This window comes from Paenibacillus sp. FSL K6-2393, from assembly GCF_038002545.1.
In the GTDB taxonomy this organism is placed as follows: Bacteria; Bacillota; Bacilli; order Paenibacillales; family Paenibacillaceae; genus Paenibacillus.
Window position 1 is genome coordinate 57,672 of record NZ_JBBOCU010000001.1, and the last position, 57,671, is coordinate 115,342.

Consider the following 57,671-nt stretch of genomic DNA (forward strand, 5'->3'; position numbering starts at 1 on the left):
TCTGGCCGATGCCTTAATCGAGAAGATCGGTATTGACTCTATAGCCACTATAGGGTTTAAAGGGACAACAGCTTCACGGTGCATCAACGGAGGAGGATAATTCTAATGGGAAATAAGATGATTCGGGCACTCGTTTTCATTCTTGCATTTTCGATTGCCGGATACGCAATTGTTCAGTATGGCGTGCTTAAAGCTAGTGATGCAGGACTTGTCTCTTTTAAATTGCAAAAGCCGAATTTTGAACTCAAACCATGGATATATGTACTATACATCCATATTGTTACCGCGATATTTGCCTTGATCATAGGACCCTTTCAACTATTTATGAAGCCAACGAATGATAGGAAACGTTGGCATCGCCTATTGGGGTATGGATATGTTCTTTCGATTACAGTTAGTGGGATCGTGAGTGTTTATTTATCCCTTTTTGCCACGGGAGGTTGGATTGCCGGGCTTGGGTTCATGTCGCTCGATGTATTGTGGGTTGCGACGACGCTTATTGCAACGAGAAAAATTATGGCGAAAGACATCCAAGCTCATAAAGCATGGATGCTTCGCAGTTATGCGCTTACTTTTGCAGCGGTCACGCTTCGAATCTGGTTAGCGCCGCTGAATCTTCTGCTTGGCGATTTCGAGGCGGCGTTTCGGGTTGTCGCTTGGGTTTGTTGGATTCCTAATCTGCTCGTCATAGAAGCCGTGATTTCCAGAATGAGGTTGCGGCCGCGGCAATGATTCACAACTGCCAGCTACAGAAGGAACGCTAAATGCGCTCCTTCTGTACAATGAGAATTAATCGAATCAGTTCATGAGCTGGACAATCTTTTCAAGCTCCAACTTTCCATCCAAATAGCGGGAAACAAATCATGGCCGTTTCTGTGCAGCACCGATCAGCATCGGAATGGCAATCACAATTCCCAGGATCACCGTAACAATAGAGCCCTCCAGGTCAAAATCTCCCCCCGTAAGCCATGCTGCGCTGTCAGCCTTCACCGTAAACAACCCGGCCGCAGGGAGTCCGGACACAGGAATGCCAAGCACACCTTCAAGTGCATTCTAAGCAAAATGCAGCCCCATGGCGAACCACAAATTACGCCGCCACAAGAATGCAGCTCCGAGCAGAACCCCTGCTTCCAGGGTGATGGCAAGTGCGCTCCATAGTGTTGCTCCTGGATTGCCAAGATGGAAGGCTCCGAAGGTGAGCGAGGTTACCGCAAGTGCAATCCAGCTGACCCATAATTTCTGTATAGATTGAAGCATCAATCCACGAAACACCAGTTCCTCGATGATGGCTGCGCTCAGCGCAGTTTCAATGGACGTCATGAGAATAGAAACCGGATCTGCAGCAGCAGCCCATTGGAAGGAGTAGCCGCCGAGCAGAACAATAATAAGTGTAGAATATGGCTCCCGTGATTATGCCCCGGACAGCTTCCACCCCTGCATGCTGCCCGGATAGCTCTGGAATGGGCCGCCATGCCACGTATTTCATAATAAGCTTATAAAATAGGATGGCTGCTAAGCTCAACAGGAGTGTTAAGAATAAGGAACCGACCCCTTCTACTCGCTCGGTCAATTGGTTATCCCGAGTGAATCGAGTTATGATCGGGAAACCCTCATGGATCGTAGGATCTTCCATGGGGCTGCTGGGTTCGGTCAAAGCTCAAGGCCATCTTCGTGATATTCTGTTTTCTTCGGGCATTTCCTCGCCACTTTTGCCGGGAAATGAAGTATATATTGGCATAGTTCATGAAAAGTTTCACCTAAAATCATGACTGGACCCTCAAGAATAAACTAAATTTCAAAATCAAGAGTACCCTGTTCGGTTAATTCAAAGGGACCAGGTGTAACATCTGCATCGGGTCTCTTTGTTCCGAAAAAGTCGGAGTCAAAATGATAGGGAGTGCTGTCTGCTTCCTCATACTTCATATCGGCGTGATACGTCTTTCCAAGCAGGTTGGTAGTAATCAACAGGGCAGAGGCTCCCCGAAGCAATTCGGGCTCATTGATCTGAATGTGCACCTTACCTTGCGCAGGATCAATCTCAACATTGATTCCCTTCTGTGCAACAATCTTCGCATCCGATTCGTGACGACTTGGAACCGCATCGTTAAGAAATGCATTGCCACCCATAGCCACCGGAAGAACGGCATTGCCTATAAAGAAATCCTTCGCCGCATCGCCAAGCTCAAGAAGCTCCTCTTTGGTGTATTCCCACCATTTCTTATCTTTCACATCAGGATGTTGATCGTAGCCTCCAAGTCCCACAGCATGCAGATAACATATGGAATTGTCCGGGACACCATCCATGACCGTCTTCCCGTCCTCTCCAACTTCATCCCTTGGTTTAAGGGGAAGATGCTCAAAAAAGGTGATGGGCGTAGGTTCCTTATTAGGATCATTGTCTCCTATAAAGATATTATTGTAGTACCTGTCATCGCCTCCAGTGATATTGGAGTATCCGGCCATGGCAGTCTCGTGAGGGAAGTGATATGGCGTAATACGAGTAATTTCAGAACGAACTACAAATCTCCCTGCAAACAAATTATGAGCAAATGCCCCGCCCTGAGCCATATTTCTGAAATTCATCGGAGAGAGAAATAGGTTGTGATCGACCATATACGGACCATGGCAAACCTCAACGAAGAGGTCCTCCGAAAGATTGTCAAAAAATACATTACGGCTGATGCGAGTGCCCTGTGCCTGCCAGTCCAGCCAAAGCGCACGGTAACAGCTATACATTATATTTTCGCTAATTTGAGTATCCAGTGAAGCATGCAGTTTAATTCCCGCAACTTCGGCACCGTGTCTGAGTCGTTTGTGGTGAATATTATATATACGGTTCTGATAAATGTGGCTGAAGGCTGCTCCCATATGACCCACAATACCTGCCTGTTCGCAATCATGAATTACATTACCTCGAACAATGTGACTGCCGATGTTATCCTTATGCCAGCCGGAGCGTAATGCTCGTAAAATAACCTCCTGCTCGCGTTGAGTACCACCTTTACTATGCTTCTCCAAAGACTTGGTGTGCCCTGTGCCGATTTCGGTACCCAGGCTAATACCAACGCATTTGGATTCACTGATGATATTGTTTTCAATAATCCAGCCCTTGCTCCAGTGAGGTCCAATCAAACCTTCCTGGTAGTCTGTAGGTGGCGCCCATTGGGGGGAGGCCTGACGAAGAGTAAAACCGCTTACGGTGATATAATTGAGTCCCGGCTTCTCAGGCCAGAAGCAATAAGGACGTACATTAATTTCTACATTTTCCTTACAAGGATCTTTTCCACCAAAGTTGGCCCAGATTTTTGTTGTTGTAGAACCAACCTCGGCATACCATTTTAACAATGAATCCTTGGGATACTTGGCTTCGGGCCAAACTTCAGGATTGTGAACGCTTTCAACACTATTGCACTCATATAATGATTTGCCATCCAGATAGACATCGCCGAGATGAACCGGGAAAGGCCCGTCAAACAACCAGTCTCCAGTGAGCTCCTCCTCAAAGGGATTACGAACGGAAAAGATAGAGTTGAGCACTTCTGTGCTCCAAACATGGTCTCCTTCAGACTTCCAGTTGGTAATCCGCTCAGCTCCTGTAATCACAACTTCCCCGTCTCCTGCGGATCGATATACGATTCGATGCTCCGCTGTTCCTCCATTCGCCGGGTTAACCCATTCCCTGTATACTCCCGCATGAACAATAACGGTATCACCAGCCATGGCATGAGCCGCAGCGCGTGATATGGTACGAAGGGGTTGATCTGCTGTTCCTTTTCCTTGATCATTCCCATGTTTGGATACATGATATTCCATAACAACTCTCCTTCTATTTTAAAATGTTTGTTGTATCCCGTTATTATACTAGAAAATAAATGTAATGGGAGAGATAGGAAGGCGGGTGTCAGGCTAAATTGATATTGATATGAGGTAAACCACGTCTAGTACCCTATGAGGTTGTGGTTTTTTTGCTTTTTGAGACTTTAGTTATTGTTAAAAGCTATGACTAGCCATGCTATTTTCATATAACAGGCATCCCTTTTGACCATGCTATACTCATTAGAATAAAAAGTTAGAAGGAGAAATACTTATGATACCATTTCGTAATGATCATGTAGGTAGCTTTCTACGTCCTGCAGATTTAAGTCAGGCACGTGAACAATATAAATCAGGCAACATCACATATGAGGAATTAAGAGCTGTGGAAGATAAAGAGATTATTCGAATTATTGAAAAGCAAAAGGAAAATGGCGTATTGGCAGTTACGGATGGTGAATTCCGCAGAAGCTGGTGGCATTTTGATTTTCTGGGTGGCTTGGATGGCGTAGAGTTGTATGAGCAAATAGACGGACCAAAATTCCATAATATGCAAACGCGCAAGGGCGGGATTCGTGTTGTTGGTAAAGTTGATTTCTCGAGTCATCCCTTTGTTCAGGATTTTGAGTTTTTGAAAAAGCATGCAGGTGACGCAGTAGCGAAACAGACCATTCCAAGTCCCAACATGCTTCTATATCGATTGGAGAATGACGCCAATATCTATACGGACCGAGAGCAATTCCTTCGGGATACGATTGCGGCGTATCAAAAAGCCATTCAAGCCTTCTATGATGCGGGATGTCGATACCTGCAATTAGATGATACCGCTTGGGCAGACCTGTTCTCAGAAGCTGGTCACGATAAGCTACGTGCTAAAGGTCTGGAACCGGCGGAAGAGTTGAAAACGATGCAGCGCATGATTAACGAAACATTGGCTCATAAACCGGCGGATTTAGTTGTGACGATGCATATTTGTCGTGGTAACTATAAATCAAACTATTTCTCAACGGGTGGTTATGATTACGCTTCTGAAGTTATCTTTGGAGGCTTAAACGTAGATGGATTATTTTTAGAATTTGATGATGAGCGCTCAGGTGGTTTCGAGCCATTAAAGTATGTGAATCGAAAAGATTTGAAAATCGTGCTTGGTTTACTCACATCAAAAACAGGCGAGTTAGAGGATAAAGAACACATTAAAGCTCGGATTGCAGAGGCGGCAACCTATGTACCACTTGAGCAACTTTGTTTGAGCCCACAATGTGGTTTTTCATCTACAGAAGAAGGCAATATTCTAACAGAAGAACAACAATGGCGTAAACTTCGTTATGTGAAGGAAATTGCAGAAGAAGTTTGGAATTAATCCATTTAAATAACGGAGGGGATGTAAAATGACGACGCAAGCAGACCAAGAGACAATTATAGTTGAAGCGTTCATTAATGGTCAGAATGTAAAATCCCTTTCGCAGGTAGCAAAAGAGAATCCGACAAACCCATCCGAGATCGTAGGCTATTTCCCTGTAACTACGAAAGAACAAGCGGTTGAAGCGATTGAAGCGGCGGCAGGAGCTTTTAAAACATGGAAGCATACCTCCATTGATGAACGCATTATGATGATGCGCAAGGCGATCGATAAGATTAGAGCGGCTGAGAATGAAATTGTACATTTGCTGTCTAGAGAGCATGGCAAGCCCCTGTATGACGCACACGGTGAGATTTATGTTTCGTTAATGTGGATGGAGTTTGCTTGTAATGAAGCTAAATCAGCTCTACAGGAAGAGATCAAAGAGCATGAGAATGGTAAAACGATTCTTTCCTATGATCCAATTGGTGTGGTGGCAGCGATTAGTCCATGGAACTATCCCATTGCGTTATCTACGATTAAGATCGCTCCTGCCTTACTTGCGGGCAACACGATTGTGCTTAAACCAAGCCCATATGCGCCACTGGCGGCAGCGAAGGTGGCAGAGATTATTGCGAGTGAGTTCCCGGCTGGGGTAATCAATGTCGTTCATGGTGATGCGGATGTGGGTGTTGAACTGACTAGTAATCCTCTTGTTACTAAAATCGCCTTTACAGGTGGAACCGCAACAGCTAAGCATATCATTAAAGCTGCGTCGGAAACGATTAAGGATATGACGCTTGAGCTTGGTGGTAATGATGCGGCTATCTTCTTGGAGAGCTTTGATGTTCATGATGAGCGAGCAATGCGGCGGATTGTCATTTCTAATTTCTTGACAGCAGGCCAGATCTGTATGATCGCCAAACGTGTGTATGTACACCGTTCTATTTATGATGAGTTTGTGGAAAAATATATAGAGGCGGCTAATCGCTGGATTCGAATTGGTGATCCATTTGATTCAAATACGACAGTAGGTCCGGTTAATAACCTGAAGCAGAAAAATGTCGTGCTTGGTTTGGTTGAAGATGCGCAAAAGCGTGGGGCTAAGGTCATCCCTCTCGGTCAAATTCTTGATCAGAAGCTGTTTGAACAAGGTTACTACCTACAACCTACGCTTGTCTTAGGTTGCGATGTTCATGATCCGATTGTAGTGGAGGAACAGTTTGGCCCTACGGTTCCGATTCTTCCATTTGACGATGAAGAGCAGGTTATTCATCTACACAATGAAAGCATATATGGATTGACGAGTTCTGTGTGGGGGAAAGAAGAGGATGCCATCTCCGTCGCACGTCAACTCGAAGCTGGAACGACAATGATCAATACCGCTGCTGTGCAGGGTCTCGACGTTCGGTTCCCTTTCGGTGGAGTTAAGCAATCTGGTATTGGCCGTGAATACGGCGCCGAAGGTATCCGCACGTATACAGAAAAACATGTCATCAACGTTCCGAAGACACTGGATCTTCCTTATATACCAGAGTAAATGGTATATCACATAACTTCGCATCGTACAGGGCATGTACATGTGAAATTTAATGTAGGTTCTAACTTTACTCTGGTGACAATCAAAATAATAAGAAATAAAGAAGCCACTCCATTTTTTGGAGTGGCTTTGTATTCAGCTATTTTACGGTGAACGGCGGCTATCTTCTACCTAGTGTCTCCCAAATTCCATGGAGCCAGGCGTCGAACTCAGCATCTTTGTCGCCCTCGTAAGTATCATAGAGATCAAGACGTGTCTTTTGCAGTTTTTCCTTAAATTCCTCAAATGTATGACCTTCAGGAAGGCTTTTTTTGATCCGCAGCAAAATTTTGTTAGTACCTTTAAACAGCTCGCCTTTGTTTTTGGCAGGCATTTGTACATCTTCATCCAACTGTTTCAGCTTGTGATATGCGGCTTCACGCACCTGGAACACTTGATCATTTTTCAAAACATGCTGAAGTAACTTAATGGTAGGGGCTGTATCCCAGTTTCCCAATTCGTTCACCGCATTCAGTCTGTCTCTCCAGCTTGACGTCCTGTTAGCCGCTCGTTTGAGCTCTTCAAAGTTCTCCGGTAGTTCGTTCACTGCTCCAACTTCATGGTTGTTCGTCAAAATTCAATCTCCTTAATCATCGCCATCTCGGCAGAATGATGAATGTTATTAAACACTATTATAGCACGAACCTGACTAAACTACTCCTATGAAGCCGATTGGTTAGCCTTTTCCTTAACGAAGTCTACCATGAACACCCAACCAATTAGTCCACATAAGACAAAACCAAACGCATGCAGAGATCCATAAATGGGAATAAAATCGCGTATGGTTAATGAGTACATATTTTTCAGTAACGGATAGAAGATGGAAATGACAACCACCGTGTAAAAGGCTAGACAAGAAAGGCCTAAGAAGAAGGCTGCCTTAATATCCAAAGCATTTTTCCTCAAGTAAGCAAGGAGATAAGCTGTGTAAACCACAATATTGCAGGCGAACAAACCGACACCAATGTATTCAATCGGCTTGGAGAAAATCATACCAATAGCAATCAAGATGGGTCCGATGATATCGACGGCAACAACCCAGGGATACCAGCTTTTCTTCGTCATGATGCGTCCCAGTTCACCAATGAAAATTGGAACGATTGCAGATGAGAAATGAAAGTGAACCGAGCTTAACGCGTGCGTTGCAGGATTAGCTTGAAAGAGGTTCAAATGATATTGATATAAGGTAAACCAAATGCCCCCGATGAAAAAATAAACGAGCCCCGCACCAATTGCTATTTCCGCTGCTTTTCCTTTAGCGATCACAATAGTGGTCAAGCCATAGATGCCAAGCAGCAGTGTGAACAGTAGCCACCCAAGGGACAGAATTCCTGGCATTGCCGTACTTTCTAACCCCCACATCTTACTACTCATTACCGAAGCTAGAGTTAGAAGCGCAGCGGGAAATTGAAGCCACTTCATAGCGGCATACATCAATCGTTGATATGTATTCTTCGCGTCATGATCCAAAAGTAAAATCACAAGAGGCACAATAACGAAAGCCGCAAACAGTAGAAATTTTTCAACAAGTTCGAATGGAAAGTAATCCAGATAAAATATCAGAATGGTTATGATACCACCGGGAAATGCGGGTGATTTCATGAGTTGCTTCAAGGAACTATTCATGGGGCTTCCTTTCTAACCTACGTCTATCGTAAGATCTGCCTGCATTCAGTTATGTCGCGTTTAATTAGTATAGAACGGCAATTCTCCTTCTAGTAGATTAACACAGTTATATGTAGATATATAAGAATAAATCCCCTCAATAACAAGACTTCATTCTTCAAATCCCAATAAAATTAATGCATTTTTTGTGATTCAACCAGGCAAAGGCAACTGTCATCACATTCTTGTTCAGTTTTTGTTTAGAGTTAATGATTATACTAAAATTCGCAACAAATCTGGAGACGGGAAGAAGGTAATAAATGTTGCTATAGTTCTTTTTGAACAGTGTAGGTTATAGACGAAGAAACACAAGAAGTTTGCTGTATTAGGGATCATTATATTTCAATTTTGTACGGAGGCACTAGATATGAACAACGATGGCTTTAGAAAATTTATTTCAATTGCGCTCACGGTCTGTCTAATATTTGGGCTTAGTGGTCTTACTCCTTTAGACGGCTCAGTGGCCAATGCGGCAATCGCTCCGACTATGGCGGAGACGAACTACGACCAGTACCAAGTCAAGTTAACTGCCGACCCGGTGACGGATGCGCCACCTAGCGGTTTTGGCACAGCGGCATCAGACGGACGTATTTGGACTGACAAGAGCGTTACGGCAGAGGGTGATGGCAGTTTTAATGTCAAATTGTCAGCGTTAGCACAAGAATATATGACCGCAAATTCGACCAATCCAGGTGTCGGAGGGAGCGGCAATGCTGACGGTCCTGCGGCGGACGTAACCTTTATTTTGGACATGAGTTCGTCTATGGGAAATCTAAATGGGAGAGAAATAGCAGAAACAGCAGGTGGACCTGGTGTGTACTATCGTGTGGAAGCGATGGCCAAGGCAGCCAACGATGCAATCCGCACAGTCATGGATGCCAATCCCAATAACCGCGTTGCGGTTTATTGGTTTGGAGGATCGGCTAGCTCCAACCACCTCGGCACGTTTATGGAACTAGGACACTACGTATTTAGTTCAGGACATGGAACGGAAGATTATTTGAAATATGCAACATCGAACCAAAACATCACATTGAACAGCAATCTAGTCAAGGATGGTACGGCCGTTGGAACGAAGTCGCCAGTCTCGCTAGGGGCAGGTACGCCAACGCAGGACGGTATCATGTATGGCGTCTCTAAGACGATGAGCAGTGTTGGAACTAAGGGCACGGGACCTAAGCGCCAGCCTTACTTGTTCCTTCTATCAGATGGGGCGGCAATTCATGCCAAGAAGGCATGGTATACTTCGCCCAAAGGCAAATCGTTTGAAACGGAATTTCAAAATGCAGTAACCGAAGCTACAACGATTGCAAACTACAATCAGAGTGGCACTGATGGTACCAAATACGTACCAGCTACTGCCGGTACCAGTCTGGCCAATACAGGTGATCCGGAAATTGCTGCGTTGACTATACTCACGGGCGCATACATGAAGGGTCTTTTAGATACTCAGTACACTGCATACAATGGAGGAGAATCCACTAAGGCCAAAGTGTATACAGTGGGACTGGGTTCCACAACGGCAATTAACGGACCGTATAGTGGTAGCCAGCCAGTCTATGCATGGGCAGGTCTTGACCCGAAAAGAGTCAACGATAATAAGGAAGACAGTAGTTATAACTATGGTACGGCAAAGAATACCTATGACAAGCTGAAAACGTATGCTGCTCAGGGGCCAAATGGTTTTAACTACGCAGATTCTTTTGTCTACAGTAATTATTACACATTCGCTCCAACCTATGACATTGTCAGTTCAGCTTTTGCTGGGTTGGCCAATGATGTAGAAGCTACTACGACCATACTTCCGCTTCTCAATATACCGGAGACTACCGATCTTGGCTCAGAGACAGCCGATATAGCAAGCGCAATTGTTGTTGCAGACGAAATCAGCGAGGACTTTAATGTTGATCTGTCCACGTTGAAAATCGGTGACGCTGCTGCAACGGTGGATGCAACTACAACGATAAATGGCGGTACAGCGTATCAATTTGCTGGATACGGAAGTAAAGCCGTCATTAAGACAGTCGCAGGTATTACCAGTCTCACTTGGTATATCGATGCAGAAGATATGCAACGGCATATTTATCGCTTCAAGAACCGGACAAGCCCAAAGTCGGGAGAATATAGTGCACCAACAGACGGTTCATTTGCACTCAACTATAAAGTCAAACCCACTTTTCAGGTATCTCCTAATAATGTAGGAAACATATCTCGCTACCTGAATTCAGGTAATGCCATGGATGGGGCCAAAACAGCGGCTTATTTCTTCCCGCCTACGGACAGTCCTTATTATCTTGCTTTAACGAGTAAGCAGACGATCTCCAAAACAGATGGAATTGGTGCAACCTATGTAACCGAGGAGTCCCTGAATAATGGAAGAGCGACGATGAAACTTGGTAACAACGGTAAGCTTGATCTGAAGATGGGGATTGACAAGACAGGTCCCACAACGGTTCAGACCAACGGATCTATAGACTACACAGTTACAATCTATAACTATACGAATACGACAAAAACAGGTCTTAGTGTCACCAGTGAGGGCCAAACACAAAAGGGAATTGATGTACCCGCGAATAGTAGTAAGGTGCTGAGCTTCACGAAAACGGCACCAGGTACACCGCAAACTGTGATCAGCGACAATGCTGTAATTTCGGGGATGAATCTTGGCTCTAATACAGTAACTACCAATGTAACGGATGTGACAATAGCTGTGGTCACCACGCATGTCATCGAAGCCATTGGAGGCACGACTGAAGGGGATAATACCTACAATATTGGTGACTCAGCAACAATTAAGGCAAGCGCAGATCAAGGATATGCATTCGTGGGATGGTATGACAACCAAGCAGGTACAGGTACTCCAGTAAGTACAAGTGCAGCATATACGTTTACCGTTCAGACGGATGTAGGCTATTATGCTAAATATGTTATGCTGCCAGTCGCGGAGAATGACACGTATAGTGTCTTAAGAGGAGATACGCTCACCGTTTCGGCACTAGAGGGCATCTTGATGAACGATACGGATGCGGAGGGACGTCCACTTACGGCGGGGGCTATCAGCTCTGTCAGCGACCCGAGCAAGGGCACTCTGAATGTAAGTCCTGACGGATCATTCACATTCGTGGCAGATGAGGAAGCGTCCGGTAACGTTACGTTTACTTACCAAGCAGACAATGGCATCGCCCAGTCTAACGTAGCTACGGTGACGATTGCGATTACTCTACCAGTTTCTACGCATGAGCCTATTGCGGAGAATGACACCTATCGCATTAAGAGTGGAGATACGCTCACTGTTCCAGTTGAGGCAGGTATACTCACGAACGATACCGATGATGAGAATCATCCGCTTACGGCGATGAATGTCAGCTCAATCAGTGATCCAAGCATGGGCACGCTGAATGTGAGCCCTGACGGATCGTTCACGTTCATTGCGGAGGAGAATGCTTCCGGTAATGTTACGTTTACCTATCAAGCCTTTGACGGAACCGTTTATTCGAGTGTAGCTACGGTGACGATCACAATTACGTTGCCAATCAATACACATGTCATTGGAAATGTCGGGGGCACGACTAATGGTGACGATGCTTATGGGCTTGGCGAATCGGCAACAATTGCGGCTAACCCAAGTCTGGGCTATTCATTCGTGGGATGGTATGAGAACGAAGAAGGCACAGGCATTCCAGTAAGCACGGATGCGTCATACACCTTTACTGTTCAGACAGCCGGAGACTATTATGCAAAATTCAGAGCGGTGCCAGTTGCCGAGAATGACAGCTATCAGGTTGCAAGAGGGGGTAAACTTACTGTCCCGGCGGAAAAAGGAATTTTACTCAACGACACTAGCGCAGGGAATGATACGCTCACAGCAGTGAATATTAGTTCAGTTAGCGACGCAAGCAAGGGTACGCTGACGGCCAACTCGGATGGCTCATTCACGTTTGAGGCAAAAGAGGAAGCATCAGGAAGTGTGACGTTCACGTATCAAGCTTCTGACGGAACAGGTCAGTCCAACATAGCTACGGTGACGATCACAATTACCAACCCGAGCATTGTTGGAACGGTGACGGATAAGAAAACCGGAGACCCGGTATCCGGGGCGACAGTCATTTTACGTGACCTTGCAGGTAAGGAAAAGGAGCGGTTCACGACAGGTTCAAATGGTAAATATAATTTTGAAAATGTCGTGATCAATAAATATATTCTAGAAGTGATTAGCGATAAGTACAGCTTGGCTCATCGAGAAATCTCAGTATCCACGGTCAACGTTAATACGAATGGAGTTGTCATCCAGGACTTTGAGCTTGTCGAGTTTGAAATGACGTTGACGGCCAACCCATCGTCCATACTTGGTAACGGCACGTCAACATCTGTCTTTAAGGCGGTGGTGACTGATAAAGAGGGTCATCCTCAGGCAGGGGTCCAAGTTGTATTTAAAGTGCCGGATACAACATACGGCCATTTTGCTGGGGACTTGAATACGATAAGCGTCTTGACGGACGCACACGGAATCGCAACTACAACCTTCACGGCGGCTATACTTGGCGGTACGGAATCTGCATCTATACCATTAACGGCAACGGTTTCTGACAGCCCAAGAGATCTATATGTGAGTGATACGATTCATATTACGATCACCCCTGGTGTTATTACGGGTATTGTCACAGACCAAGCGGGTCACCCCGTAGCAGGCGCTTTGATTAAAGTGAGCAAAGATTTTGATGGTGATGGTATTACTGATTTTCATGCTGTTGCAGTTACAGCGGGCGATGGGGCATACACCCTAGCTATACCGCAGGGTAATGTGACATACAATGTATCCATTACAAAGCAAGTAGAGATTGGTGGACAGAAAAAATCCGTCACGTTTAATCAGAGTGTTCCAGTAAATGCTAGTGTGGATGGTCGATCCTTTGAGGGGAATAAAACAGTCTCTGGTGTTGTCTTGGTGGAAACATCGCAGGGTGGCTCCCTGGCACTCAACGGAACTGTGGGCGGCGGTTACACGGTGTTGATCAATGACGGCAATGGGACTCATACAGGCCAAATTGATTCCAATGGAATATTCAATATCGACAGTGTACTTAAGGGCATCTACACTGCCGATGTCATCTATAACATTCCGCTCCCGGGCGGTGGAACACAACCTGTTGTTGTTGGTCATGCTGATATTGAAATCAGTTCAGACGGACAAATCAGCATTAGTGAGGTGCTCATTGACCCCTACGGTACAATTACCGATTCCGTGACGGGTCATCCAATATCCGGTGCAATCGTTACACTTCATTACAGCAACGGAACGGTGGTCAACTTGCCACCTGTGAGCAGCTTCCCGCCAGCGGATAACGCGAACCCGCAGACGAGTGATGCGACTGGGCAGTATGCGTTCATGGTATTTCCGCATACGGACTACTACTTAACCGCGACCAAGGCAGGATATAAGAATTTCGACAGCAGAGTTGTCGATACGAACCAGCCGCTAATTCATGTAGGTACGGAGATCGTGCTGTACGACTTTAGCATGACGCCACTGCCGTCATCCAACGGAGGGGGCTCTCCAGTTGTAACGACTGATCCTGTAGGGCCACCAGTCACAACGACTGAGCCTGCACCACCGAAGACCATAACGACCAAGCCCATTGATCTTGCCACAGCTATCCTTGTGGACAAAATGAAGGGCAGAGAAGACGATATTCTAACCTTCACCGTGATTTACGCCAATAAAACGTTGACTGAGGCTGATGGCTTGTATGTTAAAGCTACTATCCCGGCGGGAATGAGTTTAGTTGATGCAAACGGCGGCGTCGTTACGGGCCAAGAAATAAAATGGAATGTTGGTAAGCTGGCAGGAGACACACGTGGTCAATTGACGTTTAAACTAAAGGTTAACGAAATGACCGAAGGCGAGAACTATGCTTCTGTTACGGCTGTTGTTGGCTCAGATCATAAGCTTACGCTTGTGAATACGCAAGACGATACGTCCTTGATTAAAGTGATGTTGTACTCTAACCGTTATGAGCACAAACATGATCGATATATTATGGGGTACCCAGACGGTAATGTGAAACCTGAAAAGCTCATCACTCGTGCAGAGATTGCAGCTATTTTTGCCCGGACACTTCATTTGCAAGATGAGGTTCGACATATCAAGCTGTACAGCGATGTCGCTACGGATTACTGGGGTGCCGATTATATCGAAGCAGTTGCAAATAAAGGGATATTCAAAGGCTATGCGGATCTTACATTCAGACCGGATCAGCCCATTACAAGAGCAGAGCTGGCGACAGCCATTGCTCGTTATCTCGGCGTTGCCAAAGAGCTCAGGATGGACCATACTTTGAGAATCAGCTCGTTTACAGATATTGAGGGGAACTGGGCGGAGCAGTCTATCGATGAAGTTTTCCGTTTCGGTATCGTATCAGGGTATAAGGATGCTTCTTTCCAACCTGGAAGTCAGATTACCCGAGAGGAAGCCGTTAAGATGATTAATGGGATGCTGTATAGAGGTCCTCTGACTGGAGCAGAACCTTCATATCCGGACAACCGTTTGGACAAATGGTCATATGGACATGTCGAGGAAGCCACAAGAACCCATACGTATAAAATCAATGAAGATGGCTCGGAAACGATGATCCAGTATATCCTGGAAGATCTGTGGTAATTTTGCATCGTGAATACACTTAAACTTAGTAATAAGTAAGTGCACGCTATCTTAAACTAATCTGAGGGATCTCATTAGATTCCTCAGATTTTTTTGCTATCTGGTTATGTACATACATATTGGTGAGTGGACCCAAAAACGTTAGACACAAAAAAGAGCCGCAAATCATGCGACTCTTTTTTGTCTTTCTGTACATTCGAGTTCGTTTCCCTTTTAACGCCCGCCCGTATTCGAAGCCCAGACAGGAATCCAACTATTCGGATAATTGCTATTGGTCAGGGTTGTGTTATAGAGAACCAAATTCCCATCACTTTGCATGACCAGTGTATCACCTGTTGTGTTAGCCGGTAAGCTGCTCCCGTGATGACCTGGAATCCATGAGGTGGTATTGGGAGACCAAGCAGCTACCTGTACAGAAGTATCAATCATCAAAACTTTATCCCATCCCCAACCGGTGTAATATTCGAATTTACCTGTAGCCGGGTTGAAACCATAACGATAACCATATTGGTAAACGTCTTGATATTTCATGCCATATTTATACATGACAGGTTTACCGTATTGTGGTTCAAACTTGAACGTGAGAGCCCCACTGTTACTGGTACCGCTACTCCAGAGAGAAGAACCGTTTTGATAGATAACGAAGTTCCCGTCATTTTGCCAAATGGCTGAAAATCTACCATCTTGGGAGGTGAGATAGTCACCCTTTGCCATGTTTTGGCCGATCGTGAGCTTATCACCAAGATAGCCGGCAGAAGCTGTTGCTGGTACGGCAAATGCAAGAATCAACAAGCAAGCCATAAGAATGCGAAATGATCTTGGGAAAAGTTGTCTGTTCATTGGACACGCTCCTATGTTCTTTATAAGTGGTAGTTATAGGGAAAATCGATTTACAATGCTCTACGGGTTCACCTCCTTTAATAGACAAGAAGTTGCTTGAATACATAGTATGTAAATGGATATGTGTTAACTAGAGTTGAGGGAGATGGAGGTCCGCGGTAGCTTACTATCATAACTGCCCTTACATGTGATCACAAAATGAATATGACTTTTTATCCCATTATATCAACTAAAAAGATAAAATACATAATTTTCTATTAAAATCTTTCCGGGCGATAGTTGAAGGTATAAATGAATACTTTTAACTAGTCTCACTCTCGACTTGCAGTTAGTAGTTCTGCTGTGGCAAACGATTTATTTTTATTTGTGGATATAGGAATTTGGACGAATGTGTCGAATGATTGATTAGATTGAATTTGAGGTATTTCAAAAGAGTTTCAGATGGTTTTTTTCATCCAGAGGAAAGATACGAGGAGGGTCATATGAATTTTGGCAAAAGGATAGGGAGCATGATTCTGGTCTTGTCTCTCATTACAGGACTGTTGTACTTAAAACCATCGGATAAGGTGTATGCAGCGGCTCCAACGTCAACAATCACAATGGATAATACGCTGCTGAGAATTGGCAGTACATCAAAGGTAACCTTTACGTTCTCGGAAGCGGTACAAGGGTTGGATTATGGAGACTTAACCGTTCCGAACGGCACACTGACTGCACCTGTCTCTTCTGATGGAGGCATTACGTGGACCGCAACTCTCACACCTAAACCCGACACTACAGATGCAACCAACGTCATTACTCTCGACAATGGGGGTGTGATGAATCAGGACCGTAGTGTAGGTATAGGAACGACCACTTCGAATAATTATGAGGTCTATACCGCTCGGCCAACGGCAACGATTGTTGTAGCCGATACAACACTGACCATTGGTAAGACATCACAGGTAACGATCACATTCTCTGAGGCCGTGACAGGTTTTACCGTCGCAGACCTTGCGGTGACGAATGGAACAATTCAAAATCTAGCCACCAATGATAATATTAGCTATACAGCAGAACTAACCCCGCCTGTAGGCATGACTGCTGGAACCAACAAGATTACACTCGATAATACGGGTGTGGAGAATCAAGGCGGCATTGAAGGCATAGGAACAACAGACTCAAATAACTTCGCAATCGATACAGTAAGGCCCACAGCAATGATTTTCGTAGCCGATGCTGCACTGACTGCCGGGAAGACATCGCAGGTTACCTTTACGTTTTCCGAAGCAGTTACAGGCTTTACCAATGACGACCTTACCGTTGCAAACGGTACCCTGAGTGCCGTTAGCTCTACCGATGGAGGCGTTACATGGACCGCGATATTGACGCCGACTGTTGGTATTACGGATGGAACGAATATCATTACGCTTGATAATACAGGCATCAGTGATGTTGCAGGCAATGCCGGAACGGGTACGACGGATTCGAATAATTATACGGTTTATACCGCCCAACCAACGGCAACGATTGTTGTAGCCGATACAACGCTGACCAGTGGCAAAACATCAGCGGTAACGATCACATTCTCTGAGGCTGTGTCGGGTTTTGATAATGCGGATCTGACGGTTGCGAACGGTACCCTGAGTGCTGTTCATTCATCCGATGGGGGCGTGACGTGGACAGCAACGTTAACACCTCAAGCTAACGTGAGCAAATCGGTCAATGTCATCACCCTTCAGAATAATGGAGTGTCCAACGGTGCTGGTAATGCAGGACAGGGTATAACGGAGTCCAATCCGTATTCAGTTTTCACTGTACAGCCCGTACAAACAACAAGTCCGAGTACTCCTTCTGCACCAACGGCTCCGATAGACAATACAGTCACTTCAACAACGGGTAAAATAACCGTTCCGGTGGGCAAATCAGGGTTGGTTAGCTTGGGTAAAGAGATTCAAATCTCAATTCCAGCAGGGGGATCCCCTCAAGAACTGACTTTATCGATTGATAAAGTGTCTAATACCGAAACTTTGCTAACAAATAAAGAGATTCTGGCCAGCCCAATATTTGAGCTTCTAAAGAATTTTACGGAGAACTTCCTCAAGCCGGTAAAAATGACATTTACATTTGATTCATCAGGTCTTGAGAGTCATCATTCGGCAGCTGTATTTTATTATGATGAAGTGAATAAGGCATGGGAGAAAGTGGATGGCGGTATTATAAAAGGGAACCAAATCATAGTCGAGGTCAATCACTTTACGAAGTTCGCCGTCCTGGTTGTAGACAAAACCAGCGGAAAGCCTGTCTTGAATAATCCAGTTGAACCCACCACGGAACCTGGTTTTAGCGATATCTCGGGACACTGGGCTGAAGCAAGAATTAAACAAGCTTCAAGCAACGGCATCATCAACGGTTATCCGGATGGAACGTTCAATCCGAGGAAGAACGTCACACGTGCCGAGTTCTCAGTCATGCTGATGGGTGCGTTGAATTTACAAAAAACAGAAGTGGAACTGGTATTCTCAGATAAAACCGAGATCGGAACTTGGGCCAAAATGGCAGTCTCGCAAGCCGTGCAAGAAGGCATTATTAGCGGTTATCCGGACGACACGTTCCGGCCGAACGCCAATATCACACGTGCCGAGATGGTAGTGATGGTTGCTAATGCACTCAAGGTATCTACTACAGGCAATGCTACAACGTCTTTTGCAGATGACAAATCTATTCCTGTTTGGGCAAAAACCTCTGTGGAAGCTCTGAAGGAACTTGGTCTTGTAGAAGGCATGGGTAACAACGATTTCAAACCTAAAGCACAAACCACCAGAGCAGAGGCTGTTGTTATATTAATGAACATGTTAGATAAAACCAAAGTGGAATAGTGGTTAACGGAGGAGAAATATCTCTACCTTTATAGAACAGAAAAGTAGATTTGGGGGTTAGATGTACCCTTGAGACTGACTGCTGTGAATTATTAATATGAAGGAATAAAGGCACCCTGCAGGGTGTCTTTTTTTAGCCAGTGTACTATGTTGAACGTACCCAGTAGGTGATAGCGTAAGAAGAATTGAGCTGCGTGTCAGAGCAATAATAGTGAAGTTTTGGCTGAAATGTAACATGTCATGTTGCTGTTCTATCAATCTCTCAACTTTTTACATCAATTTTATATATTTAATGATTTTTATGAATTGAACTATGGTAAAATATCTCAGGATCTAAAATTGGAGAGGGGTTTTTTCATTCATGTTTTGGAAAAAAGTTTTGGGTAAAAGCACACTGCGTGTAGCTACTGCTGCACTATTACTCACGCAACTATTGGGCGCAGCGGGTTCTGTCTCTGCCGCAGGTAACGATGTAGAAGTTCACTTGATTGGAATCAATGATTTCCACGGTCAGTTAGATACCACATCAATGGTGGGTGATAAGAAGGCAGGAACGGCTCCAATTCTAGCAACCTACCTCAAAGAAGCGCAAGCCAAATATGAACACTCCCTACTCTTCCATAATGGAGACTCTGTTGGTGCATCTGCTCCAGCCTCATCTTTGGATCGTGACGAGCCTACCATGGAATGGATGAATATGATGGGCTTTGATGTAGGGTCCTTAGGGAATCATGAATTTGACCAAGGTGTCGCTGCTTTGAAAGCACAAATCTTTGGTGGCCTTGATCCAAAAGAAGGAAAAGTAACGCATGCCGGTGCAAAATTTGATTACGTCAATGCAAACGTGATTGAAACTGCCACAGGAAAAACATTGATTAAGCCGTATGTGATTAAAGAAGTGGGCGGAGTCAAAATTGGATTTATCGGACTAGTGACGAAATCCACACCTGCCAAAGTATCTCCATCTGGGACAGCTGGCGTACGTTTCTTGAGCGCAGAAGAAGAAGTGGAAGCCGTTAATAAATATGCTAAAGAATTGCAAAACCAAGGTGTAGAAACGATCATTGTTTTGGCACATGATCCAGCAACAACCAAAGAAGGCGTAACTACTGGAGAAGCAGCTGATCTGGCAAAAGCTTTACCGGCGGATTCCCCTGTTGACGTTATCGTTGCAGGTGACAATCATGCATTGGCTAACGGTGAAGTGAATGGAAAGTTGATCGTTCAAGCTTATTCCTATGGTACGGCGTTTGAAGATATCAAGTTGATGATTGACCCTGCTACCGGGGATGTAACTGAAAAATCAGCGACTGTTACAACGACTTTCCAAGAGGGTGTAAAAGAAGACCCTGAATCTTTAGCTATTATTAAAAAATCATTGGACAAGCATCCTGAGCTGACGAAGCCAGTAGGTACAACGGATGGTTCTGTTACCCGTACAGATGCTTATAATAACGAAGCCCCTCTAGGCAACCTCATTGCAGATTCAATGCGTGAAGCAGACTTTGGGGATAAGGCAAGTGCTGCTGACTTTGCATTTATGAATCCAGGCGGTATTCGTGCGGATCTGCCACAAGGCGATGTGACCTTTGCTGATCTTGCCAAAATCCAACCGTTCGGTAACACTCTAGTGAAGCTGGAACTGACTGGCGAACAAATTAAAACTTTGTTGCAACAACAATGGGGTACCAACGCTGACGGTACACCTAATACCAAAACACTTCAAATCTCTGGTTTGAAATACACTGCAGATTTCAATAAGCCGGTCGCAGAACGTGTTACTGGTCTTAGTCTTGAAGATGGTACACCTATTGATCCTGCAAAAACATATACGGCTGTAGTTAACAACTTTATGGCTGCAGGTGGAGATAACTATAAAGTGCTACTGGATGCTAAATCATCCCTGGCAGGTCCTATCGATCTGGATGTATTCTACCAGTACATCGTAGATACGTATAAAGGCGGTAGCATCGAAGCTAAAAATGAAGGACGTATCACAAACCTGGCTGCATCTACCGAGCCAACAGAAACACCTGTAACAACAGAAGTCATTTCTCGTGCTGAATTTGTAAGTGCTCTGGTCGACATGTTGAAACTTAACGAAGTAGCGACAGCACCTGCATTCAAGGATGTTGCGGCTAATGCTGCATATGCAGATGCGATTGCTGAAGCTACGCATGCTGGATTTATTCAAGGGTATGGTGGAAACTTCTATCCTGATCGGGATATCACGCGTGAAGAAGCTGCTACGATTCTTGCTAAATTGGTAAAAGATCAAGCGACTGATAAAGACGCTGCTACGATTATTGCTAGTTTTGAAGATGGTAAATCCGTGTCTGCTTATGCAATTAAACCTATGGCAAAATTGATTGACAAAGGTATTTTTGCTGGAACAGATAAAAAATCACTTCAACCTAAACAAGGTCTTACTACTAACGATGCAAAAGCATTGATTGAAAAAGCTGTTGCAGCAAAAGCTTCATAATTTAGAACTTATTCAAACTTTATATTAATAGGGGCTCTTCCTGACAAAGGAAGAGCCCCTTCTGCTATAAATACTAACAGCGGTTCTTCACCAGCAATACCTTTACTCATCTGTTCGATTACTTCGGGTTGATCGACAAAAGGATGTTTCTATGATAGGGTGGAGGCATCCCATAGGCATTCTACTCTTCGGAGTAGAGTGCCTTCATGTATATTATGGGAGCTTACATTAAATGTATTTTAAAATCAATTGGATCGTATATGGAGGTGGTGATGCTATGTTTCTCTCTTTAGCCCCAACAGGGGATGGTTGGATGAGTATTAAAAATGTGAAAATATCATTTAATAAAGAGGAGCGAACATAGCATGACTACTCGTTTTCAGGCGGAGACCCGCATTCCATTAAATTCTTCTCGACTTAAGGATCTACGTAGATCCGGGCGTTTGCCAGGTATTGTTTTTGGCAGAAATACGGAGAATGAGATGATTCATATTCCAACAATAGAATTTCAAAAGTGGTTGAAGCAAGGAGCGTCTGGTTTTATCGAATTGCAGTTTGAAGAGAAAGGCCCATTGACCGTATTATTGGAAGACCTTCAACGTGATTCGGTTACACGTGATTTGATTCATGTGGATTTTCAACAGGTGCAGACCAATGAGATCATGCGGACAAAAATTCCTGTCAAGTTCAACGGCACACCGATTGGCACAAAACAGGGCGGAGTCGTGCAAGTTCAATTATCTTCTATTGAAGTGGAGGCATTGCCGAGACACTTGCCAACGTCGATTGAATTTGACATTAGTGCTATGGAACTTGGAGAAACGTTACATGTAAGTGATGCAACGTTTGCTCCAGATGTAACGGTGATCTCTGAGGGGAATGAGTCTCTTCTCTCTGTAGTTAAACCTTAACAATTCCGAATTCGCAAAGCTGAATAAGTCAAAATTAGCCGTACGGGTGATCATCCGTACGGCTAATTTGTGCTGATCACGATATGTTGGCGTGCCCCCATCCTCACAAAGCGGGTAATCTAAAATTCACCTTACGTATGTCTTTTGCTCGCGTACAGGCGCAATGATCCTGATATTTCGCTACCCTTTCAAAGTTCATTCGCAAAATTCAGGTGTAAAGTAGGTAGACTCGGGACAGGTGATCACTATAATGGAAATAAGATACATATATAGTTGATATATAAGAATGGATGCGGATGAATTAACGCTCAATATAGAGATAGAGATAGAGATGAGGAAGAGCGGTGAGTAAACCTGAACCGCTAAGGTCATTGGCATAACATTTCTAAACAGGGCGGTGAGCGAAAAGAAATGGACAAATTAAAGAATAGCGGATTCTATAAACTGAGATTCTTCATCACTCCTGAAGAGTTTAAAAGCCTTTTGCAGCTTTTAGAGCATCGGCAAGCGCAATTCTATCGTACCAATGCTACCCGAACAGAACATGATTATAGACAGGTGTACGAGGGGTATCAGACGTTCTATCAGTATTTTGTGGCAGGAGAAAAGAGAGATGACATCCATCCCTTCTTTGTTTACTCTATTTCTATTGCATCAGATCAAGAAAGTTCAGGATTTTTTGTGAGAAATGAAGAGGTTTCTTTTCCATATCACGGACAATGGGCAGAGGATGAACTGCCGTGTATCTTGCTTTCATTTCCGAAAGGTTTTCAAGTTAATTTGGAAGATGAAAAAGGAAAGTACTATATTTATGAGGATATCCGGGACCATAAGCCGCTGACCTATGCGTTTTTCGATGAAATAAGAGATTCTATCAAAAAAATGACCAAACCCCTTCGCTTCTCAGCCTATGATGCAGATGCGATGAAGGAGCAAAAGCCCTCTGTGCGTATAAGCCATGATGCAATGCACGACTTGAGCCAATCGTGGATAATCAGTAAATATGGACTTGTGATTCATGGCAAATAGGAGGGGGACGAAATGATGTTCGCCCTAAAGCTTACCTGTACCTGGGTACTGCTATTTGCCTCATGTTCAGCAGTATGGTGGAGTTTCAGAACAGAAAAGCTTATAACCATCTCCTGGCTGGCATTTTTGCTACCGGCTGTTTTCCAGCTAGCTACCGCTTTCCGGATCGGTCCAGGCCAAGCAAAGTCACTCATTGTGTTCGGCTGCATCAATCTGGTGTTTACTATCCTTGTGGGTGCGGGTGTTTGGTATCTAGTCCAAATAGCCAATTCATATCGAAGGGGCAAATGATCAACGAATGGAAAGGGGAACTCCACTCATGAAGCCAATGCAAGAAATAGAGACACTGGCCATAGAGATCGCCGCTGCCGCCAGAACGTCCTTTTGCACCCTTTTTGAAAATGGTGAATGTTACTATTATTGTACGTTATACACTACTGGCGAGGGACATGTGCCAAGCATCTCTGCCTGGTCGTGGGAAGCTTTGGAGTTGGAATCGGCTAGGCAAGCAGAGGAAAGTGATACGCCGGTATCCACGATTGCGGATCTCATCAAATGGTCGTATGCGGATTCGCCCTATTGTTGTTTTCAGGATGATCACTTTGACGATGTCAAACAACGATATAACGAGCGTCCTTTCATTGCGGATCTGGAGTATGATGATTGGAATCTCGAGTTGGATGTGAGGCTGAACGCTATGGAGCTGGCTATGAAAATGCTCGATGATGAAGGCATATTTGCCTTAAATCAACCGCGAGAGTCCGTATGTGTCCTTGTTGAAGTCATGCCGCCGGATAAGATCAATACCGAAATTGCCTTACGTTTGAATCGGGCGGAATCTCCGGCGATGCAAGCATGGTTGGCGGAGGCGGCAGAATAGAAGCATCTGCATTTGGGGAGTTTTGAACGTCTATGATTTATCGTTTCGACTCAATTTGCCCAATAAGATGATAGTGACAGTAGGTCTATAATTCGCGAACCACCTTTGTACAGTAAAGGGTGGTTTTTTCGTGTTTGAGTTATGACATCAAGCTACCAGTTTCCCTCTACTACTGTACAAACACACTTTTTCTACCTTGTCCACATTTATACCTCACCAAAACTATTTAATTGCATTTAATAGATTATCAATAAAAAAGGAGGTTTTGAGAATGGGAAATAGAAGACCTGGAGCACCTAGAGGTGGTTATGACCCTGTTCAGATCTATAACTCGACTTCGTTTAATGCGAGTGGAGTAGTGGAGTATGCATCCATTTTTTGTAGCAACGATAGATATAGTGTTCAGCGTGATGAGACTTGGAGATCTTCCGGCCGTGGTGTGTGCCTGGTAACTAGAATCACTGCGACGGTTAGAACACCGAGTGGAAATATTGAGGCTGAACCGTATACCTCTTCTGGTACTTCATACAGCCAGTTCGCCATTATACAGGTAGGGGTAAATCAGTTCCGAGTGACACGTGTTACAAGTGCGACTAGAAAATGCCGGAAATAACCGAAGAGGGTTAATATCAAGAACAGGTACTAAACAGGAAGAGACGACTGGCTATGAGTAACATGCTGGTCGTCTTCTTTTGCTTTAATGTTCTTTGTACCATAATATTCTGCGGTGCATCGAGGAATCTTTCAAAAGTCGGAAAGGCCGTAAGGCTGGTTGATAATTGCCTTCGATAATCCAAATTCGCCGTTTCTTGTCGATGGCTATATCGAATCCAACTTGTCTAAGCATAGGGTAATGCTCTCCCAATCGTTTGGCAGCTAATCGTGCAACTTGTTCCGCTCTGACAAGTAAGCGCCGATCTCCAATTCGAGCTAGTCTCAGTGCTTTAAGAACTGGAATGGGGCGGTTATTCACATTGGTGACTTGGTATCCTTGTGCAGCGACTTTAGCATAGGAACCTGTCACGTTCCAAGTGGACGAGGAACTCTTTTTGCGCTGAACCATGATCCGAATGTCGAACGGCCTGTGTTTAATTTGAGCAAGCTGCAGACGCTTTTGGACAATATATTCATCACTTTTGATTGTTTGTTCGAACCATTCCAGTAACTGCTCGTTGTCTCTCATGGTGACTGTGTTATTTTCATTTTGAATACGATAAGCATTTGCACCGCTTCGTTTAATGAACAGGATACCCCTTCCGTAACTGCCATTACGAGGTTTCAGTACAACGCTGGGATACTGAAGAAGCATCTTCGTTAGCGTATCCTTCTCAAGCAACTGTGTTTCTGGCAAACGTTCAGCTAGAGAGGGCTCATCGCGCAGAATGCCATACTGCAACCATTTGTCTCTTTCGAATAACATTGGAATCACAGCCTTTTTCAATCGTCTACGGTAATTCTAATTCAAATTCGTGATCCGCATAAGTGGCCATTCGTCCAGATTTGTAAGTCGATGCATGTCCAATCGGTCGATGGAGACAGAAGATGAACTTTTGCGAGAAATGACTGCATTCTGGGAAGGCGTTCATTCATGCTTTGAGTGGCTTCTGGAACCGCAGGCTCACTTCTATCACCACCGTGGATAACGGCATGCCATGCTGGTACATGTACTGAAACAAGAGCCAAATGTGAAATGGTTTGAGGAGTACTAGACTAACCTTCAAATAGTTCTTTTTACCTATAAATTAGCTTATAAAAAGCGAGACTTTTTTACTAATATATATACAGATTATTCGTTTACTGTATGTCTTTTCGATGTTATACTCACAATATTCAAAAAAATTGTTGAAATATGTCGAATTGAGGCTTATCAGGATGATTATAGGTAAACAAAACGGCGAAGCGATCATCCTCATTCCATCACTTGAACCGGATGAGAGACTTCCAACCTATGTACGGCAATTGCGAGAGTATGGCTTGACCAATATTGTTATTGTGGACGACGGATCGGGTGAGGCCTACCAGTCGATTTTTGAGGAGCTTCGTGAGAATGGTTGTGCTCTGCTAACACATGCGGAAAATCAGGGGAAGGGTGCGGCACTCAAGACCGGATTTCAGTATATTGCTCAGCAATTCGATGCATCTTCCTTCGTTGTAACCGCTGATTCAGACGGACAGCATGCAGCTGAGGATGTCTACCGTGTAGCCCAAGAAGCAAGGCTTCATCCAGACTCGTTGGTGCTCGGGGTAAGGAACTTCAGTGAGGGGAACATACCGCCAAAGTCCCTGTTAGGCAATCGGATGACCTCCTTTATTTTTGCCATGCTGTATGGTAAAAAGCTGTCAGATACCCAGACTGGGCTTCGTGCCTTCGGTCCAGGGTTACTTGCGTTTATGCAGGATGTTCGCGGTATTCGATTTGAATATGAGCTTCAGATGCTCATCTCGTGCATTCAGTCTGGCATACCGATTCATACCATGCCAATCCAAGTCATTTATGAAAATGGCAATGCGGGAACTCATTTTAAAGCAATCCAGGATAGTGCCCGGGTAATGGGTGTGTTGTTCTCCAATTTTCTGCGGTTCATTTCATCATCGGTGGCCAGTTCTGTTGTTGATTTGGGTATCGCCTGGTTTTTGATCGACGCGTTGCGGCCCATGTTGGGTGAGCAGCACTATCTAAGAATTCTGCTTGCAACCGTGATTGCGAGAGTGATTTCCATTGTAGTCAACTATGTACTGAACAGACATTTTGTATTCCGCAAGGAGGATAGCCAGGGAAGTCTATGGCGCTATCTGACGTTATGCGGAGTGGTGATCTTGCTTTCCAGTACCGGTGTATATATATTCCATACCGTTCTCTTCGTAGATGAGAAATTGGCGAAATTCGTCTGTGATGCCTTGCTGTTCCTGCTCAGTTTCCAATTGCAGCGAAGATGGGTATTTGCAGCAAGGAGGAAGCAGCTGTAGTGCAAAACGAAAAAAGGCAGAATATCTTTTTTGTCATCACGATGATCCTGATGTCGATTTATTTGGTATGGCGTACGTTCTTTACGTTGCCATGGGGTGAAGGCGTACTGAACGTCATTTTTGGTATGCTGCTGATTGTGGCTGAAGCGGTCACCGTACTGACAACCTTTGAATTATTCTTTCAAAAGATGCAAAAAGAACGTACACAGCTCGACTTTCCAATCGTTCCGCCGGAGTACTATCCGGATGTGGATGTATTTATTGCTACGCATAATGAGCCTGTTGATCTGTTATATAAAACCGTTAATGCCTGTACGTTCATGGATTACCCGGACAAGCAGAAGGTTCATATCTATCTCTGTGACGATGGAGCAAGACCAGAGGTAGAGGAGCTTGCCAGACAGTTTGGCGTGGGATATCTGGGGTTCCCCGGAAACAAGGATGCCAAGTCTGGTAATCTGAACAATGCACTGAGCAAAAGCTCTTCGCCGCTCATTGCAACGTTTGATGCGGATATGATTCCACAGCACACCTTTTTGATGAAAACGGTACCCTATTTCATGCTCTCCACGTTTATTAAGGAGAATGAGGTATGGCGTCCTCGCCGAGAGGACGAGATGGACCCTAAGTTCAAGCTTGGGCTGGTACAGACCCCGCAGAGTTTCTACAATCCCGATCTATTCCAGTTTAACCTGTATGCAGAGCAAGGCATTCCGAATGAACAGGATTTCTTCTCCAGAGAAGTGAACATCCTGCGTAATGCCTCCAATGCGGTAGCCTATACAGGAAGCAATACGATCATTTCCCGGCAAGGCATGGAAGACATCGGAGGTTTTCCGCTGAATACCATCACCGAGGACTTTGAGACAAGCATCCGCTTGCAGCAGGAAGGTTATATTACTTATGCGACTCAAGAGGTTCAAGCTGCCGGGCAGACAACAACAACAGTGAAGAGCATGATTAAGCAGCGGATTCGCTGGGCAAGGGGTATCATTCAGAGCCTGCAGAATACGCGTGCACCCTTGTCTGGGAAGCTTCCTTTCTGGACGAGAGTAACCTACTTAAGCAGTTTCTTATACTGGTGGTCCTTCTTTAACCGGTTGATTTTCATTTTGGCACCTATCTTGTTTGCGTTATTCGACTTCCAGATTGTGAACACAACCTTCTGGCAAATCTTAATATTCTGGCTTCCATCTTATTTCTTCTACAGTGTATCCATGAGATATCTGTCCAGCAATATTCGGAATCAGCGCTGGAGTCAGGTTATCGATACCATATTTATGCCTTATCTGATCTGGCCGGTTCTCCTGGAGACGCTGGGTATTCGTGAGAAAAAATTCAAGGTCACCAACAAAAGCAGAGCAAGCGGTCGACAATGGATGTCTGCTCTGTTATATGCACTTCCGCATATCTTCTTGCTGTTGCTATCCATTGCAGCCGTGATTCGGTATGTCAATGGCAAGTACGGCATTGCGCTGTTCTTCAGCAGTATCATTATTTTCTGGTTGATTCATAACATGATTGCGCTGTGTTACGCCCTGTTCTTCATGATTGGCCGCCGTGCGTATCGGGAGACAGAACGGATTCGGGCGCAGGAAGATGTCACGATTCATGACCAAGCCAACAATCTGCGATATCAGGCCAAGACGGTGGATGTATCCGAACAAGGTATTGCCTTTTATGTCCCTTATCCCATTTATTTGGCTGAGCAAAAGATCATCTCTCTGGTCGTCAAAACCGAGCGATATGAGGCGAACCTCGATGCAGTCATCGTTTATGTGAAACAGGATGGGGAGGGCTGGCGTTATTCTGCAACGGTTCAGCCGGTCGATGAGAATGATAACCGCCAATACATGCAAATCATCTACGACCGTAAACACTCATTGCCAGAGCAGATGAATCTGTGGGATACGGCTTATGACGATATGCTTCGCAATGTGAAAAAACGGATTGTTCAACCCAGATCGGATCAGCGAAAAATGCCGCGGCTTTCCCTTCAGCTTCCAGTTCATTTCACCAATGATGCTAGCTGTACGCTGCGCAGCTTCAATTATCGTTTCTTTTCCGCGAGGGGTTTCCATGGTGATATTGCGGCAGGGGCGGTCGTTACTTTTTATACGAAGAGTAATATTGAAGTCATTTTGCAACATACGGGAAAAACGACAGCCCGTGAGCGCGAAGTGCTTCTCTCGGTGGAGAATATCGATGATATTGTGGAGAAGGGCCTGATCGACCAATTGCTGACGGATCTGATTCAGCCACATTCCGATCGTGCTACCAGAGAGGGTTAGGAGAGATAAAGATGCTCATTGTGCTTCATTTTGTGATGGGAGTTTTATTGATATTCTCCTTTCTTGGGTATATGCAGGTTGTACGGAAGGCACTTTCACTGCGTTGGGAATTCATCCCTGTATTTGTGTTTTCCTCGATTGCCTGCTTTGTTTTTCTAAGTGGTTTGGCAGGGCAGCTCTTTACGGGCAGCCTTGTCATCCTGATTGCAGGTTTGCTTTTGTATGGGGGAATGTTGTTTCTCAGGCTGCGCCGAGGGGCCTCATTACGTATGTCCTTTTCCATATTCCAATTTTCATTTCTGGCAGGGACTTTTGTTTTCTTGCTGGTACTCTTTCAGAACCAATTAACACATTACGATAATTTCTCACATTGGGCTATCGTATTGAAGCAGATGTTGAGTACAGATGCCTTTCCGACGCCAGACTCCAACCTGATTGACTTTAAAAACTATCCGCTCGGGACTTCGTCTTTCATTTATTATGTCTGTCGCTTCATGGGGCATTCCCAGTCCGTGATGCTCTTGGCACAGGGATTGCTTATCTTTTCCTGTTTTTATGCCATGTTTGGCATTGTTTCAGAGAAGAAACGCTTTCTTCTGTATGCTTTTCTTGGACTCGGGTTATCTACACTTTCTTTTTTCAACCTTACGATTCGGATCACCAATCTACTCGTGGATTTCTTGCTTCCAATCTACGCGCTTGCGATCCTGGCGGTAATTTATCAATATCGTAATGAGATCAAAAAGGCATGTATTGTTGTTCTTCCGCTTGCGGGATTACTGACCATCATCAAAAGCACGGGTATTATTTTCGCCGCGATCGGCCTGATCTTCCTGGTGTATACATGGCTAAAGCATAAGCAAAAGTTCGATTGGAAAACAGCACTCACTGTCGTGGGCACGATCTGCGGTGTGCTAATTCCCTACTTCGGATGGAGCTGGCGAATGGCAACGGTGTTCCAAGGGATCGATAACAAGTTCGATGTGGCTACCTCGGGGATTCAAGCCGGCAAAACGCCGGAGCAGATGCATGAGATTCTGTGGACTTTCCTCAAGGCAAGTACGGATCTGACGACACGGCCAGTGATCGGCATTGTTATTTTCCAGCTTATCGCAATCGCAGCATCTGTATTTGCCATCGTTGTGCTCAAGAAGAAGTGGAACTTATGGAAAGCATTAATTGCTTTGGACGTTGTACTGTTACTGTATTATGCAGGTATTCTGGCGTTGTATCTCTTCTCCATGCCACTGGATGAAGCCATTGTCCTGGCGGGCTTTGAGCGTTATGCATCGAGTATCGTGGTGCTGTTCGCCGGTGGGCTGGTGTTGTGCGCTGCGATCGACCTGGAGCGTTCATTCCATTATCGGATCGGTGAAGTGCCTGATTATCAATCCTTTAAGACGGTCGAGACGAAAGGTCATTATCAGAAAGGCATTATCGGCTGTATGGCTGTTGCCGCCACCATCCTTTTGTCCGAATACAACGGTATCGTGTCTATCGCCCAAAGCTATGATACAACGCTCCCTTACAAGATTCATGCGGTAACTGGTGATCGGTGGTACTCAGGTGGGCAGGAGGATAATAACAGATATCTCTTCTACGCCTCAGACAGGGACCAACAGGTCACGAACTATTACATGCAATATGTAGGGAAGTATTTCTTGTATGCTCCTCATGTGGACGGAAACGTGTTGTTCTATGAGGATAATATGGACAACCTTCTGAGCGGCTACGATTATCTAGTGGTCGTCGAGACCGATCTCAACGCCAAGTGGTTGCTGAAAAAGCATTATGGCATCGACATGCAGGAGGGTATCTACAAAATCACCCGTTCCGGGGATCAGATCGTTCTTACGTTGACTTGAGATCATAGATGTTGAAACCCTGTTCCGGACATCCGGTCAGGTAAGATTAAATACATGATTGTATATAGAGTCCCCTTAAATATAGCCCGCTATAGCTAATACCTATAGCGGGCTATAACTCTTTCGTAGAACAGCTATTCCGATCGGATATGTTATATTTAAACCTATAATGATAAACGGGGAGATTAAACTATGAGCGTACAAACAGAACCTAAACAACGAACGGTCACTCCATTTCGATATGATATTGTGGGCAGTTTCCTGCGCCCGAGTGCGTTGAAAGATGCCCGATTAAAATACCAGAACGGCGAGATTACCACTGAACAGTTGAATGAAGTGGAGAATGCCGAGATTGTGAAACTTGTACAGAAGCAAAAAGAGGTTGGACTTCAGGCTGTAACGGACGGCGAATTCCGCCGCTCTTGGTGGCATCTGGACTTCTTCTGGGGACTGGATGGTGTAGAGCGGACGATCATTGAGGAAGGCTACCGATTCAACGGAGCGACATCCAGACCGGAAACAGCTCGTCTGAGTGGCAAAATCAGTTATAGCAGTCATCCATTTGTAGCGCATTATGCCTTCTTGAAAGAAGCCGCTGGGAAAGACGTTGTTGCCCGTCAGTCCATCCCAGCAGCTGCACAGTTCCTATTCGAATTGGACCGGGCAGATAATAAGGAAAGCACACAGGCCATCTATCCGAACCGCCAAGAGCTTCTCTCGGACATTGCCGGGGCGTACAAAGCATCCATCTTGGCTTTCTATGAAGCCGGTTGCCGCAGCATCCAGATTGATGATTGCACGTGGGGTGCACTGTGTGACCAACAGTTCATCGCAGTGATGGAGCAGATTGGCGTCAATGTGGAAGAGTATGCAAACGAACTCGCAAAACTGAACGAACAAGTGGTATCTGGCCTGCCAGAAGACCTCGTAGTAACGACTCATGTCTGCCGCGGTAATTATGTTTCGACATTTGCAGGAGTGGGTGGCGGGTACGAGCCGATTGCGCAGACACTTCTGAGCATCGATAACTATTCGGGCTTCTATCTGGAGTTTGATACGGAACGGGCTGGTGACTTCAAGCCACTTCGTTTCCTGAAGGACAATCAGCAGGTTGTACTTGGCCTCTTCTCTTCCAAATTCGGAGAGTTGGAGAACAAGGAAGATATCCTGAAACGGATTGAGGAAGCTACACAATATGTTGATCTGGATCGAATCTGCCTGAGCCCACAATGCGGATTCGCTTCCACGGAAGAAGGCAACCATCTGACCGAGGAACAGCAATGGCGCAAGCTTGCCTTCATTAAGGAAATTGCTGAAGAGCTCTGGAAGTAGGAAGTAACATTTGCAGCGTCATTCATCATTCACTCATGTGTTTATGTATAAGAAAAAATCGCTAAAAAGCCGTACGGACCATCATCCGTATGGCTTTTTGGTGTAAGTCCTCACTTTTGAGTGGATATTTGATCAGAGCCCATAACAGCCAAGAGAGTAAAGCAAGGGGGAGATATGAGAATAACGGATCAGCCCATATTATATTAGGGTTACATTCCTTGGTGAAGTAGTCCATTATCCATTCTTAACGGAACAGTTATAGGATGAGAGCAGGAGGGGTTCTATTAAATTAGGATGAGGATAATATCAATGTATTTCGTTCCAGATCATGGTATATTTCTAGTATTAAATAATGTAAGGAGATAACTATGAGTCGCACACTAGTTTTTTCACTAAAAGTAATACCTCTGCTGTTAACTACGATTCTGCTGTTTTCCCTAATTTCTGTACATCCTGCCCAGGCAGAGGGTGAAGTTGCGAACATTGAGGATGCTGTAGTAAAAAGTCAGTTGAACCTTAATTGGTCTTCGTTGGATGAGTTAAATAGTGGATTTTCCCATTCCATTGCCTATGGTGGAGGGATTTATATGATGCCAGCTGCTGGAGGCTATGTGAAAACCTCTAAGGACGGAGTTACATGGAAGACAATCTATACCGGGAATCCAGTAGATTTTAGTTTGATTATTCGTGGAAAGTCAGAATTCATGGGTTTTCGTGAGGAAGCAGATATCGTAACCGTATGGACATCCACTGATGGTCTGTCATGGGAGAAGTTAAATAATTCAATACATATAAGATTTTTAAAAGACGCCGTATGGAACGGGAAACGATATATTGCAGTTGGTGGAACAACATATGAAGGAAAGATTTTCTCTTCAGAGGATGGATTAACGTGGACCGAGCGAAAAACAGGGATCTCCACCAATTTTACAGCCGTAGCATGGGGCAATAATACCTTCGTGGCTCAAGGTTATGAAGGCGGAGTCGTAGCGGTATCCAAAGACGGAATCACCTGGAAAAAGGTGAAGACCAATCAGCCCAATTATGAGCAAGTTTGGGATATGACCTATGGCGGTGGAGCTTTTGTTGCTGTAGGGGATGCAACGATCATGACCTCGAAGGATGGACTGAAATGGACATACGTATCGTCCAAAGCCTTTTGGTCCAAGGTGTACTGGGCAAAGGACAGGTTTTATATTTTTGGTTTTGAATATGTGAATAAAGCCAATCATGTCTTGAAGGAGGTCAACTGGACATCCAAGGATGGTAAGAGCTGGAGCGATGCTGGGTTTGCAACTAGCCCTAAGCAGAACCCGTTTTTTACCATTCACAACGGCAAACAGTATATAACGATTACGGATGCTGGTATTCAAACATCTGCGGATGGGCGCAAATGGAAGCTGACAAAGCGATATCCTTTTGTGCTTCCAAGTAACGTATATGAAGCAGCAGTAAGCAAGGATAGGCTGGTGCTGGTGGGTGGGTATCGTAGCCAGCTTAACTTCCTTTCCGTCAGCTCGCAGGGTTCTGCAAAGATGAACACGGCTGGCAAATGGCAATCTTCTTATGTGGATCAAGCGTATCCACTTCGGGGAGTTGTATGGTCAGGGAAGGACTTTTTTGCGGTAGGAGATAACGGGAAGATGATGTCCTCTGTTGATGGGGTAAAGTGGACGGTCATTAAATCACCGACAACTCAATCACTTACGAGCGTGCTGTATGCTAAAAATACGTATTACGTGGCAGGCGAGGCCGGCACGATTCTTTCTTCCAAGGATAGGAAGACGTGGAGGACCCTAAACACTAATGTAAAGAAAAAAATCAATGCGATGGCATCAAACGGCACAACATTGGTAGCCGTTGGAGAAAAAGGGCTTTTGCTCGTCTCCGAGGATGGTCTGAAGTGGAACGAAATCCCGGCACGGTTTCCTGGGCATAATTTCGATGTGGTATGGGGTGACGGAAAATTTGTCGTGACCACTGCCAGTTACTATGGGAATGCACAGAGTGCGGTTATTTTGACTTCAGAGGACGGTAAGAAATGGGCGAGGACAGAGTTCCGTGACGAATTATATGCTCGTGGAATGAACACTGGATTCTTTGGCATCTCATACGTGGGCAATCTCTTCATTGCTGTTGGCAGTGAAGGTTCCATCTTCCTTTCCGATGACGCTGAGAAATGGACCAAGCAGGATGTCTTGACGGTAGACGATTGGTACGATGCGGTGGAGTTTAAAGGGAAAGTGTACGTCTTTGGAAATACAGGTAAAATCGTTACGGCTGACCTCAACTCCTTGAAACGGAGCCACTAATTAAGATGCTTAAAGGGAGAATCTATATGCGTAATCAATTCATCAAAAGTATGATCGTTTTATGTTTGGTTTTTGTACTATTACCGACCACTATTATCTCGGCTGCATCGCTTATCAAAGACCCGGTCCTGGCCAAAGTTATTCGGACAGATTTGAAGATGTCGGCTAAGAAGGAACTAAAGGCTGCTGATTTGAAAAAATTAAAATCCATATATGCTATGGAAACAAAAAGTAAGATTTCCAACCTGCAAGGTCTTGAACATGCCGTTAATATGACGGATTTATTCTTGCCTGACCAAAATATAAAAAATATTAAACCACTTAACAAGTTAAAGAAATTGACGTTCTTAGCTGTTGAAGGCAATCAGATTGCAGATATCTCGCCACTTATAGGTCTGACTAATCTGCAAAATCTGGTTATGGACGATAACAAAATCAAAAGCCTGGCTCCATTAAACAATATGCGTAAGCTAACCAGTCTACTCGCCAGTGGGAATCAGGTGACTGATCTAAGTCCTCTTCAGAAGTTAAAGTTGGAATGGGTTATTATGAATGATAATAAAATTCAAGATCTGACACCTTTAAAGAACCATCCAACCTTGGAGTATCTATATGTAGAAGATAACCTCATTAAGGATATTGCAGTGCTCGAAACCATCCCACATCTAACAGAGGTATATTTGGCTAATAATCCGTTGAATGAGCGTGCAGAGCAGGTTGTGAAAAAATTGGAGAAGAAAGGCGTCGTTGTAAGTCTGGTAAGCGAAGAAGCGGATCAGTCGAAGTAGTTTCGATTAGAGAAGATGTATATGTATATGTAAGAAGAAGTAATCCCTCATTAATAGTGAACAAGAACAAAGAAGGCCGCAGATATTCTCGCGGCCTTCTTTAAGTATGTTGGAAAGTGACGCTCGGTAACAACTTAACACCCATCCCACAACAATATTATTCCACTTCGATCTCCTTCACCGTCTCTCCCTCAACCAGCACCGGTTGATAGTAGGTGTTTGTTGGCAGATCCTTTTTGCCTTGCAGATTCTTGATCACCCAGTCGGCAGCGTCGCGGCCCATTTGTTCTTGGGGGTGGGTTAGCGTTGTAAGCCTGATGTTGGCGTTCTTGGCGATATACGAATTGTCTTGTCCAATGATGGATAACTCATCCGGGATCGAGATGCCCAGTTGCCTGCAGGCGTGCACGACCTCCAGTCCCACCTCATCGTTGTAACAGACGATCGCGGTGAGCGCATCCCTGTTTTCGTCCAGATACGTTGCTACATTAGAGGATAACTCTGGTTTCGATGCGGTATCAAAGGAAAGCACTTGCTCAGGATGGAACCGTAACTTCGCTTCACCCAGTGCCTTGATGTATCCTTTCATCCGGTACTTGCCTTGTAGATCATCCATTTTGGCAATAATGCCAATCTGGGTGTGGCCTTTGGCAATCAATTCCCGAGTGGCAAGATAACTGGACTGCACGTCATCCAGACAGAAGAACGGAACCTCCAGCTCCTCATAGAACGCATTAATCATCGTAAACGGCACATCCTGCTCCTTGAACGACAGGTAGTATGCAATATTGGGATTGTAGAGATTACTTTTGGTCGGTTCGACGATCAGGCCATCGACGCCGTAGGAGAGCATCATTTCGAGGGCTTTTTTCTCCTGCGCTACATCATTATTGGTACTGGCCAGCAGTAACGAGTAGTTGTCCTCATTCAGACGACTCTCAATGCCGCGGATAATGGACGGAAAGATATAATCCGAGATGTATGTCGTGATCACACCGATCGTTTTCTTCGACGTATTGCCGCCTGATCGTGATCGATACTGATTGCTAACGTAAGTGCCTGACCCCTTTTCGCTTCGTAAAAACCCTTCATTAGATAACTCCAAAATAGCCTTCCGCACCGTCTGGCGACTTACATTGTAGCTTTCCTGTAATGCCAACTCGGTTGGGATCTGTTCGCCTATGCTATATGTCCCCGAAAGGATATGAGTCTTAATATCATCAATGATGACCTGGTATTTTGGCTTCACGTAGTCCACTTCTTTCATCGTTACTCATCTATATCAATGTTGTTGTTCAAATAGTTGTACGTACATATTCTAGCATGATTCAGATGGGATGAAAATAAAACCGAACATTTTTCGAAATAAACCGTACATATCCAGCCTTTATGGATGGAGGTGTACCTTACAGCATAGCCATTTTATAGCCATATAAGACCTCTGAATGGTCAAATAGAGTACATTATGTGTTCTTTGTAAGTATAACTATTATATATTATTGACAAATGTACGTACAAAAAATATACTAAGGCTGTCAGAAAAGGAAAGCGCATTCTTTGAAAACACAACGGAACGCATCTATACAAAATTCATTATTAGCTACTGTCATAAGTAAGAGCTTCACCTTATATATGCATCCTTTGGGATGTGAAATCGCGACCGGAGAGGGGATACACGTGATTATGAGTCAACTGGACTTGAAAGAAGCCATTACCAAGGGCGCTACTTCGCTCGGTATTGAATTTGGATCAACGCGGATTAAGGCGGTGTTGATTGACGAGCGTTTTGAAACCATCGCGTCAGGCAGTTATGAATGGGAGAACCTCCTGAAAGATGGATATTGGACGTACAACCAGGAGGATATCATCACAGGCCTGCAAACGGCTTATCGTGAGATGAAGCAAGATGTGGAACAGAAATACGGAATTACGCTGCGAACGGTCGGTTCTATCGGATTCTCGGCCATGATGCACGGATATATCGCATTGGATAGCGCAGGTGAAATGCTGGTACCTTTCCGAACCTGGCGTAATGCTACGACGGGAGCAGCTGCAAGGGAGCTAACGGAACTTCTGCAATTCAATATTCCGGAACGCTGGAGCATCGCCCACTTGTACCAAGCCATTTTGAACGAAGAGGCACATGTGCCACAGATCGATCACCTGACAACTTTGGCTGGATATATCCACTGGTTGCTGACGGGCAATAAGGCGATTGGGATCGGCGATGCATCAGGCATTTTCCCAATTGACGAGTCTACACATAACTATCACCCATCCATGATCCAACAGTTCGACGAACAGATCGCAGGCAAAGGTTATCCGTGGAAAGTCGAGGACCTTCTGCCCAAGGTATATCTCGCTGGTGAGAATGCAGGTGTATTGACGGAAGCGGGAGCCAAGTTGCTCGACCCTTCGAAAGATCTGCAAGCAGGCATTCCGCTCTGTCCGCCAGAAGGCGATGCCGGAACAGGTATGGTGGCAACAAATAGCGTGAGAAAACGTACGGGGAACATCTCCGTGGGCACATCCGTATTTGCGATGATTGTACTGGAGAAGGAATTATCCAAAGTGTATCCCGAGATTGATATGGTCACCACGCCAGATGGTAGCCCAGTAGGGATGGTGCATGCCAACAACTGTTCCAGTGATATCAACGCATGGGTTGGATTGTTCCGCGAATTCTCTCAAGCGATGGGATATGAAGTGGATAACGGCAAGTTGTTTAGCGTGTTGTTTAACAAAGCTTTGGAGGCAGACCCTGATGGTGGTGGCTTGCTCAGCTATGGATACTACTCAGGTGAGAACATTACGGGACTTGAGAAAGGCCGTCCATTGTTCGTCCGCTCCCCGGAAAGCAACTTTAATCTGGCAAACTTCATGCGGACACATCTGTTCAGTGCCTTCGGCGCACTCAAGCTGGGCATGGACATTTTGACGGAGGAAGAGAATGTAGCCATTGACAGTATTTTGGCTCACGGCGGCCTGTTCAAGACCCCTGTCGTTGGACAACGAATTGTAGCAGCTGCGATGAATGTACCGGTGTCGGTGATGTCTACCGCTGGTGAAGGCGGCGCATGGGGCATGGCGCTTCTGGCTTCCTACATGATCAACAAGGAACAAGAGGAGAGCCTGGATGTGTTCCTGGAGCAGAAAGTCTTTAACGATGTTGAGGGAGTCGAAGTGGCGCCAGATGCATCGGATGTGAAAGGGTTTGAAGCATTTATCGAACGCTACCGGAGTGGACTCACAATTGAGCATGCAGCTGTAAACCATCTGGTAGAAAACGGGAGGGAATAACATGTTAGAACAACTGAAAGAAGAGGTATTCCAGGCGAATCTGGAACTGCCAAAGCATGGACTTGTAAAATTCACATGGGGTAACGTCAGCGCAATCGATCGGGAAAGCGGTCTGTTCGTGATCAAACCAAGTGGCGTTAGCTACGATGTGATGAAAGCAAGCGACATGGTTGTGGTTGATCTGGACGGTAACGTGGTGGAGGGTGAGATGAGACCTTCCTCGGATACCGCAACACATGCCGTACTATATAAGCATTACTCGGAGATTGGCGGCATCGTGCACACACACTCCACATGGGCGACTATCTGGGCGCAAGCCGGATTGGACGTACCTGTAATGGGCACCACGCATGCGGACACGTTCTATGGAGCGGTGCCTTGTGCACGTTTCCTGAACCAGGACGAGGTTGATCGTGGATACGAAGCGGAGACGGGACGCGTCATTATTGAAACGTTTGAACAGCGTGGAATTGATGTTATGGCTGTTCCAGCAGTATTGCTCCATGGTCATGCACCGTTTACGTGGGGGAAAGATGCCAAGTCTGCAGTGGTGAACAGTGTCGTGCTGGAGGAAGTGTGCAAAATGAACCTGTACGCGCGTCAATTGAATAACTTCGCGAAAGAATTGCCGCAAGGCATTTTGGATAAACACTATCTGCGAAAACACGGAAAAGACGCGTATTACGGACAGAAGTAATTAGGTTATATAGCGATCGGTTGATAATAATTCAAGCGAATAAGTTGTTTGTTACTACTACCAAAGAAGTTGTATCAGACTTTTACACGATAACGGAGAGTGCAGTACCAATCTGTAGAAGCGAAGCGCTCGCCTTTATAACCGGATACCATCCTTATTAAAATTGATCAAAGAAATCCGGGGATAACCAGCGATCGGAAGATGGTACTGCAATCGCAGTGTTCTAGTGTAAACCCAAATGTTCAACTATAAAATAATGAAATGAGGATGATTATATGTCAGCAGCAAAAGAATTCTGGTTTGTCGTCGGTTCACAGCACTTGTACGGAGAAGAAGCACTGGGCGAAGTAAAAGCCAATGCACAGAAAATCACGGATGCTCTTAATGCAAGCGGCGTTCTGCCATACCCACTCGTATTGCAGGATCTGGCGGTAAGCGCAGATAAAATCACAAGCACGATGAAAGAAGTGAACTATCGTGACGAAGTAGCAGGTGTCATCACATGGATGCATACATTCTCCCCGGCGAAAATGTGGATTCGTGGTACGAAATTGCTACAAAAACCTTTGCTGCACTTGGCGACGCAATTCAACGAAAGCATTCCATGGGCAACCATCGACATGGACTTCATGAACCTGAACCAAGCGGCACACGGTGACCGTGAATATGGCTTCATTAATGCCCGTCTGAGAAAACAAAATAAAATCGTTGTTGGCTACTGGGAGCGCCCAGAAGTGCAACAACAGGTTGCTGACTGGATGGACGTAGCGGTAGCTTACAATGAAAGCTTTAACATCAAAGTAGCTCGCTTCGGTGATAACATGCGCAACGTGGGCGTAACCGAAGGTGATAAAGTGGAAGCACAGATCCAATTCGGTTGGACCGTTGATTACTTCGGCATCGGCGACCTCGTTCAATACGTGAACGCTGTAACAGAGCAGGAAATTGATGATCTGATCGCTCAGTACGGAGACCTCTACGAATTCGATTATGGCACGAACAGCAAGGAAGCTTGGGAAGCCAGCGTACGTGTGCAAGCGAGTTATGAAATTGCGATCAAACGTTTCCTGGACGAAGGTGGTTACAGTGCCTTCACTACAAACTTCGAAGATCTGCATGGCATGAAGCAGCTTCCGGGTCTGGCTGTACAACGCCTGATGGCTCAGGGATACGGATTTGCCGGTGAGGGTGACTGGAAAACAGCTGCGCTGGATCGCCTGTTGAAAATCATGGCCCATAACGAGAACACGGGCTTCATGGAAGATTACACATACGAGATGGCCACTGGACAGGAAGCGATCCTGCAATCTCACATGCTTGAAGTAGATCCGACACTTGCCAGCACGAAACCAAGAATCATCGTGTCCCCACTGGGTATTGGCGATCGTGAAGATCCGGCACGTCTCGTATTCGATGGTAAAGCAGGTGAAGGTGTCGTGGTATCCATGGCAGACTTCGGTACACATTACAAACTGTTGATCAACGAAGTATCTGCTTTTGAGCCTACCGTTCCAGCTCCTAACCTGCCGGTAGCACGTGTTCTGTGGAGCGTGAAGCCGAACTTCCAGGATGGAGTGAAAGCATGGATCGAAAATGGTGGTGGTCACCATACGGTTGTATCCTTAAACCTGACGACAGATCAGATCGTGACGTATGCGAAGCTGGTGAATCTGGAGTACGTTATTATTAAGTAAAAGTTGAGTGGTAGCTACTGCTTGAACTCAACCAATTTTTTCTCTGTGGCCGGGGGTTAACCCTCGGCCATTTGTTTGTTATGCTGAGAAGCATGATGTGAAGCTGAGTAAGGATTTGCTTTTTCATCGAAAAGGATAAGAAATGAAGGAGGAAGGACATGTATACAAAAGAAAGCTTGATTCAGCAACTAGAGCAGCTTGGTATGGATAGGCAAGGCACGTTGCTCATTCACTCTTCAATGAAAAGTATAGGCGAGGTTGAAGGTGGAGCAGACACGGTGTTGGATGCCTTTAGCGAGTATATGAAAGAGGGATTGTTGGTGCTTCCCACTCATACGTGGTCTACCATTAATGCGGATAACCCAGTGTTCCACGTGGAAACTTCTTCCTGTTGTGTGGGTATTCTTCCTGAACTTTTTCGTAAACGTCCGGGCGTAGTTCGTTCCTGGCACCCAACGCACTCGGTAGCAGCACTCGGAAGGGATGCAGAGGCATTTACGAAGGACGATCATCTCTTCGACACACCGTGTGCGAGAGGTTCAGCATGGGGGAAACTGTTAGATCGGAAAGCGACGATCTTGTTAGTAGGCGTTGACTTGAAGCGGAATACATTTATCCATGGGGTCGAAGAGTGGGTGGACATCCCTGGCAGAATGACGGACGAGCATGAGATGCTTTATACGGTTTTACCAGATGGAAGCCAGATTTCAGTACCATCCCGCAGGCATTGTGGGTTGCCATGGTCAGAGCATTTCTGGAAAGTAGACGAGGTATTGGTTCGCGAAGGTGCGATGCGTAAAGGAAAGCTCGGTGATGCGGTTGTTAGAGTGTGTGATGCGACTAAGACAGCAGAGGTAATTACGGAAATGCTGAAGGATAACCCCGATCTATTCACGGACAACCTCCCTCTAAATGCAGTAACCGAATGATATAAGGGCCGTCCGATAGCCGGATGGCTCAATATGAATTACTTGATGATGTCTAATACCTCCCGAGCAGATGATTTACTCTCCTGTTTTGTACTCCAAACCTTCAAAAGCATTCATTAATCATCAGAAATAGATCAGCATTTCGATCAGAGGTTGGTCGGACTTCCAGTGTATGGGCTACTCACCCTTATGGTGGTGTGATAAGATATGGTTAAATTAACCAATAAGTTTGGCGTAGCAGTATTGTATAGGTGTTTATTGAAGTTTTATATACGTATCACTTAGAATCATGAACAACCACGTTGTCATTGTAGCATCTAAGAAGGAGAAGATTCGTGAACCCATTAGTATGGTATGATCTCTTTTTATTTGTCCTATTGTTCGGTGTAGGTGTATATGTGTTTGCTACGGTTAGAATTACGAACTTACATAAGGTGTACTTTTTATTCCATGGGTTGATGATGCTCTGGCCTTTCTGCCAATTTGCGAGTACGCTCACGGATGATTCCGGTCTGCAGTTGTTCTACGTTACGTTATCATTCGTCGCGGTCTCCCTGCTTGGGAGCGGATGGCTTCTACTGACGATCTTTATTACCGGCTATTCAGAGCGTTTGAGTGCAAAAGGAACGTTCCTGCTATTTGTCCCTGCGGTGATCGGGGCTATAGGTGTAGTCGCAAATCCATGGAATGAATTCGTCATCCCACTGGAGGGTGGGTACATCGAGCGGGCTTACGGGCCTTGGTTCTGGGTTGTGATGGTTATTCTGGTGAGCTATTTCTTGGCGTCCCTCGTCGTTCTGTTCCGGGCGGTGTATTCATCGCAGACGTCTGCCATGATCAAAAAACAGGTGAGGATTACCCTATGGGGTATCTTTGTCTTGGCTGTGTTTGCAACAATTGATGCGATTCTGAATGTCGTTCTAGCCCGCTGGTTGCCGATCATTCCTGGCATGACTTCACTGGGGATCTTTCTGTCGGACCTGTTCTTTGTCTATGTGATCAAAAGATACAATGTGTTCGATCTGGTCTCCATCGCGCATGAGGACGTGATCAATACCATTCCATATGGCATCCTGGTACTGGATGAGAATGAAGTCATTGTTGAAGCGAACAAAGCCTCTCGATCCTTTATGGATCTGCATGTGGGGGATTCTTTTGATATGGAAGCCTTTCTGGAGTCTGTTCATGTTGTGGGCAGCTGTCGGGAGTTCGTGAATCATTATAAGAAAAAAGAAAATACCCTCTCCCACATTGAAGTAATCGTGGAGCGGGACAACAATATCCGGCACTATATCCTGCAATCTTCTCCGATTGTGGATTCGGCACTTGTGCCGATCGGTCATATTCTCACGTTTCAGGATGTCTCACAGGAGCGTTTCTACGTGAAAGAGATGAATCGCCAGAACGTAACGCTTCAGGAGCGAAATCAGGCGCTGGACTTGATACGTCAGGAGTTATCCGAGGCCAATCGCAAACTGGAGGAACTCGCGCTGACGGACAGTTTAACCAACTGTTACAACCGCCGTTATCTGACCCAACATCTTAACCACGAGGTCATTACCAATATTCAATACAAAACACCATTCTCACTCCTGCTGCTTGATATCGACTACTTCAAAGCGATCAATGATCGCTATGGGCATGTCATCGGGGATGAAGTGCTCGTTCGCACGGCGGAAGCTGTCAAACAATCGATTCGCAGCACCGATATCCTGACGCGTTATGGCGGGGAAGAGTTCATGATCTACCTTCCGCATACGGAGCATGACTTGGCGAACCAAATCGCAGAGCGCGTAAGAACAGCTGTGGAGTCCAACCACATCATGGTGGATCACGAGATTATGCAGGTGTCCATTACGATTAGTATTGGGATTCTATCCTTTGAGGATTTTGAAGTTGTGCATGTACCGGACAATCCGGAGGGGTATTTGACGCAGCTATTCGCTGCGGTGGATAAGGCACTGTATCAGGCGAAGCAGAATGGGCGAAATCGGATTGAGTTTGCGGCGTTTGAGCGGGGTGTTGTTTGAAAAGAGAAATAAGAGAAGAGTGGAGACGTACTCCACTCTTTTTGGTGTTAGCGTATGATTTTGATGTAGAGATATTTATTCGGAATTTTTATGTGATTTTTCGATAGCATTTAAAACTTCTTTGCTAATTTTGGTCAATGATAAGATTATATCTGTACTTTTGCCGCTTATTAGAGTTATATGTTCATCCAAGGCTCTTTTGTACTCAGAGTCTTCTTTAAATTTAAAGATTTCTTCAGCAGTGACCTGCAATCCATTCATTATTTTCTCAAGAGTCTCCAAAGAAATGTTACGATCTCCCCTTTCAACCCCACCAATATAGCTGTAATGAAGCCCTGCTGCTTCGGCCAGTTGTTCCTGAGTCCAGCCTTTTGCTTTCCTTAACTCACGTATTCGATTTCCTACGTCCTCTGGTAAACTCATTTGATCACCTCCACTTAAGGTTAGAAGAGGTTATAGAATCCTTACAGACTAATAAGGTGCACAGCATTGTTGGAATCATTGCGGGAAGAGGCGACAGAGAAACAGATTGGGCGGTATAGGGTGATTTTGGAGGGGATAGGATAAGAGCGTATTTAAGTTGATTAAATAGATATACACTCTGAGCGTTGAATAGACTGCCTATGGTTGTGTTGATCATACGCAGTCTTTATTTACCTGAGTCATAGTTGTATACTCACTCACGGTCAGGAAGAATCGGCTTTTTATTTTGTAAATTAAACCAAGCTTCAATATGATCACTTAAAGATGGAATATCGCTGATCCCCTTCTCGCATAATTCGTTATACTTATGGCCTAAAATTCCTTTTAGATCATAATTTTTCTTATATTCGTCTGTTAATCTTGCCTGATATACTTCATATGGTTCCAAGCTGTAGTTTTGGTTGCGAGTCTCAAGACCAAGATACAACTTCCATTGTAACTCGCCATGGAAAGCATCTATACATGTAGCTAATTCGTTGTACAACTTCCCTGGATTGCGAAATCTGAAATAAAATCCAGGCGTGTGATGATAAATGTCCTCTCTTGCAAACATATTATATCTGGCCCATTCGTAGGTACGAAGCTTAGATAATGTATAGCCTATGAGGTGCGGCAGTTCGAGAATTTTGTTCGCAATATTTGTACATGACTCTAAACTTTCAGTGAATATATCGCTCCCAAATCTTCTCCTGAACATCGTGTATATTTCTTTAGCTAAGTTATGTTTATCCAAGCTGGCGTTAAGAATATATTCTTCAATTTGTTTTACCTCTTCCTCATATTCATCCTCAGGAGCGTAGGGAAATACATCAATGGGGTCCCATTCCTCTATTATTTTTTTAACTAACATATGTAACACCTCTTATTCAAAATCCTTTATAGATTCGGTGGGGCCGGTCATTACACAAATATTTTCCCGAATCAGAAGCTTTTATCGGTTATCATGAGAGCATCCTTTCAAGATTCTGATTCTAGTATAGACTCCATCCTTACTGGATGAAGTCAGATTGTTTAATTAAATTGTTGGATAAATGCTGTGAAGTCTGTGGCGGCCAGATGACCACCCAAGGTGTTGTAAGAATTTATCGTTTCAATATAGATAATATTAGGCTGAGAATTGTGGCTGTAATTAAAACAAAACAGGTTACCCTCTACATCTATAGCAAAAGGAAAATGATTAGGAGGAAGGTTGTTCTTTTGCTCATTATATACATCCAATATATCAAGCTCATCAAATGCGATGAAGGTTAAGAAGGAAGAAAACATCACTTTTTTTCCACTAATGTTCAACGTCCGTTGGGCAGGTTCTGCACCGTGATATTTTTCTATGAAATGAATGTACTCAGAGGGAAATTGTATACCCCAAGTCTTTTCCACTGTCTTTACGGTATGAATATCAACAGGAGGATACTCCGTGCTCCATGCATTATTATTATCGACCATTTGATCTACTCCCTATTAATAATTGAATTTAAACCCGGAGCTATTTAATCCAATTTATATCATCATCTGACCAGTATGTGCTCCAATTAGGATCATCTACCTGACTAACTTGGATGATTTCTCCCGTGTCGTTTCTTCTAACGGCGTAACCGCCATCTTCATGATAGTATACAGTGACGGGCGCATTATTCTGTCCTTTTCTTTGGTCAATCCAATCCACTGTGCCTGCCGGCTCATGCATAGCTTCACCCAATCGTTGATCATTCCAACCACGTTCAGCAATTTGATCTGCAATACTTTTGCCACCTCTTTTTGTAGGCTCTTGGCTGTAGTGAAAGGGAGCTCCAGAATAACTATTTAAATTCGTATCTGCTTCTTTTCCCTTTCCCCCTCCAGAATCCGTATGGGGCGAGTGATGCTGTTTGCCATCAGTGGACTTGATCCCGACTTTTCTACCGAAGATTCCGAGGAGCATAGAAGTTGTGATATTTGCTGCGTACTCTGCTCCGCCTTCTTGCTTCATTTTATCGAACTCAGCTGCAATATGCTTTTCTGCCTGTTCTCGGGTATCTCCGTTATCCCACGCATAGTTCCAACTAAAGGCGATTCCACTCCCTATGTCGGTAACGGTACCAATGGTATTATCATACAAGAAGTTACCCGCAGTATCTAATGGATGTTCGATAAGGTCTTTACCTAGTTGCAGGGCAGAGTCCCCAATCGCTAATATGTTTTCTCCGGCCTGATTGAAAAAGGCATCAACATGTTCCTCAACGCTACGTTTAGGAGGGGGATCGTTAGGGCCGCAAACAAGATCATTGGTACGAGGTGTGCCCGGATTGGCCTGATACTGCAGTAACGCAGAGATGTTAACCATAGTAGAATCGGTATCGACAAAACGTTCCCGAATCTGTTCCAAACGAAGAGATATTGTATGCAGCAACTCCAGCGTGGTATTCAGGTTTTTCTCTGCATAACGGTATAAGTGGGCAAAGCGTTCGGCTGTCTCGCCTTCAAAACCGCCGAGTAGGGGAGTGAGTTGGCCGTTTAATCTAGTCAGTGTTTGTTGCAAGTGCCCGTGTCCTATCTTAAACACGCCAATCGTGTGTGTCATTTGATCCACAGGGATCTGTATCTTTGTCATCGTCTCAATCCTCAGTTCTTGATCTATACTATATTTTAATCCATGTTAGATGCTGTTTGTGAGGACCTATAGTTCTATTTGTTTGTACCCATTCTCCTGAAATCCTCAAACCGAGATGTATTGTTTGTGCCAGGAATAATCTGACTGTTAGGAGGGGCATCTCCCCATTAGAAATGATAATGTTGATTCCGTTTTATTTGAGTATAAATGCTCAATTATGCTTTAAAAAACTTTATTCTATGGCATCATAAAGTTCCGACATTCGGTCAGCCAATTCCAACTGTGGCTGCATTCGCTGATGATTCATATCGGTAGGTGTCATGTACAGCACTTCTTTTCCCTGCTCAAGCATCGTGACATGGAACAATACCCCTGTTGCATCTTCTTGGTCCGGATCAAGTACGATTTCTAAATCACGTACCTTTTCAATCCATTCCTGAATCAGCACTTGATCTGTAGTTATTTTTTTAGTGCCATCACTGCCGCTCATCATTTCAATAGAATCAACCTGTGTAATTTCGCCAGGATAGAAGGTGTATAATTCCCTTGATACTTTACTTACTCCGACTTGATCGGGCTGATTAGAACTTTGGCAGCCGCTAAGAATCAGGATCATAACTGTAGCAATCATTAAGACGATAAATGAATATCTTCTCATGGTACTCCCCCTCTTTAGTCCCTAAACGAATTTTGTATTTGGAATGTTCCGCATAAACTCTATTTTGTTTAATCCTTAAAGTACATCGATGTTACTGGTGGAGGTGTGTCCATATGAAATTTATGAAGGTGTTGTTAATATGTTCACTGTTATTTATATTGAGTGCATGTACCATTTTTAATTCAAATGATCAATGGGTTCAAGGGTATGTAAAAGAGATTGATCAATCGAACAAAAGAATTCTTGTAATAAGTGATTTGGTACCAGAGGATCTTCAGGAAGATACTAATAAATTAATACAATCAAACAAATATAGTGAAGTATATTGGGTTAGTGGTATAAACCTGTCTAAGTTTAATGTTGGGGACGAGATAGAAATAACCTATGATACTTTAGAGACATCGTACCTTAGAAATATACTAAGTTAGCAAATGAGTAAAACAAGATGGCTTAAATCGATTTAATATATGAAGAGTGTTGTCTATGCTGATTTAGTGCAACACTCTTCTTTCTTTTTGCTTAGAAATCTGTATGTGATTTAGTTGACTCCAGAGTTTGAAATAGTTTGCACTTCAAACTTCACTTTTGAATCATTGCGGGAAGAGGCGACAGCGGAGCAGATTGGGCGGTATCGGGTGATGCTGGAGGAAATGAAGTAGGAAAGGTATTTACTGAAACTGGTAGGATATGCCTTGAAGTGGGTATATGCATATAGGACCATAGCACCGATGAGTAGCACAGCTTGTGTTTTTACCATGGTGAAATAAGGATGTTAGCCGGATAGTTTACATATTACACTTCTGCTAACATAGGATAATCCTATTTCAAATGAGCGGAGAAACGTATGAGTACAATCAAAGTTACCCCTGAACAACTACATCACGTATCGAATCAGGTGGATCAAGCCAGACAACAGTTGGAGAGTATACGAAGTGATCTGACGAGACAGATCATGTTCGTTCAGATGATGTGGATGGGCGCGACGCAGGAGCGATTTTACTATGAGTTCGAGCAGTCACGACCTATACTGGATAAAGCGTTGGAGAGTATGGTGAATACATCCAAGGGATTGAAGGATATCGCCACGCGTTTCCAAGATGCAGATGCTCAGAAGGGAAGTCTGGGTGGTGCGTTTGGAGCAGTCGGTGCTGCAGCTATGATGACCAAATCAACAGGTGATTCAGGTTCGGGTGACAAGGGCTATCGGATGGCGCAAATCAATATGTTCGGTAAATTGGTATGGATGCCCGTCAACGAGAATGGTGTTGCGGATCAGGCTGCTCTTCAGGCTTATCAGAGGGATCAGGGAAATCTGGACTTTAATCGCATGCAAGCTGTGAACGTTGAACCGCCTGGGGAAGATATTTTTGCGTTACAGATCAAGGCGTTTGAGATGGGCATTCATCCTACGACAGGAGAGCCTGTATCGTATAAGTATGCTCAGATGATGGTTGCGTCTCTGAAGTTTAGTCAGATATTCATGGCGATTCAGATGGTTCGTGGGAGTATGCCGGGACGTTCAGGACCGTTTAAAACTTCGTCATCTGGCTTGGCATCTAAGATTCAGAATAATATAAAGAAAGCTGAATCGGAAGCCAAAATGGGTAATAAGCCAGCGGAGAAAACAGTTGAGGGAACACCGAGCTCTCCTATTGTCGAGGATCTTTCTAGAGCGCAACAAAGGAACCTTACAACATTGGATAATATAGTTGATAAGCATCTTACTGAGATGGATTTTTCCGGTACTTTACGTGATTTGCAAGGAAACCCAGTGCCGAACAAAAAAACAGGCGGGTATTGGAATCATTTACAAGAGATGCAGGACTCATATAAAGGATTAAGTAAAATAAAACGCGGATTAGAAGGTTCTCTACAGAACCCTAATCTATCGCCTTCACTGAAAGGTACATTGGAGGGAGCCTTAGACAAGGCCAATACTAATTTGAAAAAAATCGAGGATTTATTTGAACCATTTGGAGGAATAAAATAAATGAGTAAATTAATTAAAGAAATATATTCAATAGATCAAAATATCCAGACTGATAACTCTGATTCACCTTTGGATCATTGGTACGATAGACTTGTAAATAAAAAAGTGAATGAGCTTGATTTAGAAGATGTTAGTAGAATGTTGGGCCAACATGTATTTATAGATCTTGGTATAGAAAAGGCTATAGAAATTTTATCAGAAGATCCCCTTGCTGGGGAGATGTATGATGGACATTTGTTGAAGCTTCTTTGTTCTATTGAAACGAATAATTTCAGAGACTTATCACAACTAAAAAGATTACTCCAGACTATCAAGAGTAATCTTTCTCAATTTGAATGGGCTGATGAAGAAGATCAGGAAGAGTACGCTGAGTTATTAGAACTTTTTTTGAAAAAGGTTGGCCTTTAAAGCTATGAATCAAAATTTAGCTCTTAAATTTGAGCTTCACAAAAAGTGGGTAGAGACTAGTGGTCAAGAAGGTGAGAAGCTACGATTACAGGAAGTTGATTTTCAACATTATGAGTTAACTGGTTTGTGTTTGGAACAATCGTATATGACTAGCTGTAATTTTGATAATCTTAGTCTGAACAACATGGATTTCCATGCCTCAGTTCTAATTTCGTCAACTTATAATGACGCAGAATTAGTGGATGTTGATTTTTATAAGTCGGACTTATGGTATGCTGAATTTTCTAATGCAACTTTGAATGGCGTAAGATTTGCTAGAGGTGATTTTTGGGAGACTGATTTTAAAAGGGCTACGATTATAGATTGTAATTTTTCGGCAAGTAGCTTCTCTCTAACTGACTTTAGTAGCGCTTCATTAATAAATGTAGATATAAGCGAATCGAGGTTTGAAGGAGTTTCATAGCATTAATGTTGGCACTCCTGAAAACCCAACAGTCCTTCTAGGTCAAGATGCAGCAAACTGGTTAGAAGCCACGGCGAAGAATGAATTTTAAATTATAATTTAAAGACAAGTGCTGAATTAAATTTAAATTAACGGAGTAGGCATGTTGATAAAATATATGGATCTAGATTCTTTTAAGGAATACTTATTAAGAACTGTACATGAATTATCTTCTTATCATAACGAAGTCCTGGGTGAGAACAGTAAATTCATAATCACTCCGATTGAGGAGTTGGGTAAATCTTTAAATTCTACAGACGAATATCTTTACCGGGGAATGTTAAATCCGAATAATTTAGACGGACGCGAGTTCGATATTGATTCTGTTATAAAGATACTGGGTTGTAGAGTACCCTTCTGCCCCCTTTGGATAAAAGTTTTGCTTAAAGAAGTTAGGACTGAAGCGCCTGTAATTGAACTGCAGACGAGTTTAAGATTTCGTAAACCAAGTTTGTTACAAAACCAAGAAACGGGGCATGCTCCGTTCATAGCAGTTCTACAGTCCTTAAATTAATAAAGAAGAGGATAACTAATGGGAACCAATGCTTTTTTCCTGATAGAGCGTGAAAAGTATACGCCAGAAAAGTTTTTGTCTGACACTATGATTGCAGCATTTAACTCCGATAACCGGATTATTTTTGATAATCATAAAAATCTTGAAAATGGAAAATTCTCTTCTACAACGTTGAACATACTGGCTCATTCCTACAACAGCGACGAGAATAATCATCAATTCATTATGTATGTGAAGGCAAAGGAAAATAAGAGTGTAATATTCAGTGACTATGAAGATCTTGATTTGGATCCTGATCATGAACTCATTCGAGTAGGTACAATAGAAGAGGTGTTTGGAGCAGAAGGGGTCATTCTTCGTTTTGTTTATGAATACCTGAATCTTAATAGATCCGACTATTTTTGGGTGTCTGATTACGATTGGGTCTACACTTGGGAAGACATACAAAAGATAAACTCAATGATTTATGACTCTGATTGGTGCTATAAAGATCCTAAAATGATTTGAAAAATTGTAAATCGATTGGGTTCAATGTTCTAAAAATGGAGGTCACTATAATTGATCGAAGAGTTTAGAGAAGTAAAACGAAAAAGAGCGGCTCTTCATATGAACGATCCAGTAATCGAGCAATACAGAGATGAACTAATTAATATACTAAGCCAAAATGAAGATGAGACGATTCAATTCCTCAAGAACTGTAGTAAGGACGAACTTATTTGGGTTAGTGAGGTGTTTGAAGAAATAGCTTATAATCTCCAAAGTACAGAATATATCAACACCCTCAAGGAATGTGATAAAAAATATCCTGAATTAAAATTAACGAATATTATCAAGACGGCCATTTCTTACATGGATTAATCTTACCGGTATCCAGAAAGTAGGATCAAACTGGGAGATGACTAGATAGAGGTTAATGTTTAATATGTACAAACTATTAGATAATCTTTTATCAGCTGTGACGACAGTTGATTCCTGGTATGATGACGGTTGTATTATAGCAGCAGAATTATTGGAGGATTTCGGACAAAGTGATTGGGATCAGTTAACCATTGAGGTGTTGAATAAGCCACTGTACTGGAAGAAAAAACTGGCTTACTGTCTAGATAGTACACAGCACACACAAGAATTTGAAATCCTGCGTTCTCTACTTTCTGTTGAAGACAGCGAGTTGTTTGAAATATGTATAGATACATTAAGAAGTTACACATCTACTGAACATAAGCAACGAATTATAAATCATCCTATGATATTAGATCGTGTGCATAATGCAATTTCAGGAACAGGCACTGCCAGCCAAAAACTATTAGAGGAATTTCTTAAGGGGTTAAAATAGGTGAAATGAGTATAATAAGCGAGTACCTAAGTTCATTAGAGCGAGGGTAATGCTCTTTATGAGCGTTGGAGAGTTGATGAACTATGAAAGAAGATAAAGTTAGTGACTTTTATTATGTTGGTTACGAGGGGCAACCGGAAATATTAATTGTATTTGGAAACTCTGCGGAGAAAAATATCCTAAAGATGTGGAATGGATATTTTGATACATTATTGGATCTTATGTGCCAGTATGAGTCTACTGACAATGGTATTCTACAAGAGTAAAGTAACTGGTGAGCAAATAGAGAATGTTAAGAACATTGTTCCTACTCTCCCAGAAGTAGCACATCAGATATCAACATTTTTAGAACTAGGCAAAACGAACGGTTGCAGCGTGTATATTGAATACGACTGATTGAGATTAAAGAACATACTTTAAAACGATAACGCAGTTGCCAGGGCTGCGTTATTTAGTCGTTACCTTGTACGTAACTCTAAATAGGTTTAATAGTTAATCGAGAGGAGAGCAACACATGGGGCAGCTACTAACCAAAGCTATTGAACGTTTGTCGTTTATTTCATTTGAGGATACCGAAGATAGCTCACTAGAATCTTCTCATGTTCTGATTAAAGAATATCTTAGACGCGTTAATCAATTATTAAATGAGATGGATGCTTCAATAGATCAGTATCCCCTATTTAGTTTTGCTAAAATCCTTGGAAAAGCCATAGATGAAAAAGTATATCGAACCTGTTCAAAACTGGACACACTAGGAAATCCTTATGTGAAGGTGATTTGCTACGGTTATTTAGAAGTCTCCGAATTAGCAGATCAGGGAGTGGATGAAGCAATTCAATATATCGACCTCTACGAACCGATGCTAAAACTCTTCGAACTAGGTGGGAGTTTCAACATAAGACAAGGCGAAATGGTTGTAGGTAGTTCAGCTTATCCTCTTAAGTATTGGAGACATTTAAATATTTCAGTACAAGATATTAGCGACATTGAATAGGATCATGTTGATCAAACTGGGGGGATACTAATGTCCGTAGGTCTATACAGATATAACGGGGATATAGAGGCCCAGAATAGTGAGCTTACACTCAGTGAGAATATTGCTACTCAGGAATTTTATGATGAGTACTGGGAAATAGCAATACATGAATTAGGAATAGCTCTAATTCGGGATGGATCTAAAATATATTTTCACCAATTAGAAGCGGCTGTAGTTGAGTTAAAACGATTAAGTGAGTGGACAAAGGAACATTTATACGGGAGTGAGTTAGAATATATGACGGGTAGAATTGAAAATTTACTAGATATATTACCTAGCGCATTTATTAGTGAAAGTACAATCCTGTATATATTCTGAGGTTGATAGAATTGAGTAGTTGACTCTAGAGGAGGAGGTATTAATGAATCAATTATATAAAGGTATAGAAAGAATAAACAGCATCAATTGGGGTACTTCCGGTAGAACAGATGAGCCCTCAAACATGGCATTATTACAGGAGTATATTAGAAGAGCAGCAATATTGACCACTACATACAGTTTGAAAACATCGTATCCCTTTTTCAACGCTTCTCGTGCGTTCGGATATGACGTTGATCTGGATATAACTGAAAAATGTCCTCAATTAAAGGAATTGAAAAACAGTTTCCTAAAAGGAACGTGTGAAGCATATTTGGAATGGTTGTTATTATTTGATTCCGGAAATGAAATTGCGTCGGAGTTTCATGATTTGTATGAACCTTTGATTCTTTTAATCGAAAGAGGAGGACGCATTAGGAGAAAACATGGTGAGATTATTACAGGTGGCTATGTTTTTCCTCTAGCCCATGCCGAATACATGTCTAAGCAGGCACCAATTGATATAAGTGATGAGGGACTGGAAGCCTGGACGCACCAGTGATTTTTTAGATCAGTCTTATGGCTCTAGCTCAAGCATTTTAAAAGTTCGAGGAGTGAGAGCATGGATTTTGATATCGTAGAGATAAAGGACTACTATGACACGGAAATAATAAATTATGACTATACTAAATTAAAAGCTTGGGGAGTAACTGAAGAGAATGCTCATTTTTTAATCGACATTGGTGTTCCGGAACAGTATGATGATTTTTCCTTTTATGAATCTGAAGCTTTCCAAGTGAAAGTTATTGAAGGAGAAGAATATATTCAGATTGGTCAATTCGCAAGTTATGGTATGCGTGACTCGTATGGTCTCTATCTAAAACAAGGGAGCGATATGTTTTTCACAACATCATCATTGGATAAATCCAACGTATATATGCTCAATAAGAATTTGGGAACCTTCTTTTTGTTTCATCTAATTAGACATGAACTGGCAACTAAAATGAGACTGGAAGGTACATATACCTCAGATGAGTATGCTAGAGCACTTCGTTTTTATTTTGAGAAGATTGATCCGATAGCAATGAATAATGTCGAAGGTTACTGGTCACATTTGCTGGAAGCCTACGAAACTGGATTGTAACTCTTCGAGGAATCTTGCATGGTTCTACCTGTAAACAATCCCGGATCGTAAAGAACATACCTACTAATCAAGCCCTCATATTTAACAAAAAAACATGAAGAATCCGCTCTCATCCGAGAGTCGGAATCTTTCTCGTTTCACCAACAACATAACTCTTGTCAAAACGTAATCATTACGATATGATAATACTCATTGTTTAGATAATAATGATTACGATTAAGAGAGAGGGGCATTACCTTGAATAAAAAGACGCCACTGCTAGCGCTGATCTCCTTGGCCTTGAGCGCTGGACTGTTGAGCGCCTGCGGATCATCTGAGTCCAGTCCCGCTGCGCAGCCATCCACCGATAATAAAAATGTTCACTTCCTATATAACTTCTCCACCAGTTCGCTAGATCCACATGTGGATTCCAGCTATGTGCCGCTTCGCGCGGGCATTACGGAAACGCTGGTTCGTCTCGATGAAGAGAATCTGACGGTGGCTCCATGGCTCGCCGAGAGCTGGGAGAGCGAAGACGGTCAGCATTGGACGATTGACCTGCGAGATGATGTGACCTTCCAGAACGGCAAGCCAATGACGGGTGAATCCGTTAAGGCATCCCTTGAGCGGGCACTGGAAGAGAATGTAGCCATCCAGAATGCGCTGAAGATCGATACGATTGAAGCCGAGGGCGACAAGCTGGAGATTACCACAACTCAGCCGTTCCCGGAATTTGCTTCAGAACTGGTGAACCCGAACACGGCGATTATCGACGTGAGCGAGCCGGACATTGTGAACAAACCCATTGGTACGGGCCCGTTCAAGCTTACTTCTTTTACCCCAGGCAGCAAACTGGAACTGGATCGCTATGATGAATATTGGGACGGAGCATCCCCGCTTGATTCCATCACGTTCTCATTCAATGAAGATGCCAATGCCCGCACACTAGCGCTCAAATCTGGACAGGTAGATATCGTATACCGTCCGGAAGTCGAAAGCCTCGAATCGCTCAAAGCAATGGACGGCATGAAGGTTGAGTCCACATCGACGTTCCGCGTGCATCAGCTAACGATGAACATGCAGCGGGAGAGTATGAAGGACCTCAATGTTCGTCGTGCGCTGGACGCGCTGATTGACCGTCAGGGTATCGTGGACACGATCCTGCTTGGTTATGGGGAAGCTGCTATCGGACCGTTCCTGCCATCGCTGCCATTTGCGCCAACCTATACGGATACAGCAACGGAATCTGGAGCTGATGTCGCTGTAAAATATCTTGGCGAAGCAGGGTACACGCAGCAAAACGGCGTGATGACCAAGGACGGCAAACCGTTGCAGTTGACGCTGCTGACGTATTCGGCTCGTGCCGATCTGCCACTAATTGCTCAAGTGTTCCAATCTGATGCGAAGAAGATCGGTATCGACGTGCAGATTCGCCAGATTGACACGCCAGAAGATTATATGGCATCCAACCGTGACTGGGATATTGCGACGTACAGTAATTTGACGGCTCCTCGTGGGGATGCAGGATATTACCTGAATGCAACGTACCATCCGAAAGGTGCTCTTAACTTTAGTGGATCGGAAGATCCGGAGTTGACCAAGATCATCGACGAATTGAATCTCACAGTTGCACCGGAGAAGCGCGCAGAGCTTGCCGAGAAGGCAGCCAACTACGTGCATGACAACGTGCTGAACTCATTCGTGCTGCATCCAGGTACAATCGTTGCCTACAACGGTAAAAAGATCAAGAACTGGGTTACCACTCGCAGTGAATATTACATGATTACCAATAAGCTGGATGTGATGTAATGTTTCGCATTTTGCTTCGAAAGTTCCTTGAGGTATTTATCTTTTTGTTGTTCATTATGTTTGTGAGCTTTCTGTTCATTCGTCTGGCTCCCGGTGATCCGGTGCTGACGATCCTGAACGTGGACGAACTGTCTGTTAGCCAGGAGCAGGTCGAAGCTGTACGCGAGGAAATGGGCTTCAACGATTCGCTTCCTGTCCAGTTCGGCAATTGGTTGCTCGATTTCGTTCGACTCGACTTCGGCGTGTCGTATTCAACAGGCCAGCCTGTTATGCAGACCCTGATGCGTGCGCTGCCAGCTACGGCTGAACTGACGATTGGCGCACTGCTGGTCATGCTCGTGATAGCGATCCCGCTCGGCTCGCTATCAGCGCTCCATCGTGGTAGTTGGATTGACCGCGGCAGCCGAATGCTCTCCATTGTGGGTGCGGCGGTGCCGAGCTTCTGGCTGGGTCTGATCCTGATCGACATGTTCGGCGTACGCTTTGGCAATCTGCCAACCATGGGGCGGGATGGATTCACATCACTTATTCTGCCATCTCTGACGCTGGGACTTGCCATCTCCAGCGTTTATGTGCGTCTTTTGCGTTCCAGCTTGTTGGATTCACTCAGTCAGGAGTTCGTTCGGTCCGCTCGAGCAAGAGGGTTATCCGAAGGCCGGATCTTCATGC

General features: G+C 44.1%; 48 protein-coding genes and 2 pseudogenes (1 of these 50 only partly in view). 37 read left to right on the forward strand and 13 right to left on the reverse strand.

What is annotated here, in order from left to right:
• Positions 1–105: 105 nt before the first annotated feature.
• Complete coding sequence (locus MHI14_RS00285; protein ID WP_133386398.1) at positions 106–732, forward strand: DUF2306 domain-containing protein; 627 nt, start codon at positions 106–108, stop codon at positions 730–732.
• Positions 733–861: 129 nt separating this feature from the next.
• Here the strand turns inward: MHI14_RS00285 and MHI14_RS00290 are convergent, their stop codons facing one another.
• Together MHI14_RS00290 and MHI14_RS00295 are read right to left on the reverse strand one after the other, a co-directional pair.
• Positions 862–1,038 carry a hypothetical protein gene (locus tag MHI14_RS00290; protein WP_240768217.1) on the reverse strand — a complete coding sequence of 59 codons (177 nt, stop codon included), beginning with the start codon at positions 1,036–1,038 and terminating at the stop codon, positions 862–864.
• Between the two features lie 15 nt (positions 1,039–1,053).
• The gene (locus tag MHI14_RS00295) at positions 1,054–1,320 is read right to left on the reverse strand and encodes a CPBP family intramembrane glutamic endopeptidase (protein ID WP_240768215.1); all 267 of its coding nucleotides are present in this window, start codon (positions 1,318–1,320) and stop codon (positions 1,054–1,056) included.
• A 242-nt stretch (positions 1,321–1,562) separates the two neighbouring features.
• On the opposite strand from MHI14_RS00295, the pseudogene MHI14_RS00300 reads away from it, so the two are divergent.
• Positions 1,563–1,751, forward strand: a pseudogene (locus MHI14_RS00300) (NADPH-dependent FMN reductase); the annotation flags it as partial.
• A 37-nt stretch (positions 1,752–1,788) separates the two neighbouring features.
• On the opposite strand, the gene MHI14_RS00305 reads toward MHI14_RS00300, so the two are convergent.
• Positions 1,789–3,813 carry a right-handed parallel beta-helix repeat-containing protein gene (locus tag MHI14_RS00305; RefSeq protein ID WP_133386397.1) on the reverse strand — a complete coding sequence of 675 codons (2,025 nt, stop codon included), beginning with the start codon at positions 3,811–3,813 and terminating at the stop codon, positions 1,789–1,791.
• 274 nt (positions 3,814–4,087) lie between these two features.
• On the opposite strand from MHI14_RS00305, the gene MHI14_RS00310 reads away from it, so the two are divergent.
• The gene (locus tag MHI14_RS00310; protein WP_133386396.1) at positions 4,088–5,173 is read left to right on the forward strand and encodes a 5-methyltetrahydropteroyltriglutamate--homocysteine S-methyltransferase; all 1,086 of its coding nucleotides are present in this window, start codon (positions 4,088–4,090) and stop codon (positions 5,171–5,173) included.
• A 28-nt stretch (positions 5,174–5,201) separates the two neighbouring features.
• Positions 5,202–6,692: an aldehyde dehydrogenase family protein gene (locus MHI14_RS00315; RefSeq protein ID WP_133386395.1), complete on the forward strand. Its 1,491-nt coding sequence runs from the start codon at positions 5,202–5,204 to the stop codon at positions 6,690–6,692.
• 160 nt (positions 6,693–6,852) lie between these two features.
• Here the strand turns inward: MHI14_RS00315 and MHI14_RS00320 are convergent, their stop codons facing one another.
• A complete protein-coding gene (locus MHI14_RS00320; protein WP_091035293.1) occupies positions 6,853–7,305 on the reverse strand; it encodes a HEAT repeat domain-containing protein in 453 nt (150 codons plus the stop codon).
• A gap of 86 nt (positions 7,306–7,391) precedes the next feature.
• Positions 7,392–8,357, reverse strand: a complete 966-nt coding sequence (locus tag MHI14_RS00325; protein ID WP_091035296.1) for a YndJ family transporter — start codon at positions 8,355–8,357, stop codon at positions 7,392–7,394.
• 406 nt (positions 8,358–8,763) lie between these two features.
• Between MHI14_RS00325 and MHI14_RS00330 the strand changes: the two genes are divergently transcribed.
• Positions 8,764–15,054 carry an Ig-like domain-containing protein gene (locus MHI14_RS00330; RefSeq protein WP_341129661.1) on the forward strand — a complete coding sequence of 2,097 codons (6,291 nt, stop codon included), beginning with the start codon at positions 8,764–8,766 and terminating at the stop codon, positions 15,052–15,054.
• A 213-nt stretch (positions 15,055–15,267) separates the two neighbouring features.
• Here MHI14_RS00330 and MHI14_RS00335 read toward each other — a convergent pair whose 3' ends face one another.
• Positions 15,268–15,894: a hypothetical protein gene (locus MHI14_RS00335; protein WP_341129662.1), complete on the reverse strand. Its 627-nt coding sequence runs from the start codon at positions 15,892–15,894 to the stop codon at positions 15,268–15,270.
• A gap of 482 nt (positions 15,895–16,376) precedes the next feature.
• Here MHI14_RS00335 and MHI14_RS00340 point away from each other — a divergent pair, with 482 nt between their 5' ends.
• From MHI14_RS00340 to MHI14_RS00365, 6 genes are all read left to right on the forward strand, one after another.
• Positions 16,377–18,752: an Ig-like domain-containing protein gene (locus MHI14_RS00340; RefSeq protein ID WP_341129663.1), complete on the forward strand. Its 2,376-nt coding sequence runs from the start codon at positions 16,377–16,379 to the stop codon at positions 18,750–18,752.
• Positions 18,753–19,113: 361 nt separating this feature from the next.
• The gene (locus MHI14_RS00345) at positions 19,114–21,237 is read left to right on the forward strand and encodes a 5'-nucleotidase C-terminal domain-containing protein (protein ID WP_341129664.1); all 2,124 of its coding nucleotides are present in this window, start codon (positions 19,114–19,116) and stop codon (positions 21,235–21,237) included.
• A gap of 365 nt (positions 21,238–21,602) precedes the next feature.
• Positions 21,603–22,148 (forward strand): 50S ribosomal protein L25, encoded by a 546-nt coding sequence (locus tag MHI14_RS00350; protein WP_341129665.1) that lies wholly within the window; start codon positions 21,603–21,605, stop codon positions 22,146–22,148.
• Positions 22,149–22,559: 411 nt separating this feature from the next.
• Positions 22,560–23,177, forward strand: coding sequence for a hypothetical protein (locus MHI14_RS00355; protein WP_133386389.1), 618 nt, complete (start codon positions 22,560–22,562; stop codon positions 23,175–23,177).
• A gap of 319 nt (positions 23,178–23,496) precedes the next feature.
• Positions 23,497–24,057: a DUF4303 domain-containing protein gene (locus tag MHI14_RS00360; RefSeq protein WP_341129666.1), complete on the forward strand. Its 561-nt coding sequence runs from the start codon at positions 23,497–23,499 to the stop codon at positions 24,055–24,057.
• 271 nt (positions 24,058–24,328) lie between these two features.
• Complete coding sequence (locus MHI14_RS00365) at positions 24,329–24,670, forward strand: hypothetical protein (protein WP_338589568.1); 342 nt, start codon at positions 24,329–24,331, stop codon at positions 24,668–24,670.
• 84 nt (positions 24,671–24,754) lie between these two features.
• On the opposite strand, the gene MHI14_RS00370 is transcribed toward MHI14_RS00365, so the two are convergent.
• On the reverse strand, positions 24,755–25,498 hold the full coding sequence (locus MHI14_RS00370) for a YheC/YheD family protein (protein WP_341129667.1): 744 nt from the start codon (positions 25,496–25,498) through the stop codon (positions 24,755–24,757).
• A gap of 94 nt (positions 25,499–25,592) precedes the next feature.
• Here MHI14_RS00370 and MHI14_RS31075 point away from each other — a divergent pair.
• The 7 genes and pseudogenes from MHI14_RS31075 to MHI14_RS00400 all read left to right on the forward strand — a co-directional run.
• A pseudogene (locus tag MHI14_RS31075) lies at positions 25,593–25,700 on the forward strand (DinB family protein); the annotation flags it as partial.
• 229 nt (positions 25,701–25,929) lie between these two features.
• Positions 25,930–27,024 carry a bifunctional glycosyltransferase family 2/GtrA family protein gene (locus MHI14_RS00375; RefSeq protein ID WP_341129668.1) on the forward strand — a complete coding sequence of 365 codons (1,095 nt, stop codon included), beginning with the start codon at positions 25,930–25,932 and terminating at the stop codon, positions 27,022–27,024.
• Complete coding sequence (locus MHI14_RS00380; RefSeq protein ID WP_341129669.1) at positions 27,024–29,315, forward strand: glycosyltransferase family 2 protein; 2,292 nt, start codon at positions 27,024–27,026, stop codon at positions 29,313–29,315. Before MHI14_RS00375 ends, MHI14_RS00380 begins: the two co-directional genes overlap by 1 nt.
• Before the next feature lie 11 nt (positions 29,316–29,326).
• Positions 29,327–31,180 carry a hypothetical protein gene (locus tag MHI14_RS00385; protein WP_341129670.1) on the forward strand — a complete coding sequence of 618 codons (1,854 nt, stop codon included), beginning with the start codon at positions 29,327–29,329 and terminating at the stop codon, positions 31,178–31,180.
• A gap of 192 nt (positions 31,181–31,372) precedes the next feature.
• The gene (locus tag MHI14_RS00390; protein WP_341129671.1) at positions 31,373–32,512 is read left to right on the forward strand and encodes a 5-methyltetrahydropteroyltriglutamate--homocysteine S-methyltransferase; all 1,140 of its coding nucleotides are present in this window, start codon (positions 31,373–31,375) and stop codon (positions 32,510–32,512) included.
• 368 nt (positions 32,513–32,880) lie between these two features.
• Positions 32,881–34,824 carry a hypothetical protein gene (locus MHI14_RS00395; RefSeq protein ID WP_133386382.1) on the forward strand — a complete coding sequence of 648 codons (1,944 nt, stop codon included), beginning with the start codon at positions 32,881–32,883 and terminating at the stop codon, positions 34,822–34,824.
• A gap of 26 nt (positions 34,825–34,850) precedes the next feature.
• Positions 34,851–35,612 carry a leucine-rich repeat domain-containing protein gene (locus tag MHI14_RS00400; RefSeq protein ID WP_133386381.1) on the forward strand — a complete coding sequence of 254 codons (762 nt, stop codon included), beginning with the start codon at positions 34,851–34,853 and terminating at the stop codon, positions 35,610–35,612.
• Between the two features lie 157 nt (positions 35,613–35,769).
• On the opposite strand, the gene MHI14_RS00405 is transcribed toward MHI14_RS00400, so the two are convergent.
• Positions 35,770–36,861: a GntR family transcriptional regulator gene (locus MHI14_RS00405; protein WP_133386445.1), complete on the reverse strand. Its 1,092-nt coding sequence runs from the start codon at positions 36,859–36,861 to the stop codon at positions 35,770–35,772.
• Positions 36,862–37,295: 434 nt separating this feature from the next.
• Here MHI14_RS00405 and MHI14_RS00410 point away from each other — a divergent pair, with 434 nt between their 5' ends.
• The 5 genes from MHI14_RS00410 to MHI14_RS00430 all read left to right on the forward strand — a co-directional run bounded on the left by MHI14_RS00410 (position 37,296) and on the right by MHI14_RS00430 (position 44,262).
• Positions 37,296–38,912, forward strand: coding sequence for a xylulokinase (locus MHI14_RS00410; protein WP_341129672.1), 1,617 nt, complete (start codon positions 37,296–37,298; stop codon positions 38,910–38,912).
• Between the two features lies 1 nt (position 38,913).
• Positions 38,914–39,609 (forward strand): L-ribulose-5-phosphate 4-epimerase, encoded by a 696-nt coding sequence (locus tag MHI14_RS00415; RefSeq protein WP_047840995.1) that lies wholly within the window; start codon positions 38,914–38,916, stop codon positions 39,607–39,609.
• Positions 39,610–39,884: 275 nt separating this feature from the next.
• On the forward strand, positions 39,885–41,303 hold the full coding sequence (gene araA, locus MHI14_RS00420; RefSeq protein ID WP_133386379.1) for an L-arabinose isomerase: 1,419 nt from the start codon (positions 39,885–39,887) through the stop codon (positions 41,301–41,303).
• Positions 41,304–41,461: 158 nt separating this feature from the next.
• A complete protein-coding gene (locus MHI14_RS00425; protein WP_341129673.1) occupies positions 41,462–42,232 on the forward strand; it encodes an AAC(3) family N-acetyltransferase in 771 nt (256 codons plus the stop codon).
• A gap of 335 nt (positions 42,233–42,567) precedes the next feature.
• Complete coding sequence (locus tag MHI14_RS00430; protein WP_339311526.1) at positions 42,568–44,262, forward strand: histidine kinase N-terminal 7TM domain-containing diguanylate cyclase; 1,695 nt, start codon at positions 42,568–42,570, stop codon at positions 44,260–44,262.
• A 75-nt stretch (positions 44,263–44,337) separates the two neighbouring features.
• On the opposite strand, the gene MHI14_RS00435 is transcribed toward MHI14_RS00430, so the two are convergent.
• The 5 genes from MHI14_RS00435 to MHI14_RS00455 all read right to left on the reverse strand — a co-directional run bounded on the left by MHI14_RS00435 (position 44,338) and on the right by MHI14_RS00455 (position 47,990).
• Complete coding sequence (locus tag MHI14_RS00435; protein ID WP_133386376.1) at positions 44,338–44,685, reverse strand: helix-turn-helix domain-containing protein; 348 nt, start codon at positions 44,683–44,685, stop codon at positions 44,338–44,340.
• Positions 44,686–44,938: 253 nt separating this feature from the next.
• A complete protein-coding gene (locus MHI14_RS00440) occupies positions 44,939–45,595 on the reverse strand; it encodes a DUF1871 family protein (RefSeq protein WP_133386375.1) in 657 nt (218 codons plus the stop codon).
• 161 nt (positions 45,596–45,756) lie between these two features.
• Positions 45,757–46,188: an SMI1/KNR4 family protein gene (locus MHI14_RS00445; RefSeq protein ID WP_133386374.1), complete on the reverse strand. Its 432-nt coding sequence runs from the start codon at positions 46,186–46,188 to the stop codon at positions 45,757–45,759.
• A gap of 40 nt (positions 46,189–46,228) precedes the next feature.
• The gene (locus MHI14_RS00450) at positions 46,229–47,332 is read right to left on the reverse strand and encodes a colicin E5-related ribonuclease (protein ID WP_133386373.1); all 1,104 of its coding nucleotides are present in this window, start codon (positions 47,330–47,332) and stop codon (positions 46,229–46,231) included.
• A 232-nt stretch (positions 47,333–47,564) separates the two neighbouring features.
• On the reverse strand, positions 47,565–47,990 hold the full coding sequence (locus MHI14_RS00455) for a hypothetical protein (protein ID WP_133386372.1): 426 nt from the start codon (positions 47,988–47,990) through the stop codon (positions 47,565–47,567).
• Positions 47,991–48,112: 122 nt separating this feature from the next.
• On the opposite strand from MHI14_RS00455, the gene MHI14_RS31080 reads away from it, so the two are divergent.
• The 14 genes from MHI14_RS31080 to nikB form a co-directional block, all read left to right on the forward strand.
• The gene (locus MHI14_RS31080; RefSeq protein ID WP_445670357.1) at positions 48,113–48,418 is read left to right on the forward strand and encodes a DUF3221 domain-containing protein; all 306 of its coding nucleotides are present in this window, start codon (positions 48,113–48,115) and stop codon (positions 48,416–48,418) included.
• A gap of 416 nt (positions 48,419–48,834) precedes the next feature.
• The gene (locus MHI14_RS00460) at positions 48,835–49,980 is read left to right on the forward strand and encodes a WXG100 family type VII secretion target (protein WP_339311521.1); all 1,146 of its coding nucleotides are present in this window, start codon (positions 48,835–48,837) and stop codon (positions 49,978–49,980) included.
• Entirely contained in the window at positions 49,981–50,388 is a 408-nt protein-coding gene (locus tag MHI14_RS00465) for a contact-dependent growth inhibition system immunity protein (RefSeq protein WP_133386369.1), read from the forward strand.
• Positions 50,378–50,851, forward strand: a complete 474-nt coding sequence (locus tag MHI14_RS00470; protein WP_341129674.1) for a pentapeptide repeat-containing protein — start codon at positions 50,378–50,380, stop codon at positions 50,849–50,851. Before MHI14_RS00465 ends, MHI14_RS00470 begins: the two co-directional genes overlap by 11 nt.
• Before the next feature lie 571 nt (positions 50,852–51,422).
• Positions 51,423–51,911 carry a hypothetical protein gene (locus tag MHI14_RS00475; RefSeq protein ID WP_133386368.1) on the forward strand — a complete coding sequence of 163 codons (489 nt, stop codon included), beginning with the start codon at positions 51,423–51,425 and terminating at the stop codon, positions 51,909–51,911.
• Between the two features lie 51 nt (positions 51,912–51,962).
• Positions 51,963–52,262: a hypothetical protein gene (locus MHI14_RS00480; protein ID WP_240768214.1), complete on the forward strand. Its 300-nt coding sequence runs from the start codon at positions 51,963–51,965 to the stop codon at positions 52,260–52,262.
• 64 nt (positions 52,263–52,326) lie between these two features.
• Positions 52,327–52,737 (forward strand): hypothetical protein, encoded by a 411-nt coding sequence (locus MHI14_RS00485; RefSeq protein WP_133386367.1) that lies wholly within the window; start codon positions 52,327–52,329, stop codon positions 52,735–52,737.
• An 83-nt stretch (positions 52,738–52,820) separates the two neighbouring features.
• Positions 52,821–53,003: a hypothetical protein gene (locus tag MHI14_RS00490; RefSeq protein ID WP_133386366.1), complete on the forward strand. Its 183-nt coding sequence runs from the start codon at positions 52,821–52,823 to the stop codon at positions 53,001–53,003.
• A 248-nt stretch (positions 53,004–53,251) separates the two neighbouring features.
• A complete protein-coding gene (locus tag MHI14_RS00495) occupies positions 53,252–53,731 on the forward strand; it encodes a hypothetical protein (RefSeq protein ID WP_133386365.1) in 480 nt (159 codons plus the stop codon).
• Positions 53,732–53,761: 30 nt separating this feature from the next.
• Positions 53,762–54,091, forward strand: a complete 330-nt coding sequence (locus tag MHI14_RS00500; protein WP_133386364.1) for a hypothetical protein — start codon at positions 53,762–53,764, stop codon at positions 54,089–54,091.
• Between the two features lie 43 nt (positions 54,092–54,134).
• Complete coding sequence (locus tag MHI14_RS00505; protein ID WP_341129675.1) at positions 54,135–54,632, forward strand: hypothetical protein; 498 nt, start codon at positions 54,135–54,137, stop codon at positions 54,630–54,632.
• A 60-nt stretch (positions 54,633–54,692) separates the two neighbouring features.
• A complete protein-coding gene (locus tag MHI14_RS00510; protein ID WP_341129676.1) occupies positions 54,693–55,214 on the forward strand; it encodes an SUKH-4 family immunity protein in 522 nt (173 codons plus the stop codon).
• 237 nt (positions 55,215–55,451) lie between these two features.
• Complete coding sequence (nikA, locus tag MHI14_RS00515; RefSeq protein WP_341129677.1) at positions 55,452–57,002, forward strand: nickel ABC transporter substrate-binding protein; 1,551 nt, start codon at positions 55,452–55,454, stop codon at positions 57,000–57,002.
• Positions 57,002–57,671 carry the 5' portion of a nickel ABC transporter permease gene (gene nikB, locus MHI14_RS00520; protein ID WP_062836581.1) on the forward strand. 278 nt of this gene lie beyond the right edge of the window, so the window shows 670 of its 948 coding nt (coding positions 1–670); the start codon lies at positions 57,002–57,004; its stop codon lies beyond the right edge, outside the window. Before nikA ends, nikB begins: the two co-directional genes overlap by 1 nt.

What these genes read in the sequence shown, in the direction of transcription:
- MHI14_RS00450 (WP_133386373.1), bottom strand. Translation starts at nt 47,332, where the DNA reads ATGACAAAGATACAGATCCCTGTGGATCAAATGACACACACGATTGGC.
- MHI14_RS00305 (WP_133386397.1), bottom strand. Translation starts at nt 3,813, where the DNA reads ATGGAATATCATGTATCCAAACATGGGAATGATCAAGGAAAAGGAACA.
- MHI14_RS00350 (WP_341129665.1), top strand. Translation starts at nt 21,603, where the DNA reads ATGACTACTCGTTTTCAGGCGGAGACCCGCATTCCATTAAATTCTTCT.
- MHI14_RS00375 (WP_341129668.1), top strand. Translation starts at nt 25,930, where the DNA reads ATGATTATAGGTAAACAAAACGGCGAAGCGATCATCCTCATTCCATCA.
- MHI14_RS00400 (WP_133386381.1), top strand. Translation starts at nt 34,851, where the DNA reads ATGCGTAATCAATTCATCAAAAGTATGATCGTTTTATGTTTGGTTTTT.
- MHI14_RS00410 (WP_341129672.1), top strand. Translation starts at nt 37,296, where the DNA reads ATGAGTCAACTGGACTTGAAAGAAGCCATTACCAAGGGCGCTACTTCG.
- MHI14_RS00490 (WP_133386366.1), top strand. Translation starts at nt 52,821, where the DNA reads ATGAAAGAAGATAAAGTTAGTGACTTTTATTATGTTGGTTACGAGGGG.
- MHI14_RS00315 (WP_133386395.1), top strand. Translation starts at nt 5,202, where the DNA reads ATGACGACGCAAGCAGACCAAGAGACAATTATAGTTGAAGCGTTCATT.
- MHI14_RS00505 (WP_341129675.1), top strand. Translation starts at nt 54,135, where the DNA reads ATGAATCAATTATATAAAGGTATAGAAAGAATAAACAGCATCAATTGG.
- MHI14_RS00340 (WP_341129663.1), top strand. Translation starts at nt 16,377, where the DNA reads ATGAATTTTGGCAAAAGGATAGGGAGCATGATTCTGGTCTTGTCTCTC.
- MHI14_RS00345 (WP_341129664.1), top strand. Translation starts at nt 19,114, where the DNA reads ATGTTTTGGAAAAAAGTTTTGGGTAAAAGCACACTGCGTGTAGCTACT.
- MHI14_RS00465 (WP_133386369.1), top strand. Translation starts at nt 49,981, where the DNA reads ATGAGTAAATTAATTAAAGAAATATATTCAATAGATCAAAATATCCAG.
- MHI14_RS00330 (WP_341129661.1), top strand. Translation starts at nt 8,764, where the DNA reads ATGAACAACGATGGCTTTAGAAAATTTATTTCAATTGCGCTCACGGTC.
- MHI14_RS00365 (WP_338589568.1), top strand. Translation starts at nt 24,329, where the DNA reads ATGGGAAATAGAAGACCTGGAGCACCTAGAGGTGGTTATGACCCTGTT.
- MHI14_RS00325 (WP_091035296.1), bottom strand. Translation starts at nt 8,357, where the DNA reads ATGAATAGTTCCTTGAAGCAACTCATGAAATCACCCGCATTTCCCGGT.
- MHI14_RS31080 (WP_445670357.1), top strand. Translation starts at nt 48,113, where the DNA reads ATGAAGGTGTTGTTAATATGTTCACTGTTATTTATATTGAGTGCATGT.
- MHI14_RS00285 (WP_133386398.1), top strand. Translation starts at nt 106, where the DNA reads ATGGGAAATAAGATGATTCGGGCACTCGTTTTCATTCTTGCATTTTCG.
- MHI14_RS00435 (WP_133386376.1), bottom strand. Translation starts at nt 44,685, where the DNA reads ATGAGTTTACCAGAGGACGTAGGAAATCGAATACGTGAGTTAAGGAAA.
- MHI14_RS00360 (WP_341129666.1), top strand. Translation starts at nt 23,497, where the DNA reads ATGAAGCCAATGCAAGAAATAGAGACACTGGCCATAGAGATCGCCGCT.
- MHI14_RS00415 (WP_047840995.1), top strand. Translation starts at nt 38,914, where the DNA reads ATGTTAGAACAACTGAAAGAAGAGGTATTCCAGGCGAATCTGGAACTG.
- MHI14_RS00455 (WP_133386372.1), bottom strand. Translation starts at nt 47,990, where the DNA reads ATGAGAAGATATTCATTTATCGTCTTAATGATTGCTACAGTTATGATC.
- MHI14_RS00295 (WP_240768215.1), bottom strand. Translation starts at nt 1,320, where the DNA reads ATGACGTCCATTGAAACTGCGCTGAGCGCAGCCATCATCGAGGAACTG.
- MHI14_RS00460 (WP_339311521.1), top strand. Translation starts at nt 48,835, where the DNA reads ATGAGTACAATCAAAGTTACCCCTGAACAACTACATCACGTATCGAAT.
- araA (WP_133386379.1), top strand. Translation starts at nt 39,885, where the DNA reads ATGTCAGCAGCAAAAGAATTCTGGTTTGTCGTCGGTTCACAGCACTTG.
- MHI14_RS00395 (WP_133386382.1), top strand. Translation starts at nt 32,881, where the DNA reads ATGAGTCGCACACTAGTTTTTTCACTAAAAGTAATACCTCTGCTGTTA.
- MHI14_RS00385 (WP_341129670.1), top strand. Translation starts at nt 29,327, where the DNA reads ATGCTCATTGTGCTTCATTTTGTGATGGGAGTTTTATTGATATTCTCC.
- MHI14_RS00495 (WP_133386365.1), top strand. Translation starts at nt 53,252, where the DNA reads ATGGGGCAGCTACTAACCAAAGCTATTGAACGTTTGTCGTTTATTTCA.
- MHI14_RS00355 (WP_133386389.1), top strand. Translation starts at nt 22,560, where the DNA reads ATGGACAAATTAAAGAATAGCGGATTCTATAAACTGAGATTCTTCATC.
- MHI14_RS00510 (WP_341129676.1), top strand. Translation starts at nt 54,693, where the DNA reads ATGGATTTTGATATCGTAGAGATAAAGGACTACTATGACACGGAAATA.
- MHI14_RS00475 (WP_133386368.1), top strand. Translation starts at nt 51,423, where the DNA reads ATGGGAACCAATGCTTTTTTCCTGATAGAGCGTGAAAAGTATACGCCA.
- MHI14_RS00440 (WP_133386375.1), bottom strand. Translation starts at nt 45,595, where the DNA reads ATGTTAGTTAAAAAAATAATAGAGGAATGGGACCCCATTGATGTATTT.
- MHI14_RS00390 (WP_341129671.1), top strand. Translation starts at nt 31,373, where the DNA reads ATGAGCGTACAAACAGAACCTAAACAACGAACGGTCACTCCATTTCGA.
- MHI14_RS00310 (WP_133386396.1), top strand. Translation starts at nt 4,088, where the DNA reads ATGATACCATTTCGTAATGATCATGTAGGTAGCTTTCTACGTCCTGCA.
- MHI14_RS00500 (WP_133386364.1), top strand. Translation starts at nt 53,762, where the DNA reads ATGTCCGTAGGTCTATACAGATATAACGGGGATATAGAGGCCCAGAAT.
- MHI14_RS00425 (WP_341129673.1), top strand. Translation starts at nt 41,462, where the DNA reads ATGTATACAAAAGAAAGCTTGATTCAGCAACTAGAGCAGCTTGGTATG.
- MHI14_RS00445 (WP_133386374.1), bottom strand. Translation starts at nt 46,188, where the DNA reads ATGGTCGATAATAATAATGCATGGAGCACGGAGTATCCTCCTGTTGAT.
- MHI14_RS00335 (WP_341129662.1), bottom strand. Translation starts at nt 15,894, where the DNA reads ATGAACAGACAACTTTTCCCAAGATCATTTCGCATTCTTATGGCTTGC.
- MHI14_RS00485 (WP_133386367.1), top strand. Translation starts at nt 52,327, where the DNA reads ATGTACAAACTATTAGATAATCTTTTATCAGCTGTGACGACAGTTGAT.